The sequence below is a fragment of the Stutzerimonas tarimensis genome (assembly GCF_042648805.1).
Taxonomy (GTDB): domain Bacteria; phylum Pseudomonadota; class Gammaproteobacteria; order Pseudomonadales; family Pseudomonadaceae; genus Azomonas; species Azomonas tarimensis.
On sequence record NZ_JBHRXZ010000005.1, the window covers coordinates 1 to 56,328 of the forward strand.

Below are 56,328 nucleotides of genomic sequence, written 5' to 3' on the forward strand. Positions count from 1 at the left end.
CCGCCAGCGCGCAAATCTACAGCCTGATCGAAACCGCCAAGGCCAACGGGCAGGAACCTTACGCCTGGCTGCGCCACATCCTTGAATGCCTGCCAGCGACGAGCAGCGTTGAGGATTACGAAGCGCTGCTACCGTGGAACTGCTCGCCGGCCTCTGCCTCGGCTTCCTGAAAACAAACCCCGTCTTGGCGGACGGGGTTTATGGAGCGCTTACGAATGCTCGAGCGAGCAAGATTGACACGGCAAAACAGGCCGACAGACCGCCAAGGTGTGCGATTACGCGCAAGATGGGATGGAGATGCACAAAGGTGACCCCGAATTTCTCAGTGACAAGGATAAGCGCTGCGATTAGCAAGAATGCCACTGTGACTTGAGGAAAGGAAAATTGACCGCCTAGAAGCGTCCAAGTCACTAGATCATGCAAGACGAAGCCACTGAACGCGAAGGTGATTGGCATTGCCGCATTCGGCGGCATTCGGCGGCGAAGTGGTCGATAGACATAGAAGGTTAAAAAGTACCCGTATATCGGATTCCAATACTTCCAGAACGATCGAAGAGTAGGCGCGGTAAAGGGGCGGACAACAAGATTGCGTAGCAATTTCACGCTGCTGCCCGGCCCGAGTGTGTGCAAGACATACCGTAGAAGGCTTGGTCGCGATTCGATGCTCATGCGGCCTAACGTTTGGTTAAGAGGCGGGCTTTAGCCCGTCCCAGTGAGCTCAGCGAACGGTTTGAACCAATTGTTAGAGGTTACTCGGTTTTTGGGGATTGCTTTGGCAGAAACAAAAGTACCGATGTATAGATTAATATTGCTGCGTATATAGCCATAGCTGGGAGGTAAGGGACCTGAATGGTTTTGAGCTTCTCTCTTGCTTGAGTAAATTTCTCTGCATTAATGAATTCTTCAAAGAAATCAAAATACATGTGTGTTGACATGTTCCATAACATTACGAGGAGGAACAGAATTGTCGATATTGCGTATATGAGATTTTGAAGATGTCGATATTGATCTGGCTGTTTCCAGGCAATTGCGGATACACCGCCAACTGCTAGCACGATTAATGCGATGACAAGGTTTTCAAGCATGATGACCTCTAACGTTTGGTTAAGGGGCGGGCTTTAGCCCGTCCTAGCGAACGGAGTGAGCGGCTTGAACCATTTGTTAGAAATTCATTGTGGTTCACGATGGCGGTTTAGTTGGTGTCAGGCTGATTTGGCGAGAAATCGAAATTGACATTTTTTTCATCAGAAATTAGTTTGTAAAAGAAAGTGCAGCGGGTCATGTTTAGGTTTTGCCGTACATAGTCTCTCGGCTGGCCCGGTATTATTTGGTTTAGTTCGTAGGTGGCTAATTTAAATGCCTCTTCGAAAATCGGTATGTACACTCCCTGTTTTATGCAGGCGTTTTTTAGTGCATCCCAATAAGCAAGAACTTTTTTCTTGAAGTCTAGGTTTGTTGATAATTTGTCTGAGGCGGCGCTCATGCTGGAGGTATCTTTTGCCCTGACAATCAAATTTGTCATAGCTAAGTCATGCTTTTTTAAGAGCACTGTTAGGGTGCGTCTTTGATTGTCAGTAAGCCTTTTGCTTTTGATGCTTTCCATGTCTATCCCCGCATTGCTTTATTTCTTGGCGTTTAAGGTGATGCAGTTATTTGCATGAGTTTCTAACGTTTGGTTAAGGGGCGGGCTTTAGCCCGTCCCAGTGAGCGAAGCGAACGGTTTGAACCAGTTGTTAGACATTGTGCTCGGATTGGTTTTCGAGTTCATGTAAATGACGAAGGCCTTCCCTTCGGAAGAGGTGGCCCAAGATGAATGCTGCAGACAGCATTACGAGTAAAATAATTTGGGTTCCACCAGAAATTGATGCTGCAATTTCAAGGAAAGATATATTTGAGGACTCACCGTCGAAGGCGCTCTTAAAGATCACGCTAATTGGTGCAATTGTGACTAAGAGAATGATTGCTTTGAAAATTGATACGCCAACTTCAATCAAGGTTTTTGCAAAGGCTTCTCTTGCCTTGGGGTTTAGGTTTTCGGGCTTCATAGTCGTTCCTTGTTGAAACTCGGTAGTTCTAGGGTGTTGGTCTAACGTTGAAGCTAAAGGGCGCGCTTCAGCGCGTCCCATTTGAGCGCCGAGTTAGGCAGAGGAGCCCAGTCGAGCGCAGTGATTGAAGGCTACCCGAACTGCGTGGCCGCAAACAAAACAGAAATCACAGGCACGCTACCGCCACCTGCCCGCACTGAATGAGAGCAGCCGAAAAAGGTGGTGCCGCCAGCGGCCTAGAAGCCAGCCCTGTGGCGGCGGACGGGTAAAGGCTAGCGGCGCCGGCACGGGCGAAAACGTGACGGCAATACACATGTTGCGGGAGGAAAACCGGAAGGGGTTGAAACTTTCGGACTTCCGTGCCCGCACGAACCAGAAACCAATACCGCCTAACGTTTGGTTAAGGGGCGGGCTTTAGCCCGTCCCAGTGAGCAAAGCGAACGTCTTGAACCACTTGTTATGTGCGCTGCTACATATAAAAAAGTTCAATTGCAAAAATTGACTTTAGCTTTAAATCGCTACAGCTATTCGGCTTTTGAGGATTTATGTTTCTGTAGTTTTTTTCTATGTAGTCGTCGACTGTCATTCTGACAGAAGAGTAAAAGTGTTGAAGTGCATTGATTTCCGAACCTTTGGAGTCTTCATAAAACCAAGAGCTATAACCGATCATGTCCCTGTCTGTTATCACGCTATCTTTGCACAGGTGGTACGACTCATTTATGCCTGTAATTTCATCTGGCAAGTACTGAAATGTATCATGATCGAATAATTTATAATCTCCTTCATGTTGGTATGAGTGAAAATAACATCCAATTTTTTCAATGCTGCTTGAGTTAAAAATGAACAAATATGTTTTTGCATTTGGAAGATAGGAAAAGCTTTTGAAATAGTCTATCACTTTATGGAAAATGTTCTTGTTAATTGTGGTTTTAACTTCAATAACGGCTAGTACTGATTCGGCAGGAATGACTACAATATCGTTAACCCTATATAATGGTGAATATGTAAGAGAGTCATATACCAAGATGTCACACTGCTTCGATAATTCGCCTTTAGCGTTTATGATAAACCCCTGCTCAACGCTTACTAACGTTGGCAGGTGATCTTTAAGAAAGCCTCTTACAATCTCTTCAGTCAACACACCAATCGTCGGGTTATGCTTCGTTATATATGACTTGACCTGTGCCAGCTTTATCAGCAGCTCTTGGCTTACAAATTCAAAATAGTTACTCATAATTCTCTATTCTTCAAAAGCAAATAACGTTTGGTTAAGGGGCGGGCTTTAGCCCGTCCCAGCGAACGAAGTGAGCGATTTGAACCAGTTGTTAGGCAATTACCCCCTTGCCTCTCTGCCCGGCTCATCCTCCGCAACACGGAATCGCCAATAGCGCTCAGGCTTGACCCAGACAACGTTGCTCTCAGTGATTCTTTGGAATGCACTAAGTAATTGGCGGCCTAAGACGAGGTTTCCGTCGCTATTCTCCCGCAAGAGGCTCTCTTCTTTTGCTTTTACCAAATAGTCAACGACATCATCTTGGTATAAGCAATCATGCTTCTCTAGTTCGGATAGCATCCAATTTGCCACTATTGCTGCGTCCATGATTTGCTCACTTAGCCGACTCTAGCGACCCTTCCGGGAAGACTCCTGACTCAAGTTTTTTTCCTGCAAACCATTGGCATTTGTAGTAGGTGCTCGTATCTGTGGGGGCTTGTTGGACTGTCATTTCCGGGCCGCCAGATTTCAGCTTTACAATGTCGCCGATTTTGAACTCATTTTGCCGTGCCATATGTATCTCCTTCGGGTGATGTTTTTGCCTAACGTTTGGTTAAGGGGCGGGCTTTAGCCCGTCCCAGTGAGCGAGGCGAACGGTTTGAACCAGTTGTTATGCAGAATTCTGCACATTCTTAAGTGCTTTTATTAACGGTGGCAGATGGCTATGGATCTCAGTTAAGTCAAAATTTTCGCCGTAGAATTTATAAGTTTTTCCGTCGATTGCCCGCAAGAAATCTTTTTCTGGAAATCCTTTGCATCCTGTGACGATGTTGCAGTCGAAAAATGCTTGGCCTTTATAGTTTTTAACGTAGTTATCAAGTCTTTCGTCGAAATGTTCAAGGTGATTACGAAGTTTACGGATTGATGAGGTTTCTATTTTGACTTTTTCTTGAATGCTCTTAAGTATTTCGAGCCTGAAGTTATTTGTTTTTGGGAAAATCAACTTGTCTATATTTGTCACGTGAAGCACGAAATGATGCAGGTGATAGAAAACTAATTTTGTGTCGGCGGCATCCATGAATTTTTCGTATTCGCCATATGCCATAAGTGCATATTCTGCTTGCGCAATAGCTTCCTGGATGTAGAAATCAGTTTTCTTCACTGGGCGCCTGCTAATGCGCCTAACTACTATTGGACACCATTTGGTGTGAACAAACGCACCAAATGGTGTGTAACCGTCTCTTGCCGATTCCATGCAAGCCCACGTCCCGCTAGGCTTGGGGAGCTTTTCTTCCCAGCACAAGGAGTGTTACCCACCATGGACGGCAAGCCCAAACTGCTGGATCGGCTGCGTGAGCAGATCCGCCTTCGACATTATTCCATTCGCACTGAGGCCGCCTATGTTCACTGGGCAGGGGCCTTCATTCGGTTTCATCGGATGCGCCATCCGCAGGAAATGGGGGCGGCGGAGGTCGAGCAGTTCCTGTCCCACCTGGCGGTCGACAGGCATGTTTCGGCCTCGACGCAGAACCAGGCGCTCGCCGCGCTGCTGTTCCTCTACAAGCAGGTACTTGGCGTCCAGTTGCCCTGGCTGGACGATGTGGTAAGGGCCAAACGGCCGGATCGTCTGCCGGTGGTGTTGTCGGTGGATGAAACGCGTCGTTTGCTTGCCTGTCTCGACGGCGAGGTCGGCCTCGTTGCCGGATTGCTTTACGGAGCCGGTCTGCGTTTGCTGGAGGCGGTCCGTCTGCGGGTCAAGGATGTGGATTTCGCGCGCCGGGAGATCGTGGTCAGGGACGGAAAGGGTATGAAGGATCGTGTCACCCTGTTGCCCGATGCGCTGGTTTCGCGCCTCCAGTTGCATCTTGAGCAGGTGCGCGCTGGCCATTGCACGGATCTTGCCGAGGGGTACGGCGAGGTTTACTTGCCTTTCGCACTGGCTCGCAAGTATCCGAATGCCCCCCGGGAGTGGGGGTGGCAGTACGTCTTTCCGGCGGCGCGGTTGTCCATCGATCCCCGTTCGGGCGTGCGGCGCCGTCATCATCTGGATGAAAAGCGGGTGCAGCGGGCGTTCAAAAAGGCGGTGCGGGAGGCAGGCATCGACAAGCCTGCGCCGCCGCATACGCTGCGGCACTGCTTTGCGACCCACTTGCTGGAGAGCGGGCAGGATATCCGTACGGTTCAGGAGCTGCTGGGGCACACCAACGTGAAGACCACGATGATCTACACCCACGTACTCAACCGAAGCGGCTACGGCGTATTGAGCCCGCTGGATCGCGGAGAGGAGTGGTCCGCCTGCATACGCGGCAGATGAATTGAGGGGTGGCACGTCCTTGCTCGCCCTGGGCTGTCCTTGAGGTGGTTGAGATTAATGCCGGGCGGGGCGGAAGGGAAGATTGCGGTGTGGCGATGTGCCAGCTTTTTAAGAGAGGGCGGGGCGTGCGACTGGCAAGGCGGATAAGGCTGCGCCGATATCCACCCTACGGAGTGGCGAAGCTACGGAGCCGGGGTTGGCCGGCTCTGTATGGCTCAGTCGTCGCCGTCTGCGGTGATGCCGGTCAGGCAGCGGAGGGTGGCGGTGGGGGTGCCGAGTTGCCAGGTGCCGTCCTGTTGGAGTTCGGCTTCCATCACGGCGTTGTAGCTGAACGACCACTGACGGCGTTCGCGGCCGTCGAGGCAGGTGATGTTCAGGACTTCGTCTTCGCTCTCGAAGGGTTCGCCCGCTTCGGCGGCGTCGTCGGCGCGGTCGAGGAGGGCGTCGTTGAGGGTGAATTCGGCGAACAGGCCGTCGATTTCCAGGCCATCGGCGGCTTCGAGTTCGTCAAGCAGGTAGGTTTCGTTTGTGCTCATGGTCGTGCTCTCAGTTCTCGTAGCCCAGGTTCGGGGCCAGCCAGCGTTCGGTGACGGCCATGTCCTGGCCCTTGCGCAGGGTGTAGCTTTCCACCTGGTCTCTGTCCACCTTGCCGACGGCGAAGTACTTGGCTTCGGGGTGGGCGAAGTACCAGCCGGAGACGGCTGCGGCGGGGAACATGGCGTAGTGCTCGGTGAGGAACACGCCGCTCTGGCCCGCCTTGTGGGGCTCGGCCTCGGGGTCGAGCAGGGCGAAGAGGGTGCCTTTTTCGGTGTGGTCCGGGCAGGCCGGGTAGCCGGGGGCTGGGCGGATGCCCTGGTACTGCTCCTTGATCAGCGCGTCGTTGTCCAGCGCCTCGTCCTTGGCGTAACCCCAGTACTCCTTGCGCACCCGCTCGTGCAGCCATTCGGCGCAGGCTTCGGCGAGGCGGTCGGCCAAGGCTTTCACCATGATCGAGTTGTAGTCGTCGCCTTTGTCCTCGTAGGACTTGGCCAGCTCCTCGGCGCCGATGCCGGCGGTGGTGATGAAGCCGCCCATGTAGTCGGTAATGCCGCTGTCCTTCGGCGCGACGAAGTCGGCCAGTGACAGGTTGGGCTTGTCGTCCGGCTTGATGGTCTGCTGGCGCAAATGGTGCAGGGTGGCCAGGGTCTCGCCGTTGTCGCCGTAGACTTCCAGGTCGTCGTCCTGCACCTGGTTGGCCGGCCAGAAGCCGAACACGGCGCGGGCCTTGATGGATTTTTCCTCGATCAGCTTTTTCAGCATCGCCTGGGCATCCTGGAACAGGGCGGTGGCGGCTTCGCCGACCACTTCGTCCTGGAGGATGCGCGGGTATTTGCCGGCCAGGTCCCAGGACATGAAGAAGGGAGTCCAGTCGATGTACTCGGCGAGCACGGCAAGGTCGATGTCTTCCAGCACTTTCACGCCGGTAAAGGAAGGCACGGTGGGCTGGTAGCCGGCCCAGTCGAACTTGGGCTTGTTGGCCACGGCCTTGTCGTAGGGCAGGCGCTCGGTGCGCTTGCCGCGGCTGGCGGTGCGCTCGCGGACCACGGTGTAGTCGTCGCGGGTCTTCTGCACGAAGTCGGCCTTGAGCTCCTTCGACAGCAGCTGGGTGGCCACGCCCACGGCGCGGGAGGCGTCGGTGACGTAGATCACCGCGTCGTTCTGGTACTGCGGCTCGATCTTCACCGCGGTGTGCGCCTTGGAGGTGGTGGCGCCGCCAATCATCAACGGCAGGGTAAAGCCCTGGCGCTGCATTTCCTTGGCGACGTGGACCATCTCGTCGAGCGAGGGGGTGATGAGACCGGAGAGCCCGATGATGTCGCACTTCTCGGCGATGGCGGTCTGCAGAATCTTCTCGGCCGGGACCATCACGCCCATGTCGACCACGTCGTAGCCGTTGCAACCGAGCACCACGCCGACGATGTTCTTGCCAATGTCGTGCACGTCGCCCTTGACCGTGGCCATGAGGATCTTGCCCTTGGCTTCGGGCTTGTCGCCCTTTTCCGCCTCGATGAAGGGGATGAGGTGGGCCACCGCCTGCTTCATCACCCGGGCGGACTTGACCACCTGGGGCAGGAACATCTTGCCGGCGCCGAACAGGTCGCCGACCACGTTCATCCCGCTCATCAGCGGGCCTTCGATGACCTCGATGGGCCGCGCGCACTGCTGGCGGGCCTCTTCGGTGTCCTCGACGATGTAGGTGGTGATGCCCTTGACCAGCGCGTGTTCCAGGCGCTTGTTCACGTCCAGGCTGCGCCATTCCTCGGTCTCGGCTTCCTTGACCGAGCCGTCGCCCTTGTAGTTGTCGGCGATGGCGAGCAGCGCTTCGGTGGAGCCGGGGTGGCGGTTCAGGACCACGTCCTCGACCTTCTCGCGCAGCTCCTTGGGGATCTCGTCGTAGATCTCCAGCTGGCCGGCGTTGACGATGCCCATGGTCAGGCCGTTCTGGATGGCGTGGTAGAGGAACACCGAGTGGATCGCCTCGCGCACCGGGTTGTTGCCGCGGAACGAGAAGGACACGTTGGACACGCCGCCGGAGGAGAGCGCATAGGGCAGGTTGTCGCGGATGTAGGCGCAGGCCTCGATGAAGTCCACCGCGTAGTTGTTGTGCTCCTCGATGCCGGTGGCGACGGCAAAGATGTTCGGGTCGAAGATGATGTCTTCGGGGGCGAAACCGACTTCATTGACCAGGATGTCGTAGCTGCGCTGGCAGATCTCGCGCTTGCGCGCGGCGGTGTCGGCCTGGCCGACCTCGTCGAAGGCCATGACCACCACGGCGGCGCCATAGCGCTTGCACAGGTGGGCGTGGTGCTTGAACTGCTCGACGCCTTCCTTCATGGAAATCGAGTTGACGATGCCCTTGCCCTGGATGCACTTCAGGCCCGCTTCGATCACCTCCCACTTGGAGGAGTCGATCATGATCGGCACGCGGGAGATGTCAGGCTCCGAGGCGATCAGGTTGAGGAAGGTGACCATCGCCGCCTTCGAGTCCAGCATCCCCTCGTCCATGTTGATGTCGATGACCTGGGCGCCGGCCTCGACCTGCTGGCGGGCCACGTCCAGCGCCTCGGCGTAGTTTTCCTCGCGGATCAGGCGGGCGAACTTGGCGGAACCTGTGATGTTGGTGCGCTCACCGACGTTGACGAACAGCGAGTCGCGGCTGATGGTGAAGGGCTCGAGGCCGGCCAGGCGGCAGGCCTTGGGAATGTCCGGGATCTGGCGCGGCTTGTATTTGCCCACCGCCTCGGCGATCGCCTGGATATGCCCGGGCGTGGTGCCGCAGCAGCCGCCGACGATGTTCAGGAAGCCCGCCGCGGCGAATTCCTCGACCACTGCGGCCATTTCCTCGGGTGTCTCGTCGTACTCGCCGAAGGCGTTGGGCAGGCCAGCGTTGGGGTGGGCGGAAACCTGGGTCTCGGCCTTGTTGGCCAGCTCTTCGAGGTACGGACGCAGGTCCTTCGCGCCGAGGGCGCAGTTCAGGCCCACGGAGATCGGCTTGGCGTGGCGGATGGAGTTCCAGAAGGCCTCGGTGGTCTGCCCGGAAAGGGTACGGCCGGAGGCGTCGGTGATGGTGCCGGAGATCATGATCGGCAGCTCGACGCCGTCTTCCTCGAATACCTGCTGCACGGCGAAGATCGCCGCCTTGGCGTTCAGGGTGTCGAAGATGGTCTCGATGAGGATCAGGTCCGAGCCGCCCTCGATCAGGCCGCGGGTGGCCTCGACGTAGTTCTCCACCAGTTCGTCGAAGGTGACGTTGCGGTAGCCGGGGTTGTTCACGTCCGGGGAGATGGAGCAGGTGCGGCTGGTCGGGCCGAGCACGCCGGCGACGAAGCGCGGGCGGTCGGGCGTCTCGGCGGTCTTGGCATCGCACACCTGACGGGCGACGCGGGCGCCTTCCACGTTCAGTTCGTAGACCAGCTCTTCCATGCCGTAGTCGGCCTGGGACACGCGGGTGGCGTTGAAGGTGTTGGTCTCGATGATGTCCGCGCCGGCGTCCAGGTAGGCCTTCTCGATGGCGGCGATCACGTCCGGGCGGGAGAGCAGCAGCAGGTCGTTGTTGCCCTTGACGTCCTGCGGCCAGTCGGCAAAGCGCTCGCCGCGGTAGTCGCCTTCTTCCAGCCGGTAGCTCTGGATCATGGTGCCCATGCCGCCGTCGAGGATCAGGATGCGTTCCCGGAGGGCGTGCTGGAGGGCCTGGAGGCGGGCGGTGCGGTCGGACATGAAGGTTACCTGGTGACGCGGACGAGAGAAGCCGGCAATGATAACAAAGCTGCGGGCGCTTACTGATGTGAGTCTGATCGCATGAGCAGGATTCATGTTTGTGCTCTGTAGGGACGCTACAGCCCAGCTGTTATCGTCGCAGCGGCAGCGGCAGCGGTGCGCTGAAGCCCACCCTACTGGCAACGGTAATATCCTACCAAAACGGTATGACTTTATCGGCCGGCAGGCTTGGAGTACACTGCTTGCATCTACTCGAGGAGCTGTCATGAGCGCCATCATCATTACTGAAGCGGCCCAGGATTACCTGGCCGACCTGCTGAGCAAGCAGAACACCCCTGGTATCGGCATTCGCGTCTTCATCACCCAGCCGGGCACGCCCCACGCCGAAACCTGCATCGCCTATTGCAAGCCCGGCGAGCAGAAGCCGGAAGATTCGGCGCTGGCGCTGAAGGATTTCACCGCCTGGATCGATGGCGTGAGCGAGCCGTTTCTCGATGACGCCGTGGTCGACTACGCCACCGATCGTATGGGCGGTCAGCTGACCATCAAGGCTCCCAACGCCAAGGTGCCGATGATCAAGGAAGACAGCCCGATCACCGAGCGCATCAACTACTACCTGCAGACCGAGATCAACCCGGGTCTGGCCAGCCATGGCGGGCAGGTGAGCCTGGTGGATATCGTCGAGGAAGGCATCGCTGTGCTGCAGTTCGGCGGCGGCTGCCAGGGTTGCAGCATGGTGGACGCGACCCTCAAGGAGGGCGTCGAGAAGACCCTGATGGAGCGTATCCCCGAGCTCAAGGGCGTGCGCGACATGACCGACCACAGCAACCGCGACAACGCATTTTATTGATAGGCCTCGGTCGTCGGGTTACGCCTTCGGCTAACCCGACCTACGGCTGCGGTGCGTAGGTCGGATTAGCAAAGCGTAATCCGACGCGGGGTATGCGGCAGGCCCCGAGGCCGTCGGGTTACGCCTTTGGCTAACCCGACCTACGCTCGGTGGACGCTGGTAGGTCGGATTAGCGAAGCGTAATCCGACTGGGGCGCGATACGGCCGAAAGCTGTCGGGTTACGCCTTTGGCTAACCCGACCTACGCTCGGTGGACCCTGGTAGGTCGGATCAGCGAAGCGTAATCCGACTGGGGCGCGATACGGCCGAAAAGCTGTCGGGTTACGCCTTTGGCTAACCCGACCTACGCTCGGTGGACGCTGGTAGGTCGGATTAGCGAAGCGTAATCCGACGGGGCCGCGATACGGCCGAAAAGCTGTCGGGTTACGCCTTTGGCTAACTCGACCTACGCTTGGTGGGCGATGGTAGCTGGTAGGTCGGATTAGCGAAGCGTAATCCGACAAAATGGCTCTACTCGCCGTGGTACTCGCATCCGCTGGTGCAGGTCTCGTGGATGCGCACCCGAGACAGTTCGGGCAGCACCGGCTTGAGCTGTTGCCAGATCCACTTGGCGAGGTTTTCGCTGGTGGGGTTTTCCAGGCCGGGGATGTCGTTCAAGTAGTTGTGGTCGAGCTGCTCGTAGATCGGCTTGAAGATCGCCTTGATCTCGCTGAAGTCCCGAATCCAGCCAGTGTGCGGGTCAACCTCGCCGGCGATGTAGATGGCCGCTCGGAACGAATGGCCGTGCAACCGTCCGCACTTGTGCCCCTCCGGTACGTGAGGGAGACGGTGCGCGGACTCGAAAACGAATTCTTTGAAAATTTCCACTGAATGACTCGCTGGAAGAAAACGACGACGGAGGCCTAGCGACTTGCTTGCCTCCGGGTGCGCATTATCCGTCGTGCTGCCTGTTCAGGGCAAAGAAAACCCCGCCGAGGCACTTGCCGCCGCGTCTGCTGACTAACCGTAAAACCGGGCCGTCGTGGATCTGAAATGTCGCAATTGTCATTGGAACACAAGACTTTTCTCGGCCTGCTGGTGGCGGTTTCCATCGCCTTCGCCTGGATTTTGCTGCCCTATTACGGCGCGGTGTTCTGGGCGGTGATCCTCGCCATCATCTTCGCCCCCGTGCAGCGCTGGCTCGATCAGCGGCTGCCGCACAAGCGCAACCTGACCGCCTTGCTGACGCTGCTGAGCTGCCTGCTGCTCGCGGTGTTGCCGATGATCCTGATCACCAACCTTCTGGTGCAGCAGGCGGTGGATATCTACACCCGAATCCAGGAGGGCGATCTCAACTTCGGGGCCTACTTCAATCAGGCGCGCGAATACTTGCCACAGCCGGTGCAGGTGCAGATCGAGCGCATGGGCTGGAGCGATCCGGACAGCATTCGCGAGCGGCTTACCTCCGGGCTAGGGTTCATCGCGTCCAAGGCGTTCAGCTTTGGCCAGGGTACGTTCCAGTTCTTCATTTCCTTTTTCGTGATGCTGTACCTGCTGTTCTTTCTCATCCGTGACGGCCGGGTGCTGGTCTACCGCGTCCGCAGCGCCATTCCGCTGAGTGACGAGCAGAAGTACAAGCTGTTCGCGAAGTTCACCCGGGTAGTCCGGGCGACAGTGAAAGGGAACATCGTCATCGCCCTGATTCAGGGGGCGCTGGGCGGGATCATCTTCGTGATTCTGGGCATCCCCGGAGCGGTGCTCTGGGGCGTGATCATGGCCATCCTGTCGCTGCTTCCCGCAGTGGGTGCGGCGCTGGTCTGGGGTCCGGTGGTGATCGTGTTCCTGATGAACGGGCAGATCATGCCGGCAGTGATTCTGACGCTCTTCGGCGTGCTGGTGATCGGCCTGGTGGACAACCTGCTGCGGCCGATCCTGGTGGGCAAGGACACCAAGATGCCGGACTTCATGGTGCTCATTTCCACACTCGGTGGCTTGGCGCTGTTCGGCCTGAATGGCTTCGTGATCGGACCTTTGGTGGCGGCATTGTTCATCTCGTGCTGGGCGCTTTTCATTGGTCTGGACCACGACCAGCTGGAAGGCAAGTCGGGGCCCAGCCATCTGGGCAAGTGAGGGAAGGCGGCGCCTTCCCTCGACTGGGATCACAGCAGGGCTTGCCCGTCATCACGGGTGATGATGACCGTCGCCGAACGAGGGCGACTGTTGCCGCCGCGCGGCCAGTTGCTGGTGTAGCTGTCCGGAGTGGAGCCTTCGCCCGGATGCTGGATGTTGACGAACAGCGTCCGGAAGTCCGGAGTAGCGGTGATGCCGGTGACTTCGCAGCCACGCGGACCAACCAGGAAGCGCTTGGTCTCGCCGGTACGCGGGTCGGACACGAGCATCTGGTTGTTGCCGAACGGCCCGGCATTGAGCTGGCTGCCGCTCATGTCGGTCTGGATCCACAGACGGCCTTCGGCATCGAACCAGAGCCCATCAGGGCTGGCGCAGATGTTCGAGGCATCCAGCGGCTGGCCGTTGGCGCCACGGCTGTCTGCCTGGGGGCCTGCCAGCAGATAGATGTCCCAGTTGAAGCGGGTCGCGTTGTAGCCGCCCGACTCTTTCCAGCGCACGATGTGGCCGTATGGGTTGGGCGAGCGCGGGTTGGCCGCATCGGATGAGGTCCGGCCGCTGTTGTTGGTAAGGGTGAAGTAGACATCACCGTTATCAGGGTTCACGGCGCCCCATTCGGGACGGTCCATCCTGGTCGCGCCGACGATGTCAGCCGCCAGACGGGTGTTGATCAGGACTTCGCCCTGGTTGGCGAAGCTGACCCCGGCAGCCGCACAGGCGTCGCGGAACTGAGGGTCATTGATGTCCAGGGCGAGCCAGTCGCCGCTGCCATCGGCATTGAAGCGAGCGACGTACAGCGTGCCTTCGCCGAGCAGGCGACCACCGCCTGCCTGGTTGTGGTACTTGTCGCGGCTGACGTACTTGTAGATGTATTCGTTCTGTGCGTCGTCACCGGAGTAGCACACCAGCTGGCGTCCCGGCTTGACCGGCGCGAACACGATGCCTTCATGGGCGAAGCGACCCAGTGCGGTGTGCTTGATCGGGGTCGAGTCCGGGTTGAAGGGATCGATTTCGACGATCCAGCCGAAGGTATTTGGCTCGTTGCGGTAGTCGTTGACGGCGGACGCACCCTTCGGAGTCGCGTCGAAGCGCTCGAATTCGTCACCGGCCACGGTTTCCCAGCCGTAGCGACCCGTCCCGCGCACGCCGTAGCGGGACAGGTGGCGCGGCGTCTGGGTTTCATTCGTGGCGAAGTAACCTGCCCAGTTTTCTTCACAGGTCAGGTAGGTGCCCCAGGGGGTGAACCCGTTGGCGCAGTTGTTCAGAGTCCCGCGGGTAGTGGTGCCGCTCGGGCTGTAGCGGGTCTTCATCAGGTCATGGCCACGCGCCGGACCTTCGATGCGCATGGGTGTCGCGCCGGTGACGCGGCGGTTGCGCATCGAGGGCTGGACGTTCCACTGGCCACGGTTGTCGCGACGCACTTCGACCACGGAAACCCCGTGGGCGTTGATTTCCTTGCGGACTTCTTCGGCGTTCACCCGGCGGCCGGCGACCACGGTAGCGCCACGTGGGTGCAGCATCGCCTGGTCGACGTACTCATGGTTCAACACCAGCAGGCCATGGTTGCTGCTCTTGCCGGCACCACGCTGGGCGTCGATGGGGAAAAAATGCATGCCGTCGTGGTGCATGCCGACCTGTTCGGCCTGGTCGCGCGCGGTGTTGCCGGCATCTTCGCGGAATTCGGGGTAACGGCCGGTGATGGGAGTGCCCCATGGAATGAACGAAAGGCTGTTGAAGCCTGCAGGCACGGTGATCACGTCGGCGCGGTTACCGGCAATGGCGTCGAACGGCAGGCGTGTACGGGTCTTGAACGGCGGACGGTTGGCCGGCTTGGCCGCGCTGGCGATACCGGGAACGCTGCAGCCGAGGAAGGCGAGCGCACCGAGGGCGGCACCACCGCTGAGGAAGCGGCGACGCCCCAGGGCGATCACGTCGTCCAGGTGCGGGTTGCCGGAATGGTTGCTTGGCAGTTCGTCTCCGTTGCCGAAGAGGATTCCATCGTTGTCGCTTTTCACAGGTACCGCTCCGTATGGTCCGATTGAGGACCCAAACGCTACAAGGCGTTTTGGACAAAACCGTGACGGCGATGTTTCAGCTTGAAGAATCAGTACCCTAGCAAAGACGAACAGCCAATGCAGGGGCAACCCAGGCCTCCATGCGCATCCTGGCAAGGCTTTGGTCTGCCTGTGACTCGCATTCGCGAGCAAGCTCGTTCCTACGGGGCCGTGCGGTGGACGGAAGCGGTGAATGTCCGGGGCTGCGCATAACGACAAAAAGGCGGGCCCCTCTCGGGGTCCGCCTTTCGACAAACCGGGCCCGCGAGGCCCGGGAACGCAGTTCCTTAGTGGAACTGGTTCATGGTGTTGTCTTTGCCGCTTGCCTTCAGAGCCGCTTCGCCAGCGAAGTACTCCTTGTGGTTGTCGCCGATGTCGGAGCCAGCCATGTTCTGGTGCTTGACGCAGGCGATACCCTGGCGCAGTTCCTGACGCTGAACACCCTTGACGTAGGCCAGCATGCCTTCTTCGGCAAAGTAGCCCTTGGCCAGGTTGTCGGTGGACAGGGCCGCGGTGTGGTAGGTCGGCAGGGTGATCAGGTGGTGGAAGATGCCAGCGTGAGCGGAGCCGTCCTTCTGGAAGGTACGGATCTTCTCGTCGGCGATCTGGGCGAGTTCGGTCTCGTCGTACTCGACGCTCATCAGCTTGGCGCGGTCGTAGGCGGACATGTCCTTGCCTTCTTCCTTCATGGTGTCAAACACCTGCTGACGGAAGTTCAGGGTCCAGTTGAACGACGGGCTGTTGTTGTAGACCAGCTTGGCGTTCGGGATGGTCCTGCGGATCTCGTCGACCATGGCCGCGATCTGACCAACGTGCGGCTTCTCGGTCTCGATCCACAGCAGGTCGGCGCCGTTCTGCAGGCTGGTGACACAGTCCAGTACGCAGCGAGCTTCACCGGTGCCAGCACGGAACTGGAACAGGTTCGACGGCAGACGCTTGGGACGCAGCAGCTTGCCACCGCGGTTGATCACGACGTCGCCATTGCCCAGGTCAGCAGCGGAGACTTCTTCGCAATCCAGGAAGGAGTTGTACAGGTCGCCCAGGTCGCCCGGCTCTTTGGTCACGGCGATCTGCTTGGTCAGGCCGGCACCCAGGGAGTCGGTACGCGCAACGATCACGCCGTTGTCGATGCCCAGCTCGAGGAAGGCGTAGCGAACGGCAGCGATCTTGGCGAGGAAGTCGGCGTGCGGAACGGTCACTTTACCGTCCTGGTGGCCGCACTGCTTCTCGTCGGAAACCTGGTTCTCGATCTGAATGCAGCAGGCACCCGCTTCGATCATGCGCTTGGCCAGCAGGTAGGTGGCTTCCGGGTTACCGAAGCCAGCGTCGATGTCGGCGATGATCGGGACGATGTGCGTTTCGTAGTTGTCGATCTGCGACTGGATCTCGGCAGCCTTGGCGTTGTCGTCAGCTTCGCGAGCGGCGTCCAGCGCGGTGAACAACAGGTCCAGTTCACGGCTGTCAGCCTGACGCAGGAAGGTGTACAGCTCTTCGATCAGGTCGGAGACAGCGGTCTTCTCGTGCATCGACTGGTCAGGCAGCGGGCCGAAGTCGGAACGCAGGGCGGCAACCATCCAGCCGGACAAGTAGAGGTAGCGCTTGTTGGTGGTCTTCAGGTGCTTCTTGATCGAGATCAGCTTCTGCTGCCCGATGAAGCCGTGCCAGCAACCCAGCGACTGGGTGTAGATGGAGGAGTCGGCGTCGTACTCTTCCATGTCCTTGCGCATGATGTCAGCGGTGTACTGGGCGATTTCCAGACCGGTCTTGAAGCGGTTCTGGGCGCGCATACGAGCCACGGATTCCGGGTTGATAGCGCTCCAGCTGCTGCCGGCTTTCTCTTTCAGGGCGGCAACGGCCTTGATGTCGTCTTGATATGCGGACATGTCGAATCCTTCAAAAGTTGAGTTTGGTGATGAGCACCGATTTCCAACCTGGAACCTGCGTGCTGGCGCTGATCAGTAGCGGGCTACACGAAGGCAGAGTGTCGAGAAGGACTGGGCGAGCAGAAAGAGGGGAGGGGAGACGTACACCGGGATGGTGAATCCAGCCATGGGGCAGGCCGGATGGCGGCCTGTGCTGAAGGCATCATACGGGTGTTGCGTTGCTTCCCCGTCCCTCGGGACGACTCGTGCCAGTCAACCTCGTCGGTTCTGCCTTGTGGGCAGTACAGTCGCGGAGTGGCTCGGCTGGTTGGCTGGAGCGCACCCCGAAGACCCTTGTTTGCCAGGGCCCCTGGTTAGCGGGAGCGAGGCCATCATGCCCACCGAGGCTGGCGCCGTCAACGGTTTTGTAGTGCTTTTTTAGGCGCACTACATCTTAAGTCGAATGTCGCTGTGCCAGCCTAATCAAGCACCTCGACCTTTAGTCGTAGCCGGTAGTCCTGGCGGCCTGTCGTAGCGTGGCTGCTCAGCACGTCGCGCCGGTCGGAGCGGCCGCTCTGGTCGATGCCGCCCACATCGATCCAGTCTCCGACCCTGCCTCTGACACGGGTTTCGGTCTGTTGCATGTCGATGACGCCGGGCTGGTTGTGGCTGACCCGATCACGCTGACTGCTGAGTGTGACCTGCACCTGGTCGCCTTGGACCTGAGCCGTGGCATAGAAGCCACTCATCACGTCTCGGTACTGGGTGTTGCGATAGGGTTGCCCGTAAGGGTCCACCGAGGTGCTGTCCAGCGGAATGCTCTGGCCAACCTGAATGAGTGCAGGGTAACCCTCGGTTGCCTGCACTTGCCCGATGCCTCCCTCTCGGCTGGCGGTGCTGTGGCGGATGATGCGGACCTGATTGCGGCCATCGCCGCTGTGGATGTTCACATCGCCCGCTCGTGCCCGGCCGCTGATGGCATGGCCACTGGCGCTACCCGCCATAGTGTCCTGGTTCTCGACGCTGATCAGCAGGCGCCGGGGCCGGGTGTCGAGTTGCTCCAGCACCTGGCGCAGCTGTGCGATGACGGACTCGGGCGCGTTGACGATCAACTGGCTGCCATGGCTGCTGACACGGCCCTGATCACCCACCACCGATATCGCCACGGGCAGCATTTCTTCAGCCATCCGGTGTTGCAGCGAGATGACTTCGGTCGCTGCGGCCACGGTGAAGGTGCAGCTGAACAGCAGCGCGCCCAGGGTGGCACGAATCCTCATAGAAGCATGCTCCGCAGGTGAAGTTCGGAAAATCGTTGCGCTGCTGCTGTGAGCCCGAGCGAGAAGGGAGGGGGTCCCCAAGTCTCATGGACCGGCGGGCTGGCCGGCGGATTGCGCAACGCAAAACGCCCCGGAGAATCGAACTCGATCGCCGGCAGATTCGCTGGCGACCGAAAGGTGACCGGGGCGTCTTCTGTCATCATCTACCTCATCGGCTGGTGCGAGTCATCTCCACATGGGGGATGCCGGCTTCCAGGAATTCCTCACTGACCACCCGGAAGCCGAGCCGCTCGTAAAACCGGGTCGCATGTACCTGGGCAGTCAGGTACTGTTCGGTCATGTGGCGGCGCTCGGCCTCGGCGACCACGGCGTTCATCAGCGCGACGCCGACGTGCATGCCGCGCCAGTCCCGCAACACGGCCACACGTCCGATGTGGGCATCAGGGAGCAGCCGTGCCGTTCCGATAGCATAGTCGCCTTCGAACGCCAGGAAGTGAACTGCGTCAGTGTCTTCAGCGTCCCATTCCAGATCCGGCGGTACCGCTTGCTCGACGATGAAAACCTGTTCTCGGATACGTCGCAGGTCGGCATTGTCGTCATGCCAGTCGGCGATGCGAACTTCGATCTCACTCATCGGCGAACTCCAGGCTGCCTTGTCTGATCAATTCCGTCAGCAGTGTGCTCGCTTCCTCTTCGCCCAGCCAGGGGCCAAGGTTTTCCGAATGCAACGCCCCGGCCGAGCAGATCAGCTTGAGCAGGCCGCGCAGGTGAGCGGGCAGCAGGCGGCTCTGGCCACTGGCGAATAGCAGCAGGCCAACGTCCACCTCGCTCCAGGCCAGTCGGGCGCTGGGGTTGCGGATCAGAAGGGCGCCATTCGCCAGGGCCGCAGCCAGCTCGGTCGAAGCCATCTCGGGGCCGGCGATGCGCTCTGGGTAGCGTGGCTCGGTCATGAACTGGCCAAACCAGGTGAGCAGCAGGCGATCATCACCCATGTGCTCGGTGAGTAGGCCTTTGAGGCGCTCCACTGCGTCACGCTGGATCTCATGCGGATCCTCGACCGGTGTGATGTCCGGGTCGGTGTAGCGTTCCTCGTCCGGCAGGAACTGACCGAGAAAATCGGTGAAATGCGTCAGCACTTCCGCTGCGCTGGGGGCGCGGAAGCCGATGGAGTAGGTCATGCAGGCGTCCACCGCAGTGCCGAAATGCGCATGCCGGGGCGGCAGGTAGAGCATGTCGCCAGGCTCGAGCACCCAGTCTTCGAGCTGCTCGAAGTCCGTGAGAATCTTCAGATCGCCGTGTTCGAGCAAGGCGCTATCGCTGTCACAGAGCTGACCCAGCCGCCAGTGGCGTTTTCCGTGCGCCTGCAGCAGGAACACGTCGTAGTTGTCGAAATGAGGCCCCACGCCGCCACCAGGCGCGGCGTAACTGATCATCACATCGTCGATACGCCAGTTGGGCAGAAACTCGAATTTTTCCTTCAGCTCTGCAACTTCGGGAACCCACTGGTCTACCGCCTGGACCAGTAGGGTCCAGTCCTGCTCCGGCAGTTCGCTGTAGGTGGTCTCCTCGAAGGGGCCACGGCGAAGTTCCCAGGGGCGCGCGCCGTGCTCCAGGATCAGCCGCGATTCGACTTCCTCTTCGAGCGACAGGCCGGCCAGTTCGTCCGGGCTGATCGGACTCTCGAATCCCGGGATCGCCTGGCGGATCAGCAGGGGCTTTTTCTGCCAGTAATCGCGAAGGAATTCGCGCGCACTGATCCCGCCAAGAATTTCAAGTGGAAGATCAGATGTCATCTGTAAGACCTTGAATTTTAAGGGTTACCGAAAATAAAAACGCCCGGCGTTGCCGGGCGCTGAAGTAGGGCACGGCTCAGATGCGGCGTGCCTGCTCCGCCGCATTGCCAAGGTAGCTGGCCGGTGTCATGCGGCGCAGCTCCGCCTTGGCCGCTTCGGGTATCGCCAGGCCGTCGATAAAGCTCTGCAATGCCCCGGCGCTGATACCTTTGCCACGGGTCAGCTCCTTGAGCTTTTCGTAGGGGTTCTCGATGCCGTAGCGCCGCATGACGGTCTGTACCGGCTCGGCAAGCACCTCCCAGCAATTGTCCAAATCTTCATTAATCCGTTGAGGATTGAGCTCTAACTTACTGATTCCCTTAAGACTAGCTTCATACGCAATGACGCTGTGGGCGAAGCCGACGCCCAGATTGCGGAGCACTGTCGAGTCGGTCAGGTCGCGCTGCCAGCGCGAGATGGGAAGCTTGCTGGCCAGGTGCTGGAGCAACGCGTTGGCGATGCCAAGGTTGCCTTCCGAGTTCTCGAAGTCGATCGGGTTGACCTTGTGCGGCATGGTCGAGGAGCCGATTTCACCGGCGATGGTCTTCTGCTTGAAGTAGCCCAGTGAAATGTAGCCCCAGACGTCGCGATCGAAATCGATGAGGATAGTGTTGAAGCGCGCAACGGCGTCGAACAGCTCGGCGATATAGTCGTGCGGCTCGATCTGGGTGGTGTAGGGGTTCCAGGTGAGGCCGAGGTCGCCTTCGATGAACGCCTGGGCATTGGCTTCCCAGTCCACCTCGGGGTAGGCCGAGAGGTGGGCATTGTAGTTGCCCACGGCGCCGTTGATCTTGCCCAGCAGGGGCACGGCGGCGACCTGGGTGATCTGCCGTTCCAGGCGATGCACCACGTTGGCCAGTTCCTTGCCGAGCGTCGTCGGCGATGCCGGCTGGCCGTGGGTGCGAGACAACATCGGTACGTCGGCGTACTGGTGGGCAAGGACGCGGATAGCTTCGGCGACCTGGCGCATCAGGGGCAGCAGGACTTGATCGCGCCCTTCACGAAGCATCAACGCATGGGACAGGTTGTTGATGTCTTCCGAGGTGCAGGCGAAATGGATGAACTCGTTGACCGATGCGAGTTCCGGGAGCTGCTTGGCTTGCTCCTTCAGCAGATATTCCACGGCTTTGACGTCGTGGTTGGTGGTGCGCTCGAATTCCTTCACGCGCTCGGCGTGTTCCAGCTGGAAGTTTTCTGCCAACTGGTCGAGCAGGGCATTGGCCTCGGCAGAAAAGGGAGCGACTTCCGGAACGCCGGCATGGGCGGCAAGACGCTGGAGCCAGCGGACTTCAACCTGGACGCGGCAACGGATCAGGCCGAATTCGCTGAAGATCGACCGCAAAGCGGTGGTTTTGCCGGCGTAGCGGCCGTCGACGGGGGAAACCGCGGTGAGCGAAGAGAGCTGCATAAAGGGCGTTCTCGGGCAGTCGGGCAACGAAAAAGAGGGCGCATATTATACATGAACCACCCGCCCTGCGACCGATACGCCGCATTGTGGATCAGGAGCGCAGCATGGGCTGCAGCGCCTCGAGGAGCTTGCGCCTGCCGAACACCATCTGCCAGCGATGGCCGCCAAGCTGGCGCCACAGGCGTGCGGAGCGAATACCGGAGAGCAGCAGCGCGCGAATGGCTGCGGCCTTGTCGGACTGCTGGAGATGGCGCATGTCGCCCTGGACCTGGATACGCTGGCGGAAGGTGCTGAGCGTGTCCTGGTAGAGTCCGCCAAATGCGGCGACGACATTCTCATGGGGCAGCCCGAAGAGATCGGCCTGCCTCTGGATCTGGTCGAGCCTGGCAGCGATGACCTGGAGCAGGTCACCTCGCTTGTCGAGCTGGCGCTCGAGACTGATCATGGCAAGGGCATAGCGCAGCGGATCGCGCTGCAGTGTCGTGGCGTCGCGCTCCAGTGCGCCGGCCAGGGCGCGATAGCCGTCCCGCAGGTTGATGTCGTCGCCCCCGTAGATCTCCTGGGTGCTCTCGGGGTTGCGCACCAGAAGGCTTCCCAGCATACAGGCCATCTGACTGGAGGGAATCTGGCCGGTATGGGCAATCCGATCCACCAACACCGCCGCCTCGAAGACTGCGCCCAAGGCGATAAGCTGCTCCTGCCTGCTGTGCACTACTGCTCCTCCTTTTGCCAGGGCTCGGCATGCTCGATCACGCCGCCGCCGAGGCAGACCTCACCGTCATAGAAAACCACCGACTGACCGGGGGTAACCGCGCGTTGCGGATCATCGAATTCGACACGGTAACCGCCCGCAGTTCTCTCGATAACACAGGATTGATCGGCCTGCCGATAGCGTACCTTGGCCGTCAGACGGCGCGGGACATCGAGCGCAATGGGATTTACCCAGTAGATTTCCGATACCTGCAGGGCTCTGGCGAAGAGCCGAGGGTGGTCGTTACCCTGGCCAACGAGCAGCACATTGCGCCCGAGGTCCTTATCCAGGACATACCAGGGCTCGTCTCCGGCGTCCTTCATGCCGCCGATGCCGAGTCCCTGTCGTTGGCCGATGGTGTGGTACATCAGGCCGTGGTGCTGACCAATGATCTCGCCCGTGGTGGTCTCGATATTGCCCGGCTGCGCGGGCAGGTATTGCCTGAGGAAATCGCGGAAGCGGCGCTCACCGATAAAGCAGATGCCGGTGGAGTCTTTTTTCCGGGCCGTGGCCAGGCCGTGCATCTCCGCGATGGCGCGAACCTCGGGCTTTTCCAGTTCTCCGACCGGGAACAGCGTTCGCCCGATCTGCTCGCCTCCGACGGCATGCAGGAAGTAGCTCTGGTCCTTGTTCGGATCGAGTCCCTTGAGCAGCTCGCTCTTGCCATTCAGGTCGCGTCGGCGAACGTAGTGTCCGGTGGCGATAAGGTCCGCTCCCAGGGACGTCGCATAGTCGAGGAAGGCCTTGAACTTGATTTCGCGGTTGCAGAGGATGTCCGGGTTGGGGGTGCGCCCGACCTTGTATTCGGCGAGGAAGTGCTCGAATACGTTATCCCAGTACTCGGCGGCAAAATTGGCCGTGTGCAGGCGAATCCCGATGCGGTCACATACAGCCTGGGCGTCCGCAAGATCCTCCCTGGCCGTGCAGTATTCCGTGCCGTCGTCTTCTTCCCAGTTCTTCATGAACAGGCCTTCGACCTGATACCCCTGTTGCAACAGCAGCAGGGCGGAAACCGAAGAGTCGACACCGCCGGACATGCCGACGATCACGCGGGTATTGGCGGGCTCAGGAGTGGGCATTTGCAGACAACCTAGGAAAATCAGTGGTCAATTCTATCAGGTATGCCCCGCGCCGCGGGTCGGGGTCAATCGCGGATCAGCGACAGCGGGCCGCCGCCGTGGGCAAGGTAATCGTCGATGCAGCGAGGCACCAGTTCGCTGCGCCACTGCTCGCGTCGGGCGTCGAGCTCTTCGCGGCTCAGCCACTGAGGGCCAATGATGCCGTCGTCCAGGGCGAGCTCCGGCCGATGGCGCAGCGGCCTTGCGGCAAAGCACACGCGCTGATAGGTCACGCCGTTGGATGGAGCGGTGTAGAGGTAGATTCCCGTGACACCGGTGAGCTCGACCTCCCAGCCTGTTTCCTCCAGTGTCTCCCGCAGCGCCGCCTGCAGCAGGCTTTCGTTGGCCTCGAGGTGCCCTGCGGGCTGATTGAGCACACGCTTGCCATCGGCATATTCTTCCACGAGCAGGAAGCGCCCCTGGTCCTCGACGACCGTCGCCACGGTGACATGGGGTATGAATCGATGCATTGAGACTCCCGTTTTTCTGACCGCAGCGACGAAAAACCCGGCGCATGGCCGGGTTTTCGGTACCACGGAGGCGATTTACGCCAACGCAGCCAGGGCCGCGTTGAAGGTTTCACTGGGTCGCATGGCCTTGCTGATCACCTCTACGTCGGCATGGTAATAGCCGCCGATATCGACCGCCTCGCCCTGAGCGCCGTTGAGCTCGGCAACGATCTTGTCCTCGTTGTCGGTCAGGGTCTTGGCCAGCTCGGAGAACTGCGCCTGGAGCTCAGGATCCTCGCTCTGGGCAGCAAGGGCCTGGGCCCAGTACAGCGCCAGGTAGAAGTGGCTGCCGCGGTTGTCGATCTGACCGACCTTGCGCGAGGGGGACTTGTTGCTGTCGAGGAACTTGCCGTTGGCTTCATCGAGAGTCTTGGCCAGGACCTTCGCCTTGGCGTTGTCGTAGAGGTTGCCAAGGTGCTCGAGAGAAGCTGCCAGGGCCAGGAATTCACCGAGGGAATCCCAGCGCAGGTGGCCTTCTTCGAGGAACTGCTGCACATGCTTGGGCGCCGAGCCGCCTGCACCTGTCTCGAACAGACCCCCGCCGTTCATCAGCGGCACGATGGACAGCATCTTGGCGCTGGTGCCGAGTTCCATGATCGGGAACAGGTCGGTGAGGTAGTCACGCAGGACGTTGCCGGTCACGGAGATGGTGTCCTGGCCTGCACGGATGCGCTCGAGGGAGAAGCGGATGGCATCCTGCGGCGCCATGATGCGGATGTCCAGGCCGCTGGTGTCGTGATCCTTGAGGTATCGCTCGACCTTGGCGATCACCTGCGCATCGTGGGCGCGGGCTGCGTCGAGCCAGAAGACCGCGGGGGTGTCGCTGGCGCGGGCACGGTTGACGGCGAGCTTGACCCAGTCCTGGATCGGAGCGTCCTTGACCTGGCACATGCGCCAGACGTCGCCCACGTCGACGTTCTGCTCCATCACGACCTGGCCCTTGTCGTTGGTGACGCGAACGATGCCCTTGGCTGCGATCTGGAAGGTCTTGTCGTGGGAGCCGTACTCTTCGGCCTGCTGAGCCATGAGGCCGACGTTCGGCACGCTGCCCATGGTGACCGGGTCGAAGGCGCCGTGCTTCTTGCAGTCGTCGATGACGACCTGGTAGATACCGGCATAGCAGCGGTCGGGGATCAGAGCCTTGGTGTCGTGCAGCTCGCCATCCGGACCCCACATCTTGCCCGAGTCACGAATCATCGCCGGCATGGAGGCGTCGACGATGATGTCGCTGGGGACGTGGAGGTTGGTGATGCCCTTGTCGGAGTTCACCATCGCCAGCGGCGGGCGATCGGCGTAGACGGCCTTGATGTCGGCTTCGATCTCGGCCTGCTTGTCTTCGGGCAGCGTCTTGATTCGGCTGTACAGATCGCCGATGCCGTTGTTGACGTTGAAACCGATCTCTTCGAGGACCGCGGCGTGCTTGGTCAGCGCATCCTTGTAGTACTCGGCGACGATGTGACCGAACAGGATAGGATCGGAGACTTTCATCATGGTCGCTTTCAGGTGTGCCGACAGCAGCACGCCCTGGCTCTTGGCCTCGGCGATCTCGGCAGCGAGGAAGCTGCGCAGGGCGCTCTTGCTCATGACCGAGCAATCGACGATCTCACCGGCCAGCACCGGAGTCTTCTCCTTCAGGACGGTGGTGTTGCCATCTTCACCGACAAGCTCGATCTTCAGGCTGCCGGCGGCTTCGATTAGCGCGGCCTTTTCGCTACCGTAGAAATCACCCTCGCCCATGTGCGCGACGTGGGACTTTGAATCGGCGCTCCAGGCACCCATCTTGTGGGGATGCTTGCGAGCAAAATTCTTGACCGACAGCGGGGCGCGGCGATCGGAGTTGCCTTCACGCAGGACCGGATTGACGGCGCTGCCCTTGATCTTGTCGTAACGCGACTTGGCTTCCTTTTCCGCGTCAGTCGAAGGAGCATCTGGATAATCGGGGACGTTGTAACCCTGGGACTGGAGCTCCTTGATCGCCGTCTTGAGCTGCGGGATCGAGGCGCTGATATTCGGCAGTTTGATGATATTGGCTTCTGGCATGGTGGCCAGCTTGCCCAGCTCGCTCAGATGGTCGGGGATCTTCTGATCATCGTTCAGGTATTCCGGAAAGTTCGCCAGGATGCGACCCGCTAGCGAGATATCCCGCGTTTCCATGGTGATGCCGGAGGACGCGACGTAAGCTTCGATGATCGGCAGCAGCGAATAGGTCGCCAGAGCAGGGGCTTCGTCGGTAAAGGTATAGATAATCGTTGAACGTGTAGACATGTTTAGATCTAACCTTCAGTTGTGCTGTGGTTATTTAGAGTCGTATGGCGCAAGAGGATATTTCTTGCTTGAGGCGTGCTTTTCGAGCGCCTCGGCTTTTGGCCATGGGCGGCTAAACAGCTTTACATAAGGGCGCAGACCTATCAGGTGCATGGGAGCATCTCCATCCCGCTTGACCCGATCCCGCTGCAGTCGCGCCGGGGAGGATAGCACGAGTAGGCCTACGGTCCATGAGCACTACGCCATTAGTAGTGCTCTGCCAAGGGCGATGGCCGAGCGGCAAGACATATTCGAATGGCGTGCCTGTTAACCATGCCCTCCACACAGCCTGACTGCCTTGCTGATGAGACCCCGGGGGACGTTGGGCTTCGCGGGAGCTTCCCTGCGCCGAGAGCCGCGGCCCGGAAGATGTCTGCTTCAGATCAGGAAGGCGCCATGAAAGTGCAGTCAAGCATCGCCTCGGAAAAAGTCCAGCCGAGGATCTGATGCGTTGATGTACGGCGGCAAGTGGAGCAAGAGGGCCAGCGCGGACGACCTCGGGCGCACCCATGGGTGCGCCGGGGACGAGCGTGGGAGAGAGGACGGGGGCGTGCGCCCGCGCAGGCACTGCACTGCGAATCGACTCGACTGAAGCCGAAGAGGATCCCGGGTGGCGCCGCCTGAACGAGCCTATGCCTTTTGCCAGCGGCTCAGACGTCTACAGCACTTCGCTCTGCCACCGGAGCAGCCGGTGCTTCCACCGGAATCTCGGCTGGGCGGATATTGGTTGCGTGCAGGCCCTTGGGACCTTGCAGTATATCGAACATGACCGGTTGCCCCGCCTTGAGCGTCCGGTATCCATCCATCTGAATCGCCGAGTAGTGGGCGAACAGGTCCTCATCGCCGCCGTCTGCTACGATGAACCCGTAACCTTTAGCGTTGTTGAACCACTTGACCTTACCGCTAAGCATGCTGTTTTCCCTCTGCAAAGACCCCAACGCTGGAGTACCATCCACTACAAATAGATTGGATACGCAATCTGTTGCCGTTTGACGCAAACGCGTCCCGCGGGTGCCACGAGCTGTTTCTTTGTTTGTAACATTGTTTTTCGCATAGTCAAGGCACCTCATCGGATAGCTGTGCGGACCTATGGATTAACATGCGGCAACAACGCGCCGGAACTGACAAAGCTGAACCTAATGTATCTACATACTCCGATTCGTCTAACATCTGATCAGGATCGCCCTGGCTACGGCGAGGATGATGGCTCCGGGCTAGCAGTACAGGAGTCGAAACCGGAACTTAAGGCACCTCCGCGCTATCGTGTTGTCATGTTCAATGATGACTACACGCCAATGGATTTCGTGATAGAGGTGCTTGAAGGAATCTTCAACCACAACCGGGAAACGGCGACAAAGATCATGTTGACCGTCCACACGCAGGGAAAGGCGGTTTGTGGTGTCTTCACTCGTGACGTCGCTGAGACCAAGGCCTCCCAGGTGAATCAGTACGCGAGGGAGTGTCACCACCCGCTTCTCTGCGAGATCGAAAAAGACGGTTGACCCGACTGCTTGGGTTAAGAGGTGAAAGCTATGTTGAACCGTGAGCTCGAAGTCACCCTGAATCTGGCTTTCAAAGAGGCACGTACCAAGCGCCATGAATTCATGACGGTTGAACACCTCCTGTTGGCCTTGCTCGACAATGAAGCGGCTGCGACGGTTCTGCGCGCCTGTGGCGCTAGTCTGGACAAGTTGCGCCATGATCTTCAGGAGTTCATCGACTCCACCACCCCTCTCATCCCGCAGCACGATGAAGAACGCGAAACCCAGCCGACGCTGGGCTTCCAGCGCGTTCTGCAGCGAGCCGTGTTCCATGTGCAGAGTTCTGGCAAGCGGGAGGTCACCGGCGCCAACGTTCTGGTCGCCATCTTCAGCGAGCAGGAAAGCCAGGCGGTGTTCCTCCTCAAGCAGCAGAACGTCGCGCGTATCGATGTCGTCAACTACATCGCCCACGGGATTTCCAAGGTGCCGGGCCAATCCGCGGGCGCCGAGAGCGAGTCCGAGATGCAGGATGAGGAAAGCACTGAGGTATCGTCGTCCGGCCAGCCACTCGACGCCTATGCCAGCAACCTCAACGAGCAAGCCAGGCAAGGGCGCATCGACCCGCTGGTGGGGCGCGAACATGAAGTCGAGCGCGTCACCCAGATTCTCGCTCGCCGTCGCAAGAACAATCCCCTGCTGGTGGGCGAAGCCGGTGTTGGCAAGACCGCGATCGCCGAAGGCCTGGCCAAGCGAATCGTCGACCGCCAGGTGCCTGACCTGCTGTCCGACAGCGTCGTCTATTCGCTGGACATGGGTGCCCTGCTCGCCGGTACCAAATACCGTGGCGATTTCGAGAAGCGCTTCAAGGCCCTGCTCAATGAGCTGCGCAAGCGGCCGCATGCGATCCTGTTCATCGACGAGATTCATACCATCATTGGTGCTGGCGCGGCTTCCGGCGGGGTAATGGATGCCTCCAACCTCCTCAAGCCCTTGCTTTCTTCCGGCGAGATCCGCTGTATCGGTTCGACCACCTTCCAGGAATTCCGTGGAATTTTCGAGAAGGACCGCGCACTGGCAAGGCGCTTCCAGAAGGTCGACGTCGTCGAGCCTTCCGTGGAAGACACCATTGGTATCCTGAAAGGCCTCAAATCCCGCTTCGAGCAACACCACGAGATCGAGTACAGCGATGAGGCGTTGCGTGCCGCCGCTGAGCTGGCCTCCCGCTACATCAATGACCGGCACATGCCGGACAAGGCCATCGACGTGATCGATGAGGCCGGGGCCTTCCAGCGCCTGTTGCCGACCGAGCAGCGCGTGAAGACTATCGACGTGCCCGAGGTCGAGGACATCGTGGCCAAGATCGCACGGATTCCGCCCAAGCATGTAAGCACCTCGGACAAGGAACTGCTGCGCAACCTCGAGCGCGACCTCAAGCTGACGGTGTTCGGTCAGGACGAGGCCATCGACTCGCTGTCCACTGCGATCAAGCTGTCACGTGCCGGTCTCAAGGCGCCCGACAAGCCGGTTGGCTCCTTCCTGTTTTCCGGCCCTACCGGCGTCGGCAAGACCGAGGCTGCACGGCAACTGGCGAAATCCCTGGGTGTGGAGCTCATTCGCTTCGACATGTCCGAATACATGGAACGCCATACGGTGTCGCGCCTTATCGGTGCGCCACCGGGGTATGTGGGCTTCGACCAGGGTGGGCTGCTGACCGAGGCGATCACCAAGACGCCGCACTGCGTCCTGCTGCTGGATGAGATCGAGAAGGCACACCCGGAAGTCTTCAACCTGCTGCTGCAGGTGATGGACCATGGCACCCTGACCGACAACAACGGGCGCAAGGCGGACTTCCGCAGCGTGATCCTCATCCTCACCACCAATGCTGGCGCCGAAACCGCCGCGCGGGCATCCATCGGCTTCACCCAGCAGGATCACACCACCGATGCCAAGGAAGTGATCAAGAAGAGCTTCACGCCCGAGTTCCGCAATCGCCTGGATGCGATCATCCAGTTCGGCCGCTTGAGCCATGAAGTGATCAAGAGCATCGTCGACAAGTTTCTCATCGAGCTGCAGGCGCAACTCGAGGACAAGCACGTCACGCTCGAAGTCACCGAGGCAGCGCGCGGCTGGCTGGCTGAGCGCGGCTACGATGTCCAGATGGGCGCTCGGCCGATGGCCCGCCTCATCCAGGACAAGATCAAGCGGCCCTTGGCAGAGGAAATCCTGTTCGGGGAACTGGCCGAGCACGGCGGCATCGTCCATATAGACGTCAGTGGCGATGACCTGGTGTTCGACTTCGAGATCATGGCAGAACTCGCCTGACCCCGGCGCTGGAACCAAAAAAGCCCGGCATTGCCGGGCTTTTTCTTGCGCTGGCGATCAGCGGGCGCGGTAGGTGATGCGCCCCTTGCTCAAGTCATAAGGGGTCAGCTCCACGCGGACCTTGTCGCCAGTGAGAATCCGGATGTAATTCTTGCGCATCTTCCCAGAGATATGCGCGGTAACGACGTGCCCGTTTTCCAACTCCACACGAAACATGGTGTTGGGCAGGGTGTCGACGACAGTACCTTCCATTTCGAAGCTGTCTTCTTTCGACATTCAATAAAGCCCTCGGTGTCTGATAAGTACCCGGGGTCACAAGCCCGGAAAAACGGCAAATATTTTGCCAGAAATGGGCTTTTTCGCCAAGGTCTTCAAGTCAGGCGCACCCAGCGTTGATTGACGAGCAGTTCGATGGGGCGGTATTCGGTCTTGTAATTCATCTTGCGACAGTTCTTGATCCAGTAGCCCAGGTACAGGGCCTGCAGGCCCAGGCGGGCCGCTTCCTCGATTTGCCAGAGAATGGCGAAGCGACCGAGGCTACGCCTTTCCTCGGCCGGATCGTAAAAGGTGTACACCGCCGACAGCCCATTGGACAGCACGTCGGACACGGCAATCGCCATGAGCTTGCGGCCCAGCCTGAATTCGTAGAAGTAGCTGAAGGGGAGCTCGCGGACGAGGAAGGTATTGAATTGATCACGGCTCGGCGGATACATGTCGCCATCGGCATGCCGGGTTTCGATATAGCTGGAGTAGAGACTGTAGTATTCCTCGGTGAAAACAGGCTTGATCGCCCGGACCGTGAGGTCTGTGTTGCGCTTGATGATCCGCTTCTGCTGCCGGCTCAGCGTCATGCCGGTGCTTGGTATGCGCGCAGGGATGCAAGCTGTGCATTTCTGGCAATGGGGCCGGTAGAGGTGGTCCCCGCTGCGGCGAAAGCCTATCTCGGAGAGGTCCGCATAGACCTTTCCGTCCATCGGCTGGCTCGGATCCAGAAAAAGTGTCGTGGCCTGTTCGTCAGGCAGGTAGCTGCAAGCATGCGGCTGAGTCGCGTAAAACTTAAGACGAGCCAGTGATGTCATGATCATCCCTCAGGCTTTTGACGCAGTGTAGGACAGCTGCCGGTGAACGACCAGAGAGCCCGGCCGCTCCTGTTCCGACAAGCTGCTGCCGCATTCATCCCGGCGCGGCGAATCGATCGGAGGCGGTCATCCCCTCGAACCAGATCGTGCTGTCAGCCGCGCCAAGATGCTCTCGCAGAGCCTGCGCAAAGGCCTCGCGTGGAATCGGCCGGGCCCCGAGGCTGGCCAGATGTTCAGTATGCATCTGGCAGTCAACGAGCACGAAAGCCCGGTCGCGAAGATGCTCGACCAAGGCGACGAAACCAACCTTGGAAGCGTCGTTGGCTCGACTGAACATGGACTCGCCAAAGAACAGGCGGCCCATCGCGAGGCCGTACAGGCCACCGACCAGCTCATCCTCCTGCCAGACCTCCACCGAATGGGCGATGCCGAGCCCATGCAGATCCAGGTAGGCCTGCTGCATGGCGCTGGTGATCCAGGTGCCGTCGGTGTAGTCCCTTGGCCCCGCGCAGCCCTGCACGACCCGATCGAAGCAGGTATCGAAGGTCACGCGATAGGCCTGCTGGCGGATGCGCTTGCGCAGGCTGCGGGAAACGTGCAGCTCTTCGGGGAAGAGCACCATGCGAGGGTCGGGTGACCACCAGAGCAGCGGCTGCCCCTCCTGGTACCAGGGAAAGCAGCCATGCCGATAGGCGGCCTGAAGTCGCTCGGCGGATAAGTCGCCACCTGCGGCGAGCAGGCCGTTGGGTTCCCGCATGGCCCTGTCGAGCGGGGGGAAGGCCAGATCGTCGCGTTGCAGCCAGGTCAGCATGTGAGCAGCCAGAGAGGGCGCATGGCGCCCCCAGATCAGAGGTCGAGGTATTTCTCGGCGTCCAGCGCCGCCATGCAGCCTGCGCCAGCCGAGGTGATTGCCTGGCGGTAGACGTGATCGGCCACGTCGCCGGCAGCGAATACGCCGGGGATGTTGGTGCAGGTTGCGTCGCCTTCACCGCCTCCACGAATCTTCAGATAGCCATCCTTCATGTCCAGCTGGCCAACGAACAGGTCGGTGTTGGGTTTGTGGCCAATGGCGATGAACACGCCCATGAGGTCAAGGCGGCTTTCCTCGCCGGTGAGGGTGCTCTTCAGGCGCACCCCGGTAACGCCGGAAGGATCGCCTAGCACTTCTTCGAGGGTGTGGTTCCAATGCAGGCGAATATTGCCAGTTTCCGCCTTCTCGAAAATCTTGTCCTGGAGAATCTTTTCCGACCGCAGCTTGTCGCGGCGGTGGATCAGATGTACTTCCTTGGCGATGTTCGACAGGTACAGCGCCTCTTCGACCGCAGTGTTGCCGCCGCCGATGACCGCAACGACCTGGTTGCGATAGAAGAAGCCGTCACAGGTGGCGCAAGCGGAGACGCCCCGCCCGGCAAAGGCCTCTTCGGAGGGCAGCCCGAGGTACTGAGCGGAGGCCCCGGTGGCGATGATCAGCGCATCGCAGGTGTAGGTGCCGCTGTCACCCTTGAGGGTGAACGGGCGCTGCTGCAATTGTGCGGTATGAATGTGGTCGTAGATGATCTCGGTATCGAAGCGCTCGGCATGTTTCTGCATGCGCTCCATCAGGATCGGACCGGTGAGGCCGTGGGGGTCGCCGGGCCAGTTGTCGACTTCGGTCGTCGTGGTGAGCTGGCCGCCTGGCTGGATGCCGGTGATGATCACAGGCTTGAGATTGGCTCGTGCGGCATACACGGCTGCGGAGTAACCGGCCGGGCCAGAGCCGAGGATGATCAGCCTGGAATGCTTGACTTCACTCATAAAAAGCCCTCATAAGTCCTTGTTGCCAATAGATAAGCGTGCTGCAATCGAACGTAGCCAGAAAAACGATTCGATATGCTACACCGAAGCAAGACAAAGCCCTAGCTACGGGGTAAACCACTGACGTTGGGTCGTCGACGCCGTACAATGCGTGGTCGTGATTGCAGATTGGATAGCGCCAGTCGGCGCGGGAAGCAAAGCGTTTTGAAAAAATCTACCTCGACGGTGCCGACCCTGGACTGGCGACAGCAGGCCCAGTACCGATTGAAAGAAGCCGGCCTGATCGCGGTTGGTGCCTTGTGCCTGATCGTCTGGATGGCCCTGCTCACCTACGATCCGGCCGATCCGGGCTGGACCCATACCAGCAGCACGCAACAGGTCCACAATGCGGCGGGCAGGGCAGGCGCCTGGCTGGCCGACATCCTGTTCATGGTGCTGGGCTATTTCGCCTACCTCTTTCCGTTATTGCTCGGGCTCAAGGCCTGGCAGATCTTTCGCGCGCGCCATCTGCCCTGGCAGTGGAACGGTTGGCTGTTCTCCTGGCGTAGCGTAGGCCTGGTGGTACTGGTGCTTTCAGGGGCGGCCCTGGCTGATATCCACTTCAGTGCGGCTGAGCATATGCCTGCTTCGGCGGGTGGAATGCTGGGGACCAGCCTTGGGCAGCTCGCCGAAAGTGCCTTGAACATCCAGGGCAGCACGCTGTTGTTCATCGCCCTGTTTCTGTTCGGGCTGACGGCATTCACCGATCTGTCCTGGTTCAAGGTCATGGACGTGACGGGCAAGATCGTCATGGATCTGGCCGAGCTGATCCAGACTGCCGTCAATCGCTGGTGGCTGTCGCGCGCCGAGCGTCGTGAGATCAACACACAGCTGCGCATGGCCGAAGATGTGGCAGCTCCGGTCACTCCGGATCGTCGTGAGCGGGAAAAGGTCAAGAAGCGCGTCATCGAGCGCGAGGAAGCCCTGGTCAAGCACATGTCGGAGCGCGAACAGCATCCGGCTGTGGTGATCGCGCGCCCGGCTCCGCCACGCGCGAGCGATATCAGCAAGCGGGTCCAAAAGGAAAAGCAGGCCCCGCTGCTCGTCGACAGCGCCATCGAAGGCAGTCTGCCACCCATCTCGCTGCTGGACGTGGCCGAGAAGCAGCAGAAACAGTATTCCCCCGAATCGCTCGAGGCCATGTCCAGGCTGCTTGAAATCAAGCTCAAGGAGTTTGGCGTCGAAGTGTTGGTGGAGACGGTTCACCCGGGGCCCGTGATCACCCGTTTCGAGATCCAGCCCGCCGCCGGGGTCAAGGTCAGCCGCATATCCAACCTGGCCAAGGACCTGGCGCGCTCATTGGCGGTCATCAGCGTGCGGGTCGTCGAGGTGATTCCCGGCAAGACCACGGTGGGCATCGAGATCCCCAACGAGGATCGCCAGATCGTGCGGTTTTCCGAAGTGCTTTCTTCGACCGCCTACGACGAGGCGAAATCGCCGGCGACCATGGCGCTGGGTCACGATATCGGCGGCAAGCCGGTCATTGCCGACCTGGCCAAGATGCCGCACCTGCTGGTGGCAGGCACCACCGGTTCGGGCAAGTCGGTAGGCGTCAATGCGATGATCCTGTCGATCCTGTTCAAGTCCACGCCGGATGAGGCGAGACTGATCATGATCGACCCGAAGATGCTGGAGCTTTCGATCTACGAGGGCATCCCCCATCTACTCTGCCCGGTGGTGACCGACATGAAGGAGGCCGCCAATGCCTTGCGCTGGAGCGTCGCCGAGATGGAGCGGCGCTACCGGCTCATGGCTGCCATGGGTGTACGCAACCTGGCGGGGTTCAACCGCAAGGTCAAGGAGGCGGAGGAGGCGGGCGAGCCGCTGACCGACCCGCTGTACCGCCGCGAGAGCATGGAGGACGAGGCGCCACTGCTGAAGACCCTGCCTACCATCATCGTCATCGTCGACGAATTCGCCGACATGATGATGATCGTCGGCAAGAAGGTCGAAGAGCTGATCGCGCGAATCGCGCAGAAGGCGCGGGCGGCCGGCATCCATTTGATCCTTGCCACGCAGCGCCCGTCGGTGGACGTGATCACCGGTCTGATCAAGGCCAACATCCCCACGCGGATCGCCTTCCAGGTCTCGAGCAAGATCGACTCGCGGACCATTCTCGACCAGGGCGGTGCGGAACAGCTGCTCGGCCATGGCGACATGCTCTATCTCCCGCCAGGCACGGGGCTTCCCATTCGCGTGCATGGCGCCTTCGTTTCCGACGAGGAAGTGCACCGCGTCGTAGAGGCATGGAAGGCACGTGGGGCGCCCGATTACATCGAAGAAATCCTGGTCGGGGTCGAGGAGTCCGGTAGCGGCTTCGACGGCGGCTCTTCAGGCGGCGAAGGGGGCGATGACGTCGAGGAGGACGCGCTTTACGACGAGGCGGTACGTTTTGTTACTGAAAGCCGTCGCGCTTCGATTTCTGCAGTACAACGCAAGCTCAAGATTGGCTATAACCGTGCTGCCAGGATGATCGAGTCCATGGAAATGGCCGGCGTCGTCTCGCCGATGAACACCAATGGCTCGCGCGAAGTGATCGCGCCGCCCCCAGTTCGCGATTGATTTTCGCAGAGGAATCCATGCGTCTGATCCGTTTGCTGGCCACTTCCGCCCTGTTGCTGGCTTCGACCCTGGGTCATGCCCAGCAACAGGCGTCCGTCCAGCGCCTTACCGAGTTGCTCGATCGCGCCGATACCCTGACCGCACGCTTCTCCCAGCTGTCGCTCGATGGCAGTGGCACCCAGCTTCAGGAGACCTCCGGCGAACTGGCCTTGCAGCGCCCTGGCCAATTTCGCTGGCACACCGATGAGCCGATGGAGCAATTGCTCGTCTCCAATGGCCAGAAGGTCTGGCTATACGACCCCGACCTCGAGCAGGTGACCATCCAGCAGCTCGACCAGCGGCTGACCCATACGCCTGCGCTGCTGCTATCCGGTGACGTGTCGAGCATCAGCGAGAACTTCAAGGTCAGCCACCAGGAGACCGGTGAGGTGGCCGACTTCGTGCTCACGCCCACGACCCGCGACACCCTGTTCGACAACCTGCGACTGACCTTTCGCAACGGCGTGATCAACGACATGCAACTGATCGACAGTATCGGCCAGCGGACCAATATCCTGTTCTTTGGCGTGACCTTGAACGAACCGCTCGATGCCTCGCTGTTCACCTTCGAGGTTCCAGCGGGCGTCGATGTCATCGCCGATTGATGCCTGCCGGCTGAGGCCAACGGAGGCCTGAATGGATCTGTTCAGCCGCGAACCCATCGCCCAGCCTCTCGCCGCGCGGTTACGTGCGTCTAACCTGGACGAGTACGTCGGCCAACAGCATCTGCTGGCCCGAGGCAAGCCGCTGCGCGAGGCACTGGAGCAGGGCGCCCTGCATTCGATGATCTTCTGGGGGCCGCCCGGCGTCGGCAAGACGACGCTGGCGCGGTTGCTGGCCAAGGTTTCGGACGCCCATTTCGAGACGGTCTCGGCCGTGCTCGCCGGGGTCAAGGAAATCCGCCAGGCCGTGGAAATCGCCCGGCAGCAGGCGGCGCAGTATGGCCGGCGTACCATCCTGTTCGTCGATGAGGTTCACCGTTTCAACAAATCCCAGCAGGACGCCTTCCTGCCCTATGTCGAAGACGGCACGCTGATCTTCATCGGCGCGACCACCGAAAACCCCTCCTTCGAGCTGAACAACGCGCTGCTTTCGCGAGCGCGCGTCTATGTCCTCAAGAGCCTTGACGAGGCGGCACTCCGACAGTTGGCCCAGCGCGCCCTGAGCGAGCCAAGGGGACTGGGGGAAATGAAGCTCAGTCTGCCCGACGACAGCTTCCATATGCTGCTGGCCGCGGCGGATGGCGATGGCCGCCGCCTGCTCAATCTGCTCGAAAACGCTGCGGACCTGGCCGAGGAGGGCGGCGAGATCGGCGTGGAACTGCTCAGCGACCTGCTTGGCGACGGTCGCCGTCGTTTCGACAAGGGTGGCGAAGCCTTCTATGACCAGATTTCCGCCTTGCACAAATCGGTACGCGGCTCTGATCCCGATGCGGCGCTCTACTGGTATGCGCGCATGCTCGACGGCGGCTGCGATCCGCTCTATATCGCGCGCCGGGTGGTGCGCATGGCCAGCGAGGACATCGGCAATGCCGACCCGCGAGCCCTGAGCCTGGCATTGAGCGCCTGGGACGTGCAGGAGCGGCTCGGCAGCCCGGAGGGCGAGCTGGCGGTGGCGCAAGCCATTGTCTATCTTGCCTGCGCGGCCAAGAGCAACGCAGTGTATAAGGCGTACAAGGCAGCGGTACGGGATGCGGCGGAGCAGGGTTCTCTCGAGGTTCCGCTGCATTTGCGCAACGCACCTACCAAGCTGATGAAGGAACTGGGCTACGGTCAGGAATACCGCTACGCCCACGACGAGCCGGGCGGCTATGCCGCGGGCGAGGACTATTTTCCGGAGAGCCTGACTCCGCGCCGCTACTACCACCCGGTGCCGCGCGGGCTGGAAGGCAAGATCAGCGAAAAGCTCGAGCATCTGCGAGCGCTCGATCGCGCAAGCGACTGGAAGCGCCGCGAATGATCCTGCGTACTCTGCTCGCGGTTGCGCTTGGCGGGCTGGTAGGCACCTTTCTCCGTTTCGGGCTGGGACTGTGGGTCGGCGCGCAATGGCCGCGCTACGCCTTTGTCGCGACGCTCCTGGTCAATCTCTCGGGATGTCTGGCGATCGGCTACGTACATGGGTACTTTCTGACCCGGCCGGAGTTGCCGGCAGAGCTGCGCACCGGACTGGTGATCGGCCTGCTCGGCGCACTCACCACCTTTTCCAGCTTCTCCCTGGACAGCCTGCGCTTGCTGGAAAATGGCCAGATCGGAACGGCGGCCGGCTACCTGGGTATCAGCCTGTTCGGTGGGCTCATGGCCACCTGGTTCGGACTTGGCCTGGCGAGAATGTGAAAGCCCGAGCCTTTCCAAGTAGACTTCGCAGTTTTCCATCCCCTTTCATGCTCATGAAGACGAGAACGCCCCATGCTTGATCAGAAACTGGTACGCGCCCAGCTGCAATCCGTGGCAGAGCGCCTGGCGACCCGCGGCTATCAACTGGACGTGGCGCGTATCGAGGCGCTGGAGTCGCAGCGCAAGGTCGTACAGACCCGCACCGAGCAGCTCCAGGCCGAGCGCAACGCGCGCTCCAAGAGTATCGGGCAGGCCAAGCAGCGCGGCGAAGACATCGCGCCGTTGCTGGCCGAAGTCGACCGCATGGGCTCGGAACTGGATTCTGGCAAGCAGGAACTCGAAGCCATCCAGCTCGAGCTCGATGCGATGCTGCTGAGCATTCCCAACCTGCCGCATGAGTCGGTTCCGGTCGGGAAGGACGAAGACGACAACCTTGAAGTGCGTCGCTGGGGAACGCCGCGGTCGTTCGACTTTCCGATCAAGGATCATGTCGCGCTGGGCGAACTCAACGGCTGGCTCGATTTCGAAACGGCCGCCAAGCTCTCCGGGGCCCGCTTTGCCTTGATGCGCGGGCCCATCGCTCGGCTGCATCGCGCGCTGGCCCAGTTCATGATCGATCTGCACAGCCGCGAACACGGTTACGAAGAGGCCTACACCCCCTATCTGGTACAGGCTCCGGCGCTGCAGGGGACCGGACAGTTGCCGAAGTTCGAGGAAGATCTGTTCAAGATCAGCCGTGAAAAGGAAGCGGATCTCTACCTTATCCCCACGGCGGAAGTCTCCCTGACCAACATCGTTGCCGGGGAAATCCTCGACGCCAAGGCGCTGCCGCTGAAGTTCGTCGCCCACACGCCCTGCTTCCGTAGCGAGGCGGGAGCCTCCGGTCGCGATACCCGCGGCATGATCCGGCAGCACCAGTTCGACAAGGTCGAGATGGTGCAGATCGTCGAGCCGGAAAAGTCGTTCGAAGCGCTGGAAGAACTCACCGCCAATGCCGAGCGAGTCCTGCAATTGCTCGAACTGCCCTATCGGGTACTTTCGCTCTGCACCGGCGACATGGGCTTTGGCGCGACCAAGACCTACGATCTGGAAGTCTGGGTTCCGAGCCAGGACAAGTACCGCGAGATTTCCTCGTGCTCCAACTGCGGCGACTTCCAGGCACGACGCATGCAAGCACGCTATCGCAACCCGGCGACCGGCAAGCCTGAGTTGCTGCACACCCTCAACGGCTCCGGCCTGGCAGTGGGTCGCACGCTTGTGGCTGTGCTGGAGAATAACCAGCAGGCCGACGGTACCGTCGTGGTCCCCGAAGTGCTCAAACCCTATATGGGTGGCATCGACGTCATCGGCTGATCTCCTGTCAGGACGCCTGAGGCGGGAGCGACAGGCAGGTTCCTGCCCACTGGGCTGGAAACGGACCGCTCCGCCTTGGGTCTAGAGGTGCTGCAGGACGTGCGCCGATGGCCTCTCGACTTACAGTTGGCTTGAAGCCTTCAGTCCACCGTCCCACTGATGGAGTCTGGCCCATGGATTACCTCCCGCTGTTTCACAACCTGAAAGGCCGTACCGTGCTCATTGTCGGCGGCGGCGAGGTGGCGCTGCGCAAGGCACGGCTGCTGGCGGATGCGGGCGCCGCATTGCGTGTGGTGGCACCGGACATCGATCCGGCGTTGGTCACGCTGGTGGAGCAGGGCGGGGGTGAATGCCAGTTGCGTGCTTACACCGGCACCGATCTTGCCGGAGTCGTGCTGGCCATCGCGGCCACCGACATCCGGACGCTCAACGCCGAGGTATCTCGAGACGCCCAGACGCTGAATATTCCGGTAAACGCCGTGGATGCGCCGGACCTGTGCAGCGTGATCTTTCCCGCTATCGTCGACCGCTCGCCCTTGATGGTGGCGGTATCCAGCGGCGGCGATGCGCCGGTGCTGGCGCGCCTGATTCGTGCACGCATAGAGACCTGGATTCCCGCGGCGTATGGCGGGCTCGCCGGGCTGGCGAAAAAATTCCGCAGCCAGGTCAAGGCCGCGCTGCCCGACGTACAGCAGCGGCGGGTTTTCTGGGAAGACGTTTTCCAGGGCAGCATCGCCGAGCGGGCCCTGGCCGGCCAGCAAGCGGAAGCCGAGCGCCTTCTGGCGGAAAAGCTCACCGGGGCCATGCCGGTCGCGCTCGGAGAAGTCTATCTGGTGGGCGCGGGACCGGGTGACCCGGATTTGCTCACCTTTCGCGCGCTGCGGCTGATGCAGCAGGCGGACGTGGTGCTTTACGATCGTCTGGTCGCGCCGGCGATCATCGAGCTGTGTCGCCGTGATGCCGAGCGCATCTACGTCGGCAAACGTCGTGCGGCCCATGCCTTGCCGCAGGAGCAGATCAACCAGCGGCTGGTCGATCTGGCCTTGGAAGGCAAGCGGGTACTTCGCCTGAAAGGGGGGGACCCCTTCATCTTTGGCCGGGGCGGGGAGGAGATCGAGGAGCTGGCGGCCCACGGCATCCCCTTCCAGGTCGTTCCCGGCATTACCGCTGCCAGCGGCTGCGCCGCCTACGCCGGGATACCGCTGACTCATCGTGACCACGCACAGTCCGTCCGCTTTGTCACCGGGCACCTGAAGGATGGCAGCTGTGACCTGCCCTGGACGGAACTCAGTGCGCCGGCGCAAACGCTGGTGTTCTACATGGGGCTGGTGGGCCTGCCTACCATCTGCCGACAGCTGATTGCCCACGGTCGCGACCCGGCCACCCCTGCGGCACTCGTCCAGCAGGGCACGACGCACAACCAGCGGGTCTTCAGTGGCACGCTTGCCGACTTGCCTGACCTGGTGGCGGTGCATGATGTGCAGGCGCCCACGCTATTCATCGTGGGCGAAGTGGTCAGCCTGCGCGCCAAGCTGGCCTGGTTCGAGGGCGACTCCGGCCAGTCCTGACAGTCAGCGACTCCAGATGCCGCTGCTGGGCAGCCGATCCCGGTTGTGCGGGGCATCCAGCTCCAGCGCTGGTCCCTTGGGCACGATGCCGTTGGCGTTGATGTTGCGATGACTGCTGTAGTAGTGGCCCTTGATGTGCTGCAAGTCCACCGTCTCGGCCACACCTGGCCACTGATAGAGCTCGCGCAACCAGCCTGAAAGGTTGTGGTAGTCCTTGATCCGCCTCAGGTTGCACTTGAAATGCCCGTAATAGACGGGGTCGAAGCGCAATACAGTGGTAAACAGACGCCAGTCGGCCTCTGTCAGGTACTCGCCGGTCAGGTAGCGCTGGGCGCTGAGCCGACGATCGAGCCAGTCCAGTTCGGTGAATACTTCGTCGAACGCCTGTTCGTAGGCTTCCTGGGAAGTGGCGAAGCCGGCGCGGTAGACACCATTGTTCACCGCCGGGTAGATGCGTGCATTCAACGCATCGATTTCGCCGCGTAGCGGTTCAGGGTAGAGATCGAGCCGGGACTCGGTCAATCCATCGAAGGCCGAGTTGAACATCCGAATGATCTCGGAGGACTCGTTGTTGACGATTCCCTGCTGCTTTCGATCCCAGAGTACGGGCACCGTCACGCGGCCGGTATAGCTTGGGTCGTCGGCGGTGTAGCGTTGGTAGAGGTACTGGAAGTCATCCAGGGCATCTCCGCTGGCTCCGCTGAGCTTGTCGAAGGTCCAGCCGTGCTCGGCCATGTACCAGCTGACCACCGAAACCCCGATGAGGTCGTCGAGCTGTTTGAGCTTGCGGTAGATCAGCGTGCGATGCGCCCAAGGACAGGCGAGGGAGACGTACAGGTGATATCGCCCGGGCTCTGCCTTGAAGCCCGCGTAACCGTCGGATCCAGGGGAGCCGTCTGCGGTCACCCAGTGGCGACGCTTGGCGGATTCGCGTTGGAAATGGCCGTCCCGGTCGTTTTCATACCATTGGTCATGCCATTTCCCATCAATCAGAAGCCCCATGCCTGTCCTCCTCTGTTTGGCTATCAGAGGGCAGTGTAGGGGCGTAGGTTCGCCTGATCGTGCAGAAGAACCGCTGCGACTGATCGGGCTGTTCGATCAATGGCGCTGAGACCACCAGGCCCGGGCAGTGGCCATCGCCTCCTCCCGCGGTTGGCCGAGGCCGCGCAGGGCGAGGGCCATGGTGCCGATCACCGCCAGTTCACCGTAAGCATCCTGCGCCTCGCCTTGCCACACCTCGAGCAGATGAGAAGGTTCCAGGGATTCGGGCTTGACATGGCGCTGAGCCGATAGCGCCGGCCAGTCCTCGTCCCAGGCTTGACCCTCGGCCGTACCGAAGAGGTGGTCGAGGGTATCGGGATTGACCTCCACCTCGCCACCTTCGCCCTTGATCACGATCGCGGTATCGCCCAACAGTCGGCTGGCTTCCCGGTGAATGGGTTGGTACCCCGGATGGAAAATGCTCTGCAACACGCACTGTGCTGCCAAGGGATTGAGCAGCCGGGCAAGGGAGTGGATCGGCGAGCGCAGCCCCAGGATGTTGCGCAGGTCGATCATCCGCTGTAGGCGCGGCATCCAGCTGCCAAGCGCGGTGAAGGCGATGTTGCCCTGTTGCAGCGACTGTTCGACCTGCAGCCAGTCGACGCAGACCGGAATCCCCAGCAGTTCCAGGTGATGTTCGGTATAGACCCTTCCAGCGGTATGGGCGCCGCCACCGTGCAGATGAATGCGCACGCCATTGGTGGCCAGGCATTTCGCCGCGAGCAGGTACCAGGGGTAGTGCCGCTTCTTGCCGGCATAGCTTGGCCAGTCGAGGTCAACGGCGATCGCCGGCGCCTGCAGTCGCTCCCGAACCGCTTCTGTGAACCCGGCCAGCTCCTCAGCGCTTTCTTCCTTGTGCCGCAGCAACATGAGAAAGGCGCCCAGCTGCGCCTCTTCGACACGACCGTCGAGGAGCATGCCCATCGCCTCCCGGGCTTCTTCACGAGTAAGGCTGCGCGCGCCCCGTTTGCCTTTTCCAAGAGTCCGGACGAAGACAGCGAACGGGTGTTCCTGAGGAGTCGTGACGGTCATATGCAATTACTCGGTTTAGGCAGACCGGCCAGCTTGGCGGCCAGCTTGGCGGGCGTACCCTTGAACAGGTGGTTGAGGTGGGCGCTGTTGCCTTTCTCGGGGCCCAGCTGCAGCGCGACATACTTGATCAGCGGTCGTGTCGCCGGCGACAGCTGGAACTCCTGATAGAACTGGCGGAGCAAGAGGATGATTTCCCAGTGCTCGGGTTCAAGGGTCAGACCCTCCCGCACGGCCAGGGCGGTTGTGGTGGCCTCGTCCCAGTCGTCCAGGTCGACGAGAAAGCCGTCCTTGTCCAGCGCCACGCGCCGATCCCGAATATGAAGGTCGCTCATAGCCAGCTGTTGGTCCGATCATAGCGACAGCAGAGTTCGACGAAGCCTGCATAGTCCACCGATTCGACCCGGGCGGGAAAGGCATTCAGCGCCCTGGCCTGGACATCTTCCTGCAGGCCGAAAACCCCTATCTCTGAGCCCAGACGCTCCAAGGCCTCACAAGCAGAGCTGCCCCCGCGCAACGCATTGCAGGCGTCACCGGTCAGCAGCAGGCCGTCGCCGGCCTTGAGAAGGCGCAGGCAACTCGCAAAGCGGTCATCGCCAAATGGCGAATGGGAAAGAATATGCAGCGTGGCCATCAGAGCGTCACCAGATGATCGTAGTCGTCGAGCAGTCTTGCAATTTCGTCATCAGCCAGCACCCTGACCGGCAATGGCAGCGCTCGCGGATCGAGGCCACGTTCAGCGAGGCTGCGTCCACAGGCAAACAACGCCTCTATACCAAACAGTGGAAGTGCCTGCAGATTGGCCGTCAGGTCTTTCTGTTGCAATGCCGCCGGCTGTTGACCGGGCGCCAGCTGGAACACGCCATCATCGAGGAACAGCAGGCCCAGCGGCAGATCGTAAGCGCCGCCGGCGAGCACGATATCCAGCGCCTCGCGTGCGCCAGGGCCCGACCAGGGGGACTGACGGCTGATGATCAGCATCGAATTCGGCATCAGTGGTCTCCAAAGCAGACGAGGCGGCCGGCGTTCTGCGCGGCTTCGTGCAATTGCCCAAGACCCGATAACTCCCAGCCTTCACCCAGGCTCGCGCCTGGCCTGCCATAGCGGCTCGCCTCTTGTTCATCGAGCACCCCACGCCTCAGTGCCGCGGCAATGCACACCACGCCATCCAACTGGTGACGAGCGATGAATTCGCGCCACTGGGCAGCCAGGTCCTGCTCATCCTGCGGCGCCACCTGATTCGCCGAAGCGCTGTACACCCCATCACCATAGAGAAACAGCCGGACGATCTCATGACCACCGGCCAGGGTCGCCTCGGCAAAGCGCAAGGCCCGTCGGGACGCGGGAGAGTAAGGTGGGCCGAACAAGGCGATCGTGAATTTCATGGGTCACCATCAAGCGAATGCCACTAATGATACGACAGCTCTGCCATGGGCATGGGCAACAAAAAGCCCGCCATACGGCGGGCCCTGTGCATCGATCAGCGATCAGTCGTTGCTGCTGGAAAGCCCCAGAAGCTGCAACAGGCTGATGAACAGGTTGTAGAGCGAAACGAACAGGCTGATGGTAGCCATGATGTAGTTGCGCTCGCCGCCGTGGATGATGGCGCTGGTCTGGTACAGGATCACCGCTGACGAGAACAGGACAAAGCCCGCACTGATCGCCATCTGCAGGCCGGGGATCTGGAAGAAGAAGCTCGCCAGCATGGCACCGATCAGAACAAAGAAACCCGCCATGATGAAGCCGCTGAGAAAGCTCATGTCCTTGCGGGTGGTCAGCACGTACGCCGACAAGCCGAAGAACACCAGCGCGGTCATCGACAACGCGGAAGCAATCAGCTGCCCACCGTTGGCCATGCCGAGATACATGTTGAGAATCGGCCCGAGGGTGTACCCCATGAAGCCAGTCAGGGCGAAGGTCGATGCCAGGCCCCAAATGGAATCCTTCAGCTTTGCCGTCAGAAAGAACAGGCCGTAGAAGCCGATCAGCACGACAAAGATGTTCGGGTAAGCCACGTTCATCTGCATGGACAGATAGGCAACGAGGCTGCTGAACGCCAGGGTCATGCCAAGCAGCCCATAGGTGTTGCGCAACACCTTGCTGACTTCGCGCTGTTCCACCTGCGCGTGATTGATCGAATATTGCTGCTCGTGCATGGCGACACTCCCGTGGATGAAAGCCGTTGACGATTCGACTAAAAATTCTAACAGACCGCACGCTACTACCTTACGAAGGAGTTTGACAGTGTATTTCGATCGGGTAGTATGGCGGCCGCCCGCGGCAAGCCATGCTTGAGTGCGGCTCCGCAATACAGGAAGCGTGGCCGAGTGGTTTAAGGCAGCGGTCTTGAAAACCGCCGACTCGCAAGGGTCCTAGAGTTCGAATCTCTACGCTTCCGCCATCTATTAGCCTGAAGGCCCCGAATCCCGGGGCCTTCAGCGTTTCTGGGGCCAGAGAAAGCGCGTGTGAGTGGTCCCAGCCTGTTCCCATGAGCAAGGCTAGAGCGGCGACTTGAGAAACCGCAGCCAACTGCCCACCCGAACGCAGCGCTGGCAACCAGCCGCTGTCGCCGCCTATGCTCGCTCTGCTGCCAACTCCCCGGGCCAGTGCTGCCCCAACTACGGAGCCTCCATGGTTGTGCCTTTTCCCGCGAGTGAAGCCGAGCGACTGTATCTTCTTCGTGCGCTGCAAATTCTGGACACCGCTCCCGAGCCGGTTTTCGATCGCCTGACGCGCTTGCTGGCGCATGGTCTCGGTACGCCCATCGCGCTGATCTCGCTGGTCGACGAGAACCGCCAGTGGTTCAAGTCTCGCGTCGGGTTCGACATGAGCGAGACGCCTCGCGATCAGGCGTTTTGCGCGCACGCGATTGTCGACGACGAGCCGTTTGTGGTTCCCGATGCGTGGCAGGACGAGCGATTCGCCAATAATCCGCTGGTACTCGATGCACCGCATATTCGCTTCTATGCCGGTGTGCCGATCCGGACTCAGGACGGGCTGGCGTTGGGCACCCTGTGCGCCATCGACACCCGACCACGTTCGATCACTGCGGACGAGCTGCAGATCCTCCAGGATCTGGCCGACGTGGTCTCCCGCGAAATGCATCTGCGCGAGACGCTGCTGCTGACTCGCTCGCAGCTCAACCGGGCGGATGAAGTCCTCGTCGAAAGCGAAGCACGGTATCGATCGATCTTCGAGCTTGCCTCAGTAGGGATCGCCACCGTTGCTCCGGACGGCACCTGGCAGAGTGTGAATGAGCCGCTCTGCCAGATCGTAGGCTACAGTGCCGATGAACTTCTGCAGATGACCTTCCTGGACATCACCCATCCTCAGGACCTGCACGGCGACCTGGAGTTGCTGCGCAGGCTCGCCGCCGGCGAGACGGACTCCTATTATCTCGAGAAGCGCTACCTGCACAAGGACGGGCGCCCGATCTGGATCAGCCTGAACGTCAGTCGAAAGGTTTCGGCCCAAGGGGAATTGGAATACTTCATCGCGGTGATTCGCAACATCCAGGCGCGCAAGGACGTGGAGGAAGCCTTTGCCACGCTGCGCCAACAACTGGAGGAGCGGGTGCGGGAGCGCACCGAGCAACTGTCCCAGTCCAACCAGGCGCTTAGAACGGTGATCGAGAGCCAGCAACGCGCCGAGCTGGATGCCAGGAGCCGCGAGGCTGAGCTGGCTGCGGTGATCGAAAACGCAAACGATGCCTATATCAGCCTGGATCAGAATGGCATTGTGCGGGCCTGGAATCGCCTGGCCCAGGAAACCTTCGGCTGGAGCGCCGGGGAAGCGATCGGGCGACCGCTGGACTCCCTGATCGTGCCGCCGGAAATGGCCGCCGCCCACCGCGTTGGCGTGGCGCGTTACCTGAAAAGCGGCGAATCGCCGATGCTAGGCCGCCGGCTTGAACTGCCAGCGCTGCGCAAGGACGGCTCCAGTCTGATCGTGGAAGTGCGCATCCGTGATCTCAAGATCGGCGGCAAGATGCTGTTCAGCGCCTTTCTCCACGACATCTCCGATCGCAAGCGCACCGAAGCCCTGCGCGAAAGCGAAGCGCGCCACGATGCCCTCACGGGCCTGTTGAATCGCCGCGCGCTCACCGAGATACTCCCGATCGCCCTGGCGCGAGCCGATCGCGCCGGAAGTGAACTGGGATTGCTATTCATCGATCTGGACGGCTTCAAGATGGTAAACGATACCTTCGGCCACGAAGCGGGCGATGAATTGCTGCGTAGCGTCGCGGCGCTGCTGCGCCAGTGCGTGCGCGAGACGGACAGCGTGGTCCGCCTGGCTGGCGATGAGTTCACCGTGTTGCTGGAGGGGCTGGTCAATGGCCTGGCCGATGCGAGGTTGGTGGCTGAAAAGCTCCAGGTCGCGATTGCACAGCCAATCAGCACCACCCATGGCGTCGCCCACGCGAGCGCCAGTGTCGGCATCGCTCTTTACGCGCCGGGTAGCGGCAAGGACGCCGCGCAACTGTTGAGGGAAGCGGACAGCCTGATGTACCAGGCCAAGCGCGCGGGTAGAGGGAAGACCGTGCCCTAGAAGCGGTCGAGGTCAGCCGAGAATTGAAACGTGAAACGCCGCGGCCTGACGCTGACTGGTTGCGATCTGATCAATACCCGTGGGGCAGGGGAGCCGTCATCACGCCCCCGCACCGAGCAACAACGCCGAATAGCCCAACGCGCCCAATACGAATGCGCCAAAATGCCCCTCGCGCTCCTGGGGGAGTTCCTCTTTCAGTACGTTGAGCAGGACGCCCCCGGCGATCACGGCGGCAAGCGCCGAGACAGCGAGGTCGGATATATCGGTAAGGGTACCGAGGCCCCAGCCTGCGAGGGGGGCGGCGGCGAGCACCCAGCGGCCATAGTGGCGGAACATGTCGCGATGGGCGCGCTCCAGGCCGAAGTCATTGACCAGAAAATGCAAGCCCATTGCCACGGTATACCAGCCCAGCGTTTCGGCGGTGCCCGCTGCGTCCTGGACCAGCAGGTAGCCGATCAGCCCGTTGTACAGTGCAAAGGAGACGACGTGCAGCCAGAACACGCCACCATGGGTTTCAGCATGCTCGGGCAAGCGGTTCCGATGGGCCTTGATCAGACGTTCCAGTCCATAGAATCCCAGCAGGCCGATCATGGCCAGCATATAGGCGTGGCTCTCGACATAGGTCAGCAGCGTCACCTCGCTGCGCTGCATGACTTCCTGGCTCCGCGCCAGTCCCGGCAGCAGATGCACGAATACGTAAGCAACCGCGACGCCCCCGGCTGCCGATAGCCAGCGGCTCCTGAGGATCCTGTCGCTCGCGCCCAGCCTGGCCGCAAACAGATGAACGGCGGTCAGCGCCATGGCGGAAAGTAATGCTGGCAGCATGGGGGTTTCCGGAGAGGCAGATGCACAGTGGGACTGCCGCCTCGGAGGCGGGTTCGCACTGTCTTACATTTCGAGTAGACCATCGGCTGACATCTGTCAGTACTTTTGCAGATGAGTTGTTTGTTAGAATGCAGCCAGGCAATACCGTAGGGGTAACCTGTGTTCGAGGCTCGATCGTGCAAGCCGACGCGCTTTCTTCCTAGCCTCGCAATCCGTGGTGAGTCGACATATAGAGTGCAGGTTGCGCACATGCGCGACGCGTTTTTTACCTTGCCGGGTCGGTTCGTTCGTTTGCTTTCTCCGAGATCAGTGTGCGCCCTGTGCGCCTCTGCATACCGAGGTATCCGACTTGATTAGGGTATTGGTGGTCGACGACCATGATCTGGTGCGTGCTGGTATCGCCCGGATGCTCTCCGATATTGATGGGTTTGTGGTGATAGGACAGGCCGACTGCGGAGAGGAAGCAATCAGGCTGGCCCGCGACCTCAAGCCCGACGTCGTACTGATGGATGTGAAGATGCCCGGGATCGGTGGGCTCGAAGCCACACGCAAGCTGTTGCGCGCCACGCCGGACCTCAAGGTCATCGCAGTGACCGTTTGTGAGGAAGATCCATTTCCGACCCGCCTGCTGCAGGCGGGCGCTGCCGGCTACCTGACCAAGGGCGCGGGCCTGCAGGAAATGGTCCAGGCGATTCGGCTGGTGTTTGCCGGCCAGCGCTACATCAGTCCGCAGATCGCACAGCAATTGGCATTGAAGTCGTTCCAGCCGCACACGAACAACTCCCCCTTCGATCTCCTCTCGGAGCGGGAAATCCAGATCGCGCTGATGATCGCCAATTGCCAGAAGGTCCAGGCCATTTCCGACAAGCTCTGTCTCTCGCCCAAGACGGTCAACACCTACCGTTACCGTATTTTCGAGAAGCTTTCGATCAACAGTGACGTCGAGCTCGTTCTACTGGCAGTGCGGCATGGCATGGTCGACAGCCTCAACTGATGTCGTCGACGTTTGATTCCTCGGCGTTTCTCGCCGGCTGTAGCGGGCGCCCCGGCGTCTACCGAATGCTCGACGGCGAGGGCACGCTGCTCTACGTCGGCAAGGCGAAGAACCTCAAGAACCGTCTGTCGAGTTACTTCCGAAAGTCGGGGCTGGCGCCGAAGACCGCTGCGCTGGTGGCCCGCATCGCCCAGGTGGAAACCACCATCACGGCGAACGAAACCGAGGCCCTTCTGCTGGAGCAGACGCTCATCAAGGAGTGGCGGCCGCCCTACAATATTCTGCTGCGCGACGATAAGTCGTATCCCTACGTGTTTCTCTCGGCCGGACCCTATCCCCGGCTGAGTATCCATCGCGGCTCGAAGAAACAGCCTGGGCGGTATTTCGGCCCTTATCCCAGCGCAGGGGCCATCCGGGAAAGCCTGGCGTTACTGCAGAAAGCTTTTTTCGTCCGGCAGTGCGAAGACAGCTACTTCCGCAATCGCACGCGCCCCTGCCTGCAGTATCAGATCAAACGCTGCAAAGCCCCTTGCGTCGATCTGGTCGGCGCGGAGGAGTATGCTCAGGATGTGCGTCGCTCCGTGCTGTTCTTGGAAGGGCGCAGCAATGTCCTGGCGGATGAGCTTGCCCGTGACATGGAGGCTGCCGCCGCAGGGCTCAACTTCGAGCGCGCCGCCGAGATCCGCGATCAGCTGGCCTTGCTGCGGCGCGTGCAGGACCAGCAAAGCATGGAAGGCGGCACGGGCGATGTCGACATCGTCGCAGCGACGGCCAGTCCGGGCGGGGCCTGTGTCAACCTGATCACCGTGCGCAGCGGTCGGGTGCTTGGTGGCAAGAACTTTTTTCCACAGGTCGCGATCGAGGAGGGCGTGAGCGATATCCTGCTGGCGTTTCTCGAGCAGTACTACCTGGGATCGAGCGAGCGAGAGCTGCCGAGTGAACTCATCGTCAACGTGGTTCACGAGGATTTCGCCACCCTGATCGCCGCCATAGCCGAGCTCAAGGGCCGCGAGCTGGCCATCAGTCATCGGGTACGGGGTACCCGGTCACGCTGGCTTCAGCTGGCCCTGACCAATGCCGAACAGGCCCTGGCGGCGCGCCTGGCGAACCGTCAACAGCTGGCCGCGCGCTTCGAGGCTCTGGCCGACTCGCTCGGGCTCGACGAGGCGCCCACGCGTCTCGAATGCTTCGACATCAGCCACTCCAGCGGTGAGGCGACCGTCGCTTCCTGTGTCGTATTCGGTCCTGAGGGCCCGCTGAAATCCGATTACCGCCTCTACAACATCGAAGGCGTGGCAGCCGGCGACGACTACGCCGCCATGCACCAGGCACTCACCCGGCGCCTCGGGAAGGCGAAGGATGGTGAGGGCAAACTCCCCGACATCCTTCTGGTCGACGGCGGCAAGGGACAGCTCAACATGGCGCGGGAGGTCATCGAGGAGTTGGGAATCCCAGGCCTGGTACTGCTTGGCGTCGCCAAGGGCGTGACGCGCAAGGCTGGTTTCGAAACGCTCTATCTGAACGAATCGGCCAATGAGTTCGTGCTTCCGAGCGATTCGCCCGCGCTACACCTCATCCAGCAGATCAGGGACGAAGCCCACCGTTTCGCCATCACAGGGCATCGCGCGCGGCGCGGCAAGACCCGCCGGACCTCGACGCTGGAGGATGTGGCGGGAGTCGGACCGAAGCGTCGGCGCGAACTGCTCAAGCATTTTGGAGGTCTTCAAGAACTGCGCCGGGCCAGCGTCGACGATATCGCCAAGGCACCGGGGATCAGTAAAAAGCTCGCCGAATCAATTTATGGCGCTTTGCACACCGAGTAGAATGGTGGCAATCCAGCGGACAGGTACCCATGAACATACCCAATCTTCTTACTGTGCTGCGGGTGCTGCTCATTCCGCTGTTCGTCCTCCTGTTCTATATACCGGTCCACTGGAGCTACCTCGCCGCCAGCGCGGTGTTCACCGTTGCGGCCGTGACTGACTGGCTGGACGGCTACCTGGCGCGCAAGCTCGAGCAGAGCACGCCCTTCGGAGCCTTCCTCGATCCGGTGGCAGACAAGCTGATGGTCGCCGTTGCCCTGGTGCTGCTGGTCGAGGAGCACTCGAACCTGTGGCTGTCCTTGCCTGCCGTGATCATCATCGGACGCGAGATCGTGGTCTCTGCGCTGCGCGAATGGATGGCCGAACTGGGGGCGAGGGCGCAGGTAGCGGTTTCATCGCTTGGCAAGTGGAAGACTGCGGCACAGATGGTGGCGCTGGTCATTCTCCTGGCCAACCCACCCGTGATGAGCTACTGGGTCGGCACCGGCTATGGGTTACTGATCGTGGCTGCGATACTGACCCTCTGGTCAATGGTTCGGTACCTGGCGGCGGCCTGGCCGCATCTTTCGCCAGGAAAATAAAACTTTTTTAATCAAGGGGTTGACTGGCCGTTCGGAAGTTATAGAATGGCGCCCGTCAAGACGACGCGGGAATAGCTCAGTTGGTAGAGCACGACCTTGCCAAGGTCGGGGTCGCGAGTTCGAGTCTCGTTTCCCGCTCCAAATTTCAATGCGCCGCAGTTTGCGGCGTTATTGTTTCAGGCGCGATAGCAAAGCGGTTATGCCCCGGATTGCAAATCCGGTTAGACCGGTTCGACTCCGGTTCGCGCCTCCAGTCGTACCGCTGGCCACATCAATGATGCGCGTCCAAGCTGAATGTTGAGCCCCGGATAGGTAACTATCCGGGGCTTTTCGTTTGGCCTGAATGAATTGCTCGATGGCGGGCAAGTCACTTGTTGACAAGGCCAGCGGCGGCAGACTGGCCACGAGCCGCATCCGTTCGAGACGTCTCGCGAATTTGTGCGCTGCAAGTCGACGAGGCGACATTGGGCGCGCAGTCTTCTCGCCATGGCTCTCGTCTGAGCCTGGGAGCATGTCCAGGGTTACCATTTTTTTGAATCGGAGGTTCGCATCATGACAAATCAGGCGCTGGTGGTGGGAGTCAGCGGGATCGTCGGTAGTGCTTTGGCACGACTGCTGACCCAGGAGCGATGGGCCGTGGCCGGGCTGGCGCGCCGGCCAGAGGTGGAGGCGGGCGTTACACCCGTTACCGCGGACCTTCTTGACCGAGCTGCTCTGCAGCAGGCCTTGCAGGGAATGAAGCCGACCCACGTCTTTCTCGCTACATGGGCTCGCCAGGCCAGCGAAGCGGAGAATATTCGCGTTAACGGTGAAATGGTGCGCAACCTGCTGGACGCCGTCCAGCCAGCCGGCTCAGTTCGCCACGTCGCGCTGGTGACCGGCCTCAAGCACTATCTCGGCCCGTTCGAAGCCTACGGCAAGGGTTCGCTGCCTCAGACGCCGTTCCGCGAAGACCAGGGCCGCCTGGATGTAGACAACTTCTACTATGCCCAGGAAGACGAGCTCTTTGCCGCCGCCGCCCGTGATGGTTTTACCTGGAGCGTACATCGGCCGCACACCATCACCGGCGTCGCGGTGGGCAACGCCATGAACATGGCCACGACGCTTGCCGTATACGCTTCCGTCTGCAAATTCACTGGCCGACCGTTCCGATTCCCCGGGTCCGAAGTCCAGTGGAACGGGCTGACCGACATGACCGATGCTTCGCAGCTCGCAAAACAGCTGCTCTGGGCCGCCAGCACTCCCGCAGCGGCGAATGAAGCCTTCAATATCGTCAACGGCGACGTGTTTCGCTGGAAGTGGATGTGGTCGCGCATCGCCGAGTGGTTCGGGATCGAGGCGGCACCCTTCGATGGCGAGCCTGCGCCGCTCGAACAGCAGATGGCTGGCGATGCCGAGACCTGGCAGGAGATGGCTCAACGCTTCGGGCTCGCCGAGCCAGAGATCACCAGATTGATCTCGCCCTGGCATACGGATGCCGACCTCGGCCGCCCAATTGAAGTCGTTACCGACATGTCGAAGAGCCGCAAACTGGGATTTTTCGATTATCAAGCCAGCGATGACGCCTTTTTTGATGTGTTTTCGCGATTACGGGCGGCGAAGCTGATTCCTTGAGGTAAAACGACGCGAGCATGATGTCCCCTGGGCGGAGTGTGTGAGGGCAGGGTGGTAACCGGCTTGAGGAGCAGGGGATATCCTTGTAGCATTGTCAGCAGACATCGCACCGCCCGGTGCTTTGCGTAAGCGTTAACGTCAACCAACGCACCACCAGGACAGTTCCGTCCTGACGTTGTGCGTGGATCTTAATGACGACTTCCTGCTCGGTCTCTCGACCTGTTGCACCTGCATTCCCTTCGTTTCTCTTGTTCGGCATCTTGCTGATTGCAGCGAACCTGCGCGCGCCCATCACTTCGCTCGGCCCAGTACTGACTGATATCCAGCAATACTTCAGCCTCACTCCAGCCACTGCGGGGTTGCTGAACGCACTTCCTCTGCTCATTTTCGCAGCAGGGTCGCCTTTGGCTCCGGTGCTTACGCGCCGTGTCGGGCTGGAGCGCGCGTTATTTGCCGGCGTATGCCTGATTGGCACAGGCTGCCTGATCCGCTCGGGTTGGGGAGAAAGCGGGCTTTGGCTTGGCACCTTCATGATCGGAGCCGGTATTGCGTTGGCCAACGTGTTGATCGTGCCCTTGGTCAAACGTGACTTTCCAGGCCATACAGCACTGTGCGTGGGGCTCTACGCTGCCACCATGGCGATGATGGCAGGCGTTTCGAGCGGGATTTCCGCGCCCTTGGCTCAGGCCAATGAATATGGCTGGAAACTGTCACTTGGCGTATGGTCTCTGTTGGCGTTAATTGCCGCAGCATGCTGGCTTGCGCAGCTAAAATCCGGCGCAATTGACCCAGGCAAAGCGCGTCACAAGGCAACCACCTCGGTCTGGAAAAGCGCCATCGCATGGCAAGTGTCGATGTTCATGGCGCTGCAAACGGTCGTCTTTTACACGCTAATTGACTGGTATCCAGCCATGGCCGCCTCCGCTGGAATCGGTGCCATCCAGGCGGGCGGGTACTTGTTCGCTTATCAGGCCATCGCCGTCCTGGCCAACCTCGGCACCTCGATCGCAATTAAACGCCTGCATGATCAGCGTGCTCTGGGCTTTGTCTGCTCACTTGCTATTTTGACTGGCATAGCCGGGCTGATGCTGGTGCCATGGATGTCGCTGGTATGGCTGCTCCTGGCAGGCATCGGTGCCGGCATGTCGATGGTGACCTGCCTGACACTGTTTGGTCTCCGCACCCGCGACCATCACCAGGCAGCATCTCTGTCCGCCATGGCGCAATCGGTGGGATATGGACTGGGAGCGCTGGGGCCGTTTCTCGCTGGCTGGCTGCATAGCCTGTTCGGAAGCTGGGATGCCGCGCTGGCTTTACTGCTTGCTGCGGCGGTGGTGCAGGTCGTGTTTGCGGTATTGGCGGGGCGAAACAGGCTCGTGTAGCCGCCGACCGCCACTGGCTCGTTACGGCTTGGAAAATCGACGCCCTGACCAAGTAGGGGAGATCGCCGCTGATCCAACATGCGCTGCAGTAGCAATTTAGTGCAATGGCTCAGCGGCGACGCTCCATTACGACTGCTCTTTAGTACACTCGCGACATTCGCCTGAGAACCAGGAACGAGCTCGCCTTGCCGAAATCTCTGTTATACCCCGTTCATAAGCGCATCAGCTATGCGCTATCCGCCATCGAGGGGTACCACACCGCCGTTCGGCCGGGGCTCGGTGCATGGCAACCAGCCTCAAGTCGCATTGGTAGCCTCGTTCTCTATTTGGAAATCTCGCATGACAATCAATGCCCAATCGAAGTTAGCGGCCCGCTATGGCGCGCCAGGCGTCTCACCGCTCAAACCATGGAATGACACCATCGACCAGTTGCTCGACCACCGCAGTGTTCGGGCCTTCACTGATCAGCCTCTGCCGGAAGGCACGATTGAGACCTTGATAGCTGCCGCGCAGTCCGCTTCCACATCTTCGAACCTTCAGGTCTGGAGTGTCGTCGCTGTTCAAGATGATGACCGAAAGAGTCGCCTCTCGGCGTTGGCCGGCAGCCAGGCCCACATCCGGCAGGCACCGCTGTTTTTCGTCTGGCTCGCCGACCTGTCCCGGGTATCGCGGGTTGCCGAGCAGCAAGAGGTAGAGCTGGAGGCGCTGCCTTACCTGGAAAGCCTGTTGCTCGGGACAATTGACGCAGCGCTGGCTGCGCAAAACGCAGTTGTCGCTCTGGAGTCGCTGGGGCTCGGGAGCGTGTATATCGGCGCCATCCGCAACGACATCGAAGGGGTGGCCAAAGAGCTCCAACTGCCCCCTCAGGTTTATCCCGTGTTTGGTCTCTGCGTTGGGTACCCATCCACTGAGCGGCCAGCCAAAGTGAAGCCGAGGCTGCCGCAGCGTGCAGTCCTTCACCACGAAACCTATTCAGCCGCCGGCGAATATGAAGCTGTCGCGGAATATGATGAGCGTCTGGGCGCGTTCTACCAGCGTGAAGGCCTCAAGGCTTCCGGGTGGTCAGAGCAGGTGATCAATAGGCTTCGGAGCGTTTCGAACCTGCATGGGCGCGAGAAGCTCGTTGAAGAGCTGAAACGGATGGGGTTCGGCCTGCGTTGAGCATCGAGTTCCAGCTTTTTTCACGCAGCAACGTGCTCGGTAACGTGTTCAGCTCAGCTGCCGGGATTGGTGCAGCCGTCAAGCCTTGGCGCTCAGAATGAGCGCTTCGTATAATGTATATTATGTTAAATTAAGTATGCGCAGTGTACTCCAGCTATCCCCAGGCCTATCGCTTGAAGAAATTGCTCACCGAAGATTCTGTCCACCACCCTTTGAGTAAATGCGCAATCGCTCCCAAGCCTGACCGCTCTGAGCATTACCTAACGAATACCTTACGTAAGGCCACATGCTAAGGTGACTTCCCCTCAGTCACGGAGATCCACCATGTCGCTTCGTCTGTTGCCGCTGGCCTGCCTGGGCCTGCTGGGTCTGGCCTCGTTGCCGGCCGTTGCTGCGGATCATGCCCATCACACTGCAAGCGAAGTTCGCGAGCCCGTTGTGGTTGATCAGGTATGGTCGCGCGCAATGCCGCCAACGGCTGCCAATGGCGCGGTCTACTTCGTTCTGGTCAATCACACGGATCATCCTGACCGGCTGGTCGCGGCATCGACTGATCGCGCCGAGGTCACCGAGTTGCACTCCCATGTGCAGGCCGATGGCCTGATGCGCATGGAGCAGGCCCAGGAAATCGAGATTCCGCCACGGGCCGAACTGGTCTTCGAGCCTGGTGGCTACCATGTGATGCTGCTGGGCCTGACGCAGCCACTGGTGGCTGGCGAGCGCTTCAACCTGACACTGGAACTGGCACAGGCCGGCGCGATCACCACCGAGGTGGAAATCCTCGACCAGGCCCCCGGCGGGCCAGGCGCCGGGGAGCATGGGCACCACCGCCACTGAGCGTTGATAGGGGCTGATCCCCA

The 56,328-nt window shown here is 60.6% G+C and carries 52 protein-coding genes and 3 tRNA genes; 23 read left to right on the plus strand and 32 right to left on the minus strand.

All coding sequences use genetic code 11. The annotated features are described in order from the left end of the window. A partial coding sequence (locus ACFOMF_RS02870; RefSeq protein WP_386361235.1) for a transposase domain-containing protein occupies positions 1-170 on the plus strand: 170 nt, incomplete at its 5' end. A gap of 1,022 nt (positions 171-1,192) precedes the next feature. Here the strand turns inward: ACFOMF_RS02870 and ACFOMF_RS02875 are convergent. The 6 genes from ACFOMF_RS02875 to ACFOMF_RS02900 all read right to left on the minus strand — a co-directional run bounded on the left by ACFOMF_RS02875 (position 1,193) and on the right by ACFOMF_RS02900 (position 4,513). After that, complete coding sequence (locus tag ACFOMF_RS02875) at positions 1,193-1,603, minus strand: hypothetical protein (RefSeq protein ID WP_386361020.1); 411 nt, start codon at positions 1,601-1,603, stop codon at positions 1,193-1,195. Between the two features lie 130 nt (positions 1,604-1,733). After that, on the minus strand, positions 1,734-2,045 hold the full coding sequence (locus tag ACFOMF_RS02880; protein WP_193680744.1) for a hypothetical protein: 312 nt from the start codon (positions 2,043-2,045) through the stop codon (positions 1,734-1,736). Between the two features lie 469 nt (positions 2,046-2,514). Further along, positions 2,515-3,279 (minus strand): DUF6602 domain-containing protein, encoded by a 765-nt coding sequence (locus tag ACFOMF_RS02885; RefSeq protein ID WP_386361023.1) that lies wholly within the window; start codon positions 3,277-3,279, stop codon positions 2,515-2,517. 99 nt (positions 3,280-3,378) lie between these two features. Beyond that, positions 3,379-3,645 carry a DUF6953 family protein gene (locus ACFOMF_RS02890; RefSeq protein ID WP_386361025.1) on the minus strand — a complete coding sequence of 89 codons (267 nt, stop codon included), beginning with the start codon at positions 3,643-3,645 and terminating at the stop codon, positions 3,379-3,381. A gap of 7 nt (positions 3,646-3,652) precedes the next feature. Next, a complete protein-coding gene (locus ACFOMF_RS02895) occupies positions 3,653-3,832 on the minus strand; it encodes a YodC family protein (protein WP_386361027.1) in 180 nt (59 codons plus the stop codon). Positions 3,833-3,928: 96 nt separating this feature from the next. After that, on the minus strand, positions 3,929-4,513 hold the full coding sequence (locus tag ACFOMF_RS02900; protein WP_386361029.1) for a hypothetical protein: 585 nt from the start codon (positions 4,511-4,513) through the stop codon (positions 3,929-3,931). Between the two features lie 63 nt (positions 4,514-4,576). Here ACFOMF_RS02900 and ACFOMF_RS02905 point away from each other — a divergent pair, with 63 nt between their 5' ends. Further along, positions 4,577-5,572 carry an integron integrase gene (locus ACFOMF_RS02905; RefSeq protein ID WP_386361030.1) on the plus strand — a complete coding sequence of 332 codons (996 nt, stop codon included), beginning with the start codon at positions 4,577-4,579 and terminating at the stop codon, positions 5,570-5,572. 215 nt (positions 5,573-5,787) lie between these two features. Here ACFOMF_RS02905 and ACFOMF_RS02910 read toward each other — a convergent pair whose 3' ends face one another. Both ACFOMF_RS02910 and metH read right to left on the minus strand, forming a co-directional pair. Then, positions 5,788-6,108, minus strand: a complete 321-nt coding sequence (locus tag ACFOMF_RS02910) for a DUF5629 family protein (protein ID WP_386361033.1) — start codon at positions 6,106-6,108, stop codon at positions 5,788-5,790. A gap of 10 nt (positions 6,109-6,118) precedes the next feature. Next, the gene (metH, locus tag ACFOMF_RS02915; protein WP_386361035.1) at positions 6,119-9,829 is read right to left on the minus strand and encodes a methionine synthase; all 3,711 of its coding nucleotides are present in this window, start codon (positions 9,827-9,829) and stop codon (positions 6,119-6,121) included. 265 nt (positions 9,830-10,094) lie between these two features. Between metH and nfuA the strand changes: the two genes are divergently transcribed. Beyond that, the gene (gene nfuA, locus ACFOMF_RS02920) at positions 10,095-10,679 is read left to right on the plus strand and encodes a Fe-S biogenesis protein NfuA (RefSeq protein WP_386361037.1); all 585 of its coding nucleotides are present in this window, start codon (positions 10,095-10,097) and stop codon (positions 10,677-10,679) included. Positions 10,680-11,189: 510 nt separating this feature from the next. Here the strand turns inward: nfuA and queD are convergent. After that, positions 11,190-11,546, minus strand: coding sequence for a 6-carboxytetrahydropterin synthase QueD (gene queD, locus ACFOMF_RS02925; protein ID WP_386361039.1), 357 nt, complete (start codon positions 11,544-11,546; stop codon positions 11,190-11,192). 165 nt (positions 11,547-11,711) lie between these two features. Here queD and ACFOMF_RS02930 point away from each other — a divergent pair, with 165 nt between their 5' ends. Continuing rightward, positions 11,712-12,788 carry an AI-2E family transporter gene (locus ACFOMF_RS02930; protein WP_386361041.1) on the plus strand — a complete coding sequence of 359 codons (1,077 nt, stop codon included), beginning with the start codon at positions 11,712-11,714 and terminating at the stop codon, positions 12,786-12,788. A gap of 29 nt (positions 12,789-12,817) precedes the next feature. Here the strand turns inward: ACFOMF_RS02930 and ACFOMF_RS02935 are convergent, their stop codons facing one another. The 11 genes from ACFOMF_RS02935 to cspD all read right to left on the minus strand — a co-directional run bounded on the left by ACFOMF_RS02935 (position 12,818) and on the right by cspD (position 26,811). Then, positions 12,818-14,800, minus strand: coding sequence for a PhoX family protein (locus tag ACFOMF_RS02935; RefSeq protein ID WP_386361043.1), 1,983 nt, complete (start codon positions 14,798-14,800; stop codon positions 12,818-12,820). 326 nt (positions 14,801-15,126) lie between these two features. Continuing rightward, complete coding sequence (locus tag ACFOMF_RS02940) at positions 15,127-16,722, minus strand: isocitrate lyase (RefSeq protein ID WP_386361045.1); 1,596 nt, start codon at positions 16,720-16,722, stop codon at positions 15,127-15,129. A 458-nt stretch (positions 16,723-17,180) separates the two neighbouring features. Beyond that, positions 17,181-17,978, minus strand: a complete 798-nt coding sequence (locus ACFOMF_RS02945) for a secretin N-terminal domain-containing protein (RefSeq protein WP_386361047.1) — start codon at positions 17,976-17,978, stop codon at positions 17,181-17,183. 208 nt (positions 17,979-18,186) lie between these two features. Beyond that, positions 18,187-18,612 (minus strand): GNAT family N-acetyltransferase, encoded by a 426-nt coding sequence (locus tag ACFOMF_RS02950; RefSeq protein WP_386361049.1) that lies wholly within the window; start codon positions 18,610-18,612, stop codon positions 18,187-18,189. Then, positions 18,605-19,771 (minus strand): ribosomal protein uL16 3-hydroxylase, encoded by a 1,167-nt coding sequence (locus ACFOMF_RS02955; protein WP_386361051.1) that lies wholly within the window; start codon positions 19,769-19,771, stop codon positions 18,605-18,607. The genes ACFOMF_RS02950 and ACFOMF_RS02955 overlap by 8 nt, the downstream gene beginning before the upstream one ends. 76 nt (positions 19,772-19,847) lie before the next feature. Beyond that, positions 19,848-21,218, minus strand: coding sequence for an adenylosuccinate lyase (purB, locus tag ACFOMF_RS02960; RefSeq protein ID WP_386361054.1), 1,371 nt, complete (start codon positions 21,216-21,218; stop codon positions 19,848-19,850). A gap of 91 nt (positions 21,219-21,309) precedes the next feature. Continuing rightward, complete coding sequence (gene hflD, locus ACFOMF_RS02965; RefSeq protein ID WP_386361056.1) at positions 21,310-21,930, minus strand: high frequency lysogenization protein HflD; 621 nt, start codon at positions 21,928-21,930, stop codon at positions 21,310-21,312. Next, the gene (mnmA, locus tag ACFOMF_RS02970) at positions 21,930-23,048 is read right to left on the minus strand and encodes a tRNA 2-thiouridine(34) synthase MnmA (protein ID WP_386361058.1); all 1,119 of its coding nucleotides are present in this window, start codon (positions 23,046-23,048) and stop codon (positions 21,930-21,932) included. Before mnmA ends, hflD begins: the two co-directional genes overlap by 1 nt. A 65-nt stretch (positions 23,049-23,113) precedes the next feature. Further along, complete coding sequence (locus tag ACFOMF_RS02975; protein WP_386361060.1) at positions 23,114-23,557, minus strand: NUDIX hydrolase; 444 nt, start codon at positions 23,555-23,557, stop codon at positions 23,114-23,116. A 75-nt stretch (positions 23,558-23,632) separates the two neighbouring features. Continuing rightward, the gene (locus ACFOMF_RS02980; RefSeq protein WP_386361062.1) at positions 23,633-25,861 is read right to left on the minus strand and encodes an NADP-dependent isocitrate dehydrogenase; all 2,229 of its coding nucleotides are present in this window, start codon (positions 25,859-25,861) and stop codon (positions 23,633-23,635) included. A 689-nt stretch (positions 25,862-26,550) separates the two neighbouring features. Beyond that, on the minus strand, positions 26,551-26,811 hold the full coding sequence (gene cspD / locus ACFOMF_RS02985; protein WP_386361064.1) for a cold shock domain-containing protein CspD: 261 nt from the start codon (positions 26,809-26,811) through the stop codon (positions 26,551-26,553). A 228-nt stretch (positions 26,812-27,039) separates the two neighbouring features. Between cspD and clpS the strand changes: the two genes are divergently transcribed. Both clpS and clpA read left to right on the plus strand, forming a co-directional pair. Next, entirely contained in the window at positions 27,040-27,402 is a 363-nt protein-coding gene (gene clpS / locus ACFOMF_RS02990; RefSeq protein WP_386361066.1) for an ATP-dependent Clp protease adapter ClpS, read from the plus strand. A 30-nt stretch (positions 27,403-27,432) separates the two neighbouring features. Beyond that, positions 27,433-29,703: an ATP-dependent Clp protease ATP-binding subunit ClpA gene (gene clpA, locus ACFOMF_RS02995; protein WP_386361068.1), complete on the plus strand. Its 2,271-nt coding sequence runs from the start codon at positions 27,433-27,435 to the stop codon at positions 29,701-29,703. 57 nt (positions 29,704-29,760) lie between these two features. Here the strand turns inward: clpA and infA are convergent, their stop codons facing one another. From infA to trxB, 4 genes are all read right to left on the minus strand, one after another. Next, on the minus strand, positions 29,761-29,979 hold the full coding sequence (gene infA, locus ACFOMF_RS03000; RefSeq protein ID WP_002553999.1) for a translation initiation factor IF-1: 219 nt from the start codon (positions 29,977-29,979) through the stop codon (positions 29,761-29,763). A gap of 95 nt (positions 29,980-30,074) precedes the next feature. Then, positions 30,075-30,782 (minus strand): arginyltransferase, encoded by a 708-nt coding sequence (locus tag ACFOMF_RS03005; protein WP_386361126.1) that lies wholly within the window; start codon positions 30,780-30,782, stop codon positions 30,075-30,077. A gap of 94 nt (positions 30,783-30,876) precedes the next feature. Further along, positions 30,877-31,593 (minus strand): leucyl/phenylalanyl-tRNA--protein transferase, encoded by a 717-nt coding sequence (gene aat, locus ACFOMF_RS03010; RefSeq protein WP_386361128.1) that lies wholly within the window; start codon positions 31,591-31,593, stop codon positions 30,877-30,879. Between the two features lie 35 nt (positions 31,594-31,628). Beyond that, complete coding sequence (gene trxB, locus ACFOMF_RS03015; protein WP_386361130.1) at positions 31,629-32,576, minus strand: thioredoxin-disulfide reductase; 948 nt, start codon at positions 32,574-32,576, stop codon at positions 31,629-31,631. A gap of 147 nt (positions 32,577-32,723) precedes the next feature. On the opposite strand from trxB, the gene ACFOMF_RS03020 reads away from it, so the two are divergent. The 6 genes from ACFOMF_RS03020 to cysG all read left to right on the plus strand — a co-directional run bounded on the left by ACFOMF_RS03020 (position 32,724) and on the right by cysG (position 40,470). Further along, a complete protein-coding gene (locus ACFOMF_RS03020; protein WP_386361132.1) occupies positions 32,724-35,177 on the plus strand; it encodes a DNA translocase FtsK in 2,454 nt (817 codons plus the stop codon). A gap of 17 nt (positions 35,178-35,194) precedes the next feature. Further along, positions 35,195-35,821, plus strand: coding sequence for an outer membrane lipoprotein chaperone LolA (gene lolA / locus ACFOMF_RS03025; RefSeq protein ID WP_386361134.1), 627 nt, complete (start codon positions 35,195-35,197; stop codon positions 35,819-35,821). A gap of 31 nt (positions 35,822-35,852) precedes the next feature. Next, the gene (locus tag ACFOMF_RS03030) at positions 35,853-37,175 is read left to right on the plus strand and encodes a replication-associated recombination protein A (RefSeq protein ID WP_386361136.1); all 1,323 of its coding nucleotides are present in this window, start codon (positions 35,853-35,855) and stop codon (positions 37,173-37,175) included. Further along, on the plus strand, positions 37,175-37,549 hold the full coding sequence (crcB, locus tag ACFOMF_RS03035) for a fluoride efflux transporter CrcB (protein ID WP_386361237.1): 375 nt from the start codon (positions 37,175-37,177) through the stop codon (positions 37,547-37,549). Before ACFOMF_RS03030 ends, crcB begins: the two co-directional genes overlap by 1 nt. Before the next feature lie 72 nt (positions 37,550-37,621). Further along, the gene (gene serS / locus ACFOMF_RS03040; RefSeq protein WP_386361138.1) at positions 37,622-38,902 is read left to right on the plus strand and encodes a serine--tRNA ligase; all 1,281 of its coding nucleotides are present in this window, start codon (positions 37,622-37,624) and stop codon (positions 38,900-38,902) included. A 173-nt stretch (positions 38,903-39,075) separates the two neighbouring features. Next, positions 39,076-40,470 carry a siroheme synthase CysG gene (cysG, locus tag ACFOMF_RS03045; RefSeq protein WP_386361140.1) on the plus strand — a complete coding sequence of 465 codons (1,395 nt, stop codon included), beginning with the start codon at positions 39,076-39,078 and terminating at the stop codon, positions 40,468-40,470. A 3-nt stretch (positions 40,471-40,473) separates the two neighbouring features. Here cysG and ACFOMF_RS03050 read toward each other — a convergent pair whose 3' ends face one another. From ACFOMF_RS03050 to ACFOMF_RS03080, 7 genes are all read right to left on the minus strand, one after another. Further along, the gene (locus ACFOMF_RS03050; protein ID WP_386361141.1) at positions 40,474-41,472 is read right to left on the minus strand and encodes a glutathione S-transferase family protein; all 999 of its coding nucleotides are present in this window, start codon (positions 41,470-41,472) and stop codon (positions 40,474-40,476) included. Between the two features lie 96 nt (positions 41,473-41,568). Continuing rightward, the gene (locus ACFOMF_RS03055; RefSeq protein ID WP_386361143.1) at positions 41,569-42,543 is read right to left on the minus strand and encodes a glycosyl transferase family protein; all 975 of its coding nucleotides are present in this window, start codon (positions 42,541-42,543) and stop codon (positions 41,569-41,571) included. After that, positions 42,540-42,875, minus strand: a complete 336-nt coding sequence (locus ACFOMF_RS03060; protein WP_386361145.1) for a TusE/DsrC/DsvC family sulfur relay protein — start codon at positions 42,873-42,875, stop codon at positions 42,540-42,542. Before ACFOMF_RS03060 ends, ACFOMF_RS03055 begins: the two co-directional genes overlap by 4 nt. Further along, complete coding sequence (gene tusB / locus ACFOMF_RS03065; protein ID WP_386361147.1) at positions 42,872-43,174, minus strand: sulfurtransferase complex subunit TusB; 303 nt, start codon at positions 43,172-43,174, stop codon at positions 42,872-42,874. Before tusB ends, ACFOMF_RS03060 begins: the two co-directional genes overlap by 4 nt. Continuing rightward, positions 43,174-43,533 (minus strand): sulfurtransferase complex subunit TusC, encoded by a 360-nt coding sequence (gene tusC / locus ACFOMF_RS03070; protein ID WP_386361149.1) that lies wholly within the window; start codon positions 43,531-43,533, stop codon positions 43,174-43,176. Before tusC ends, tusB begins: the two co-directional genes overlap by 1 nt. After that, positions 43,533-43,925 (minus strand): sulfurtransferase complex subunit TusD, encoded by a 393-nt coding sequence (tusD, locus tag ACFOMF_RS03075; protein ID WP_386361151.1) that lies wholly within the window; start codon positions 43,923-43,925, stop codon positions 43,533-43,535. Before tusD ends, tusC begins: the two co-directional genes overlap by 1 nt. Positions 43,926-44,027: 102 nt before the next feature. Next, positions 44,028-44,696 carry a Bax inhibitor-1/YccA family protein gene (locus ACFOMF_RS03080; protein WP_386361153.1) on the minus strand — a complete coding sequence of 223 codons (669 nt, stop codon included), beginning with the start codon at positions 44,694-44,696 and terminating at the stop codon, positions 44,028-44,030. Positions 44,697-44,853: 157 nt separating this feature from the next. Between ACFOMF_RS03080 and ACFOMF_RS03085 the strand changes: the two genes are divergently transcribed. Then, positions 44,854-44,941 (plus strand) — tRNA-Ser (locus tag ACFOMF_RS03085). Positions 44,942-45,171: 230 nt separating this feature from the next. Further along, positions 45,172-47,088 (plus strand): PAS domain S-box protein, encoded by a 1,917-nt coding sequence (locus tag ACFOMF_RS03090; protein WP_386361155.1) that lies wholly within the window; start codon positions 45,172-45,174, stop codon positions 47,086-47,088. A 99-nt stretch (positions 47,089-47,187) separates the two neighbouring features. Here ACFOMF_RS03090 and ACFOMF_RS03095 read toward each other — a convergent pair whose 3' ends face one another. After that, the gene (locus tag ACFOMF_RS03095; protein ID WP_386361239.1) at positions 47,188-47,910 is read right to left on the minus strand and encodes a hypothetical protein; all 723 of its coding nucleotides are present in this window, start codon (positions 47,908-47,910) and stop codon (positions 47,188-47,190) included. Positions 47,911-48,262: 352 nt separating this feature from the next. Between ACFOMF_RS03095 and gacA the strand changes: the two genes are divergently transcribed. The 9 genes from gacA to ACFOMF_RS03140 all read left to right on the plus strand — a co-directional run bounded on the left by gacA (position 48,263) and on the right by ACFOMF_RS03140 (position 56,305). After that, entirely contained in the window at positions 48,263-48,907 is a 645-nt protein-coding gene (gene gacA / locus ACFOMF_RS03100; RefSeq protein WP_386361157.1) for a response regulator transcription factor GacA, read from the plus strand. Continuing rightward, positions 48,907-50,730, plus strand: coding sequence for an excinuclease ABC subunit UvrC (gene uvrC, locus ACFOMF_RS03105; RefSeq protein WP_386361159.1), 1,824 nt, complete (start codon positions 48,907-48,909; stop codon positions 50,728-50,730). Before gacA ends, uvrC begins: the two co-directional genes overlap by 1 nt. 29 nt (positions 50,731-50,759) lie before the next feature. Beyond that, a complete protein-coding gene (pgsA, locus tag ACFOMF_RS03110) occupies positions 50,760-51,311 on the plus strand; it encodes a CDP-diacylglycerol--glycerol-3-phosphate 3-phosphatidyltransferase (RefSeq protein ID WP_386361161.1) in 552 nt (183 codons plus the stop codon). A gap of 65 nt (positions 51,312-51,376) precedes the next feature. After that, positions 51,377-51,452 (plus strand) — tRNA-Gly (locus ACFOMF_RS03115). Positions 51,453-51,490: 38 nt separating this feature from the next. Beyond that, positions 51,491-51,564, plus strand: a tRNA-Cys gene (locus ACFOMF_RS03120). 299 nt (positions 51,565-51,863) lie between these two features. After that, positions 51,864-52,925 carry an SDR family oxidoreductase gene (locus ACFOMF_RS03125; protein ID WP_386361163.1) on the plus strand — a complete coding sequence of 354 codons (1,062 nt, stop codon included), beginning with the start codon at positions 51,864-51,866 and terminating at the stop codon, positions 52,923-52,925. Between the two features lie 191 nt (positions 52,926-53,116). Continuing rightward, entirely contained in the window at positions 53,117-54,307 is a 1,191-nt protein-coding gene (locus tag ACFOMF_RS03130) for an MFS transporter (protein WP_386361165.1), read from the plus strand. A 339-nt stretch (positions 54,308-54,646) separates the two neighbouring features. Next, positions 54,647-55,468, plus strand: a complete 822-nt coding sequence (locus ACFOMF_RS03135; RefSeq protein ID WP_386361167.1) for an NADPH-dependent oxidoreductase — start codon at positions 54,647-54,649, stop codon at positions 55,466-55,468. Between the two features lie 324 nt (positions 55,469-55,792). Beyond that, entirely contained in the window at positions 55,793-56,305 is a 513-nt protein-coding gene (locus tag ACFOMF_RS03140) for a copper chaperone PCu(A)C (RefSeq protein WP_386361169.1), read from the plus strand. The last annotated feature ends 23 nt before the right edge of the window (positions 56,306-56,328 follow it).

Excerpts from the sequence above, each read along its gene's own strand:
- ACFOMF_RS02875 (WP_386361020.1), bottom strand. The coding sequence starts at position 1,603 with ATGGAAAGCATCAAAAGCAAAAGGCTTACTGACAATCAAAGACGCACC.
- ACFOMF_RS02880 (WP_193680744.1), bottom strand. The coding sequence starts at position 2,045 with ATGAAGCCCGAAAACCTAAACCCCAAGGCAAGAGAAGCCTTTGCAAAA.
- ACFOMF_RS02885 (WP_386361023.1), bottom strand. The coding sequence starts at position 3,279 with ATGAGTAACTATTTTGAATTTGTAAGCCAAGAGCTGCTGATAAAGCTG.
- ACFOMF_RS02890 (WP_386361025.1), bottom strand. The coding sequence starts at position 3,645 with ATGGACGCAGCAATAGTGGCAAATTGGATGCTATCCGAACTAGAGAAG.
- ACFOMF_RS02895 (WP_386361027.1), bottom strand. The coding sequence starts at position 3,832 with ATGGCACGGCAAAATGAGTTCAAAATCGGCGACATTGTAAAGCTGAAA.
- ACFOMF_RS02900 (WP_386361029.1), bottom strand. The coding sequence starts at position 4,513 with ATGGAATCGGCAAGAGACGGTTACACACCATTTGGTGCGTTTGTTCAC.
- ACFOMF_RS02905 (WP_386361030.1), top strand. The coding sequence starts at position 4,577 with ATGGACGGCAAGCCCAAACTGCTGGATCGGCTGCGTGAGCAGATCCGC.
- ACFOMF_RS02910 (WP_386361033.1), bottom strand. The coding sequence starts at position 6,108 with ATGAGCACAAACGAAACCTACCTGCTTGACGAACTCGAAGCCGCCGAT.
- metH (WP_386361035.1), bottom strand. The coding sequence starts at position 9,829 with ATGTCCGACCGCACCGCCCGCCTCCAGGCCCTCCAGCACGCCCTCCGG.
- nfuA (WP_386361037.1), top strand. The coding sequence starts at position 10,095 with ATGAGCGCCATCATCATTACTGAAGCGGCCCAGGATTACCTGGCCGAC.
- ACFOMF_RS02930 (WP_386361041.1), top strand. The coding sequence starts at position 11,712 with ATGTCGCAATTGTCATTGGAACACAAGACTTTTCTCGGCCTGCTGGTG.
- ACFOMF_RS02940 (WP_386361045.1), bottom strand. The coding sequence starts at position 16,722 with ATGTCCGCATATCAAGACGACATCAAGGCCGTTGCCGCCCTGAAAGAG.
- ACFOMF_RS02945 (WP_386361047.1), bottom strand. The coding sequence starts at position 17,978 with ATGAGGATTCGTGCCACCCTGGGCGCGCTGCTGTTCAGCTGCACCTTC.
- ACFOMF_RS02950 (WP_386361049.1), bottom strand. The coding sequence starts at position 18,612 with ATGAGTGAGATCGAAGTTCGCATCGCCGACTGGCATGACGACAATGCC.
- ACFOMF_RS02955 (WP_386361051.1), bottom strand. The coding sequence starts at position 19,771 with ATGACATCTGATCTTCCACTTGAAATTCTTGGCGGGATCAGTGCGCGC.
- purB (WP_386361054.1), bottom strand. The coding sequence starts at position 21,218 with ATGCAGCTCTCTTCGCTCACCGCGGTTTCCCCCGTCGACGGCCGCTAC.
- mnmA (WP_386361058.1), bottom strand. The coding sequence starts at position 23,048 with ATGCCCACTCCTGAGCCCGCCAATACCCGCGTGATCGTCGGCATGTCC.
- ACFOMF_RS02975 (WP_386361060.1), bottom strand. The coding sequence starts at position 23,557 with ATGCATCGATTCATACCCCATGTCACCGTGGCGACGGTCGTCGAGGAC.
- ACFOMF_RS02980 (WP_386361062.1), bottom strand. The coding sequence starts at position 25,861 with ATGTCTACACGTTCAACGATTATCTATACCTTTACCGACGAAGCCCCT.
- cspD (WP_386361064.1), bottom strand. The coding sequence starts at position 26,811 with ATGCTTAGCGGTAAGGTCAAGTGGTTCAACAACGCTAAAGGTTACGGG.
- clpS (WP_386361066.1), top strand. The coding sequence starts at position 27,040 with ATGTATCTACATACTCCGATTCGTCTAACATCTGATCAGGATCGCCCT.
- clpA (WP_386361068.1), top strand. The coding sequence starts at position 27,433 with ATGTTGAACCGTGAGCTCGAAGTCACCCTGAATCTGGCTTTCAAAGAG.
- infA (WP_002553999.1), bottom strand. The coding sequence starts at position 29,979 with ATGTCGAAAGAAGACAGCTTCGAAATGGAAGGTACTGTCGTCGACACC.
- ACFOMF_RS03005 (WP_386361126.1), bottom strand. The coding sequence starts at position 30,782 with ATGACATCACTGGCTCGTCTTAAGTTTTACGCGACTCAGCCGCATGCT.
- aat (WP_386361128.1), bottom strand. The coding sequence starts at position 31,593 with ATGCTGACCTGGCTGCAACGCGACGATCTGGCCTTCCCCCCGCTCGAC.
- trxB (WP_386361130.1), bottom strand. The coding sequence starts at position 32,576 with ATGAGTGAAGTCAAGCATTCCAGGCTGATCATCCTCGGCTCTGGCCCG.
- ACFOMF_RS03020 (WP_386361132.1), top strand. The coding sequence starts at position 32,724 with ATGCGTGGTCGTGATTGCAGATTGGATAGCGCCAGTCGGCGCGGGAAG.
- lolA (WP_386361134.1), top strand. The coding sequence starts at position 35,195 with ATGCGTCTGATCCGTTTGCTGGCCACTTCCGCCCTGTTGCTGGCTTCG.
- ACFOMF_RS03030 (WP_386361136.1), top strand. The coding sequence starts at position 35,853 with ATGGATCTGTTCAGCCGCGAACCCATCGCCCAGCCTCTCGCCGCGCGG.
- serS (WP_386361138.1), top strand. The coding sequence starts at position 37,622 with ATGCTTGATCAGAAACTGGTACGCGCCCAGCTGCAATCCGTGGCAGAG.
- cysG (WP_386361140.1), top strand. The coding sequence starts at position 39,076 with ATGGATTACCTCCCGCTGTTTCACAACCTGAAAGGCCGTACCGTGCTC.
- ACFOMF_RS03050 (WP_386361141.1), bottom strand. The coding sequence starts at position 41,472 with ATGGGGCTTCTGATTGATGGGAAATGGCATGACCAATGGTATGAAAAC.
- ACFOMF_RS03055 (WP_386361143.1), bottom strand. The coding sequence starts at position 42,543 with ATGACCGTCACGACTCCTCAGGAACACCCGTTCGCTGTCTTCGTCCGG.
- ACFOMF_RS03060 (WP_386361145.1), bottom strand. The coding sequence starts at position 42,875 with ATGAGCGACCTTCATATTCGGGATCGGCGCGTGGCGCTGGACAAGGAC.
- tusB (WP_386361147.1), bottom strand. The coding sequence starts at position 43,174 with ATGGCCACGCTGCATATTCTTTCCCATTCGCCATTTGGCGATGACCGC.
- tusC (WP_386361149.1), bottom strand. The coding sequence starts at position 43,533 with ATGCCGAATTCGATGCTGATCATCAGCCGTCAGTCCCCCTGGTCGGGC.
- tusD (WP_386361151.1), bottom strand. The coding sequence starts at position 43,925 with ATGAAATTCACGATCGCCTTGTTCGGCCCACCTTACTCTCCCGCGTCC.
- ACFOMF_RS03080 (WP_386361153.1), bottom strand. The coding sequence starts at position 44,696 with ATGCACGAGCAGCAATATTCGATCAATCACGCGCAGGTGGAACAGCGC.
- ACFOMF_RS03090 (WP_386361155.1), top strand. The coding sequence starts at position 45,172 with ATGGTTGTGCCTTTTCCCGCGAGTGAAGCCGAGCGACTGTATCTTCTT.
- uvrC (WP_386361159.1), top strand. The coding sequence starts at position 48,907 with ATGTCGTCGACGTTTGATTCCTCGGCGTTTCTCGCCGGCTGTAGCGGG.
- pgsA (WP_386361161.1), top strand. The coding sequence starts at position 50,760 with ATGAACATACCCAATCTTCTTACTGTGCTGCGGGTGCTGCTCATTCCG.
- ACFOMF_RS03125 (WP_386361163.1), top strand. The coding sequence starts at position 51,864 with ATGACAAATCAGGCGCTGGTGGTGGGAGTCAGCGGGATCGTCGGTAGT.
- ACFOMF_RS03130 (WP_386361165.1), top strand. The coding sequence starts at position 53,117 with ATGACGACTTCCTGCTCGGTCTCTCGACCTGTTGCACCTGCATTCCCT.
- ACFOMF_RS03135 (WP_386361167.1), top strand. The coding sequence starts at position 54,647 with ATGACAATCAATGCCCAATCGAAGTTAGCGGCCCGCTATGGCGCGCCA.
- ACFOMF_RS03140 (WP_386361169.1), top strand. The coding sequence starts at position 55,793 with ATGTCGCTTCGTCTGTTGCCGCTGGCCTGCCTGGGCCTGCTGGGTCTG.